This is a genomic window from Stenotrophomonas sp. SAU14A_NAIMI4_8 (genome assembly GCF_003086695.1).
Classification (GTDB): Bacteria; Pseudomonadota; Gammaproteobacteria; order Xanthomonadales; family Xanthomonadaceae; genus Stenotrophomonas.
In genome coordinates this window covers 996,171-1,052,009 of sequence record NZ_CP025999.1, presented here as the reverse complement: position 1 = coordinate 1,052,009, position 55,839 = coordinate 996,171, and the positions used below count along the sequence as shown (strand labels likewise).

56 protein-coding genes and 8 tRNA genes (2 of these 64 running past the window's edge) are annotated in these 55,839 nt (G+C 65.4%); 12 read left to right on the top strand and 52 right to left on the bottom strand.

Features of this window, described 5'->3' with window-relative positions; all coding sequences use genetic code 11:
* The 44 genes from C1930_RS04770 to C1930_RS04550 all read right to left on the bottom strand — a co-directional run.
* Window positions 1–1,026: the start of a hypothetical protein gene (locus C1930_RS04770; RefSeq protein ID WP_108771196.1), read on the bottom strand. It extends 3,645 nt beyond the left edge of the window; only the first 1,026 of its 4,671 coding nucleotides appear in the window; it begins with the start codon at window positions 1,024–1,026; its stop codon lies beyond the left edge, outside the window.
* A gap of 10 nt (window positions 1,027–1,036) precedes the next feature.
* Window positions 1,037–3,154, bottom strand: coding sequence for a hypothetical protein (locus tag C1930_RS04765; RefSeq protein ID WP_108771195.1), 2,118 nt, complete (start codon window positions 3,152–3,154; stop codon window positions 1,037–1,039).
* A gap of 9 nt (window positions 3,155–3,163) precedes the next feature.
* Window positions 3,164–3,652, bottom strand: coding sequence for a hypothetical protein (locus C1930_RS04760; RefSeq protein WP_108771194.1), 489 nt, complete (start codon window positions 3,650–3,652; stop codon window positions 3,164–3,166).
* Window positions 3,643–4,104, bottom strand: a complete 462-nt coding sequence (locus tag C1930_RS04755) for a hypothetical protein (protein WP_108771193.1) — start codon at window positions 4,102–4,104, stop codon at window positions 3,643–3,645. The genes C1930_RS04760 and C1930_RS04755 overlap by 10 nt, the downstream gene beginning before the upstream one ends.
* Window positions 4,101–6,287 (bottom strand): hypothetical protein, encoded by a 2,187-nt coding sequence (locus C1930_RS04750; protein ID WP_108771192.1) that lies wholly within the window; start codon window positions 6,285–6,287, stop codon window positions 4,101–4,103. The genes C1930_RS04755 and C1930_RS04750 overlap by 4 nt, the downstream gene beginning before the upstream one ends.
* Before the next feature lies 1 nt (window position 6,288).
* On the bottom strand, window positions 6,289–6,873 hold the full coding sequence (locus tag C1930_RS04745) for a hypothetical protein (protein ID WP_108771191.1): 585 nt from the start codon (window positions 6,871–6,873) through the stop codon (window positions 6,289–6,291).
* A gap of 62 nt (window positions 6,874–6,935) precedes the next feature.
* Window positions 6,936–7,943, bottom strand: a complete 1,008-nt coding sequence (locus tag C1930_RS04740; RefSeq protein ID WP_108771190.1) for a hypothetical protein — start codon at window positions 7,941–7,943, stop codon at window positions 6,936–6,938.
* A 212-nt stretch (window positions 7,944–8,155) separates the two neighbouring features.
* Window positions 8,156–8,929 carry a hypothetical protein gene (locus C1930_RS04735; protein ID WP_159093544.1) on the bottom strand — a complete coding sequence of 258 codons (774 nt, stop codon included), beginning with the start codon at window positions 8,927–8,929 and terminating at the stop codon, window positions 8,156–8,158.
* 12 nt (window positions 8,930–8,941) lie between these two features.
* Window positions 8,942–10,510, bottom strand: a complete 1,569-nt coding sequence (locus C1930_RS04730; RefSeq protein WP_108771188.1) for a portal protein — start codon at window positions 10,508–10,510, stop codon at window positions 8,942–8,944.
* A 7-nt stretch (window positions 10,511–10,517) separates the two neighbouring features.
* Window positions 10,518–10,895 (bottom strand): hypothetical protein, encoded by a 378-nt coding sequence (locus tag C1930_RS04725; RefSeq protein WP_108771187.1) that lies wholly within the window; start codon window positions 10,893–10,895, stop codon window positions 10,518–10,520.
* 293 nt (window positions 10,896–11,188) lie between these two features.
* Window positions 11,189–11,264 (bottom strand) — tRNA-Met (locus C1930_RS04715).
* Window positions 11,265–11,386: 122 nt separating this feature from the next.
* Window positions 11,387–11,462: transfer RNA gene (locus C1930_RS04710), tRNA-Asn, on the bottom strand.
* 88 nt (window positions 11,463–11,550) lie between these two features.
* A tRNA-Pro gene (locus C1930_RS04705) sits at window positions 11,551–11,623 on the bottom strand.
* Window positions 11,624–11,719: 96 nt separating this feature from the next.
* Window positions 11,720–12,481 (bottom strand): exonuclease, encoded by a 762-nt coding sequence (locus tag C1930_RS04700; RefSeq protein ID WP_108771185.1) that lies wholly within the window; start codon window positions 12,479–12,481, stop codon window positions 11,720–11,722.
* Window positions 12,478–12,720: a hypothetical protein gene (locus C1930_RS04695; protein WP_108771184.1), complete on the bottom strand. Its 243-nt coding sequence runs from the start codon at window positions 12,718–12,720 to the stop codon at window positions 12,478–12,480. Before C1930_RS04695 ends, C1930_RS04700 begins: the two co-directional genes overlap by 4 nt.
* Window positions 12,720–13,031, bottom strand: coding sequence for a hypothetical protein (locus tag C1930_RS04690; RefSeq protein WP_108771183.1), 312 nt, complete (start codon window positions 13,029–13,031; stop codon window positions 12,720–12,722). The genes C1930_RS04695 and C1930_RS04690 overlap by 1 nt, the downstream gene beginning before the upstream one ends.
* Complete coding sequence (locus tag C1930_RS04685; RefSeq protein WP_108771182.1) at window positions 13,028–13,234, bottom strand: hypothetical protein; 207 nt, start codon at window positions 13,232–13,234, stop codon at window positions 13,028–13,030. Before C1930_RS04685 ends, C1930_RS04690 begins: the two co-directional genes overlap by 4 nt.
* Window positions 13,235–13,313: 79 nt before the next feature.
* On the bottom strand, window positions 13,314–13,886 hold the full coding sequence (locus tag C1930_RS04680; protein ID WP_108771181.1) for a hypothetical protein: 573 nt from the start codon (window positions 13,884–13,886) through the stop codon (window positions 13,314–13,316).
* Window positions 13,887–13,900: 14 nt separating this feature from the next.
* Window positions 13,901–14,140, bottom strand: coding sequence for a hypothetical protein (locus C1930_RS04675; protein WP_108771180.1), 240 nt, complete (start codon window positions 14,138–14,140; stop codon window positions 13,901–13,903).
* Entirely contained in the window at window positions 14,140–14,334 is a 195-nt protein-coding gene (locus tag C1930_RS04670) for a hypothetical protein (protein WP_108771179.1), read from the bottom strand. The genes C1930_RS04675 and C1930_RS04670 overlap by 1 nt, the downstream gene beginning before the upstream one ends.
* Complete coding sequence (locus tag C1930_RS04665) at window positions 14,288–14,653, bottom strand: hypothetical protein (RefSeq protein ID WP_108771178.1); 366 nt, start codon at window positions 14,651–14,653, stop codon at window positions 14,288–14,290. Before C1930_RS04665 ends, C1930_RS04670 begins: the two co-directional genes overlap by 47 nt.
* Window positions 14,654–14,768: 115 nt before the next feature.
* Window positions 14,769–15,113 (bottom strand): hypothetical protein, encoded by a 345-nt coding sequence (locus C1930_RS04660; protein WP_108771177.1) that lies wholly within the window; start codon window positions 15,111–15,113, stop codon window positions 14,769–14,771.
* Window positions 15,113–15,541 (bottom strand): hypothetical protein, encoded by a 429-nt coding sequence (locus C1930_RS04655; protein ID WP_108771176.1) that lies wholly within the window; start codon window positions 15,539–15,541, stop codon window positions 15,113–15,115. Before C1930_RS04655 ends, C1930_RS04660 begins: the two co-directional genes overlap by 1 nt.
* A 5-nt stretch (window positions 15,542–15,546) precedes the next feature.
* Complete coding sequence (locus tag C1930_RS20395) at window positions 15,547–15,900, bottom strand: LAGLIDADG family homing endonuclease (protein ID WP_267895993.1); 354 nt, start codon at window positions 15,898–15,900, stop codon at window positions 15,547–15,549.
* Window position 15,901: 1 nt separating this feature from the next.
* Window positions 15,902–17,821 (bottom strand): DNA polymerase, encoded by a 1,920-nt coding sequence (locus tag C1930_RS04645; RefSeq protein WP_108771174.1) that lies wholly within the window; start codon window positions 17,819–17,821, stop codon window positions 15,902–15,904.
* A 20-nt stretch (window positions 17,822–17,841) separates the two neighbouring features.
* The gene (locus C1930_RS04640; protein ID WP_108771173.1) at window positions 17,842–18,477 is read right to left on the bottom strand and encodes a hypothetical protein; all 636 of its coding nucleotides are present in this window, start codon (window positions 18,475–18,477) and stop codon (window positions 17,842–17,844) included.
* A gap of 44 nt (window positions 18,478–18,521) precedes the next feature.
* The gene (locus C1930_RS04635) at window positions 18,522–19,046 is read right to left on the bottom strand and encodes a dATP/dGTP diphosphohydrolase domain-containing protein (protein ID WP_108771172.1); all 525 of its coding nucleotides are present in this window, start codon (window positions 19,044–19,046) and stop codon (window positions 18,522–18,524) included.
* Window positions 19,047–19,058: 12 nt separating this feature from the next.
* Window positions 19,059–20,708: a toprim domain-containing protein gene (locus C1930_RS04630; protein WP_108771171.1), complete on the bottom strand. Its 1,650-nt coding sequence runs from the start codon at window positions 20,706–20,708 to the stop codon at window positions 19,059–19,061.
* 9 nt (window positions 20,709–20,717) lie between these two features.
* Window positions 20,718–21,170: an N-acetylmuramoyl-L-alanine amidase gene (locus C1930_RS04625; RefSeq protein ID WP_108771170.1), complete on the bottom strand. Its 453-nt coding sequence runs from the start codon at window positions 21,168–21,170 to the stop codon at window positions 20,718–20,720.
* Window positions 21,167–21,556, bottom strand: a complete 390-nt coding sequence (locus C1930_RS04620; protein ID WP_108771169.1) for a RusA family crossover junction endodeoxyribonuclease — start codon at window positions 21,554–21,556, stop codon at window positions 21,167–21,169. Before C1930_RS04620 ends, C1930_RS04625 begins: the two co-directional genes overlap by 4 nt.
* A gap of 66 nt (window positions 21,557–21,622) precedes the next feature.
* Window positions 21,623–22,342 carry a DUF2815 family protein gene (locus tag C1930_RS04615; RefSeq protein WP_108771168.1) on the bottom strand — a complete coding sequence of 240 codons (720 nt, stop codon included), beginning with the start codon at window positions 22,340–22,342 and terminating at the stop codon, window positions 21,623–21,625.
* A complete protein-coding gene (locus C1930_RS04610; RefSeq protein WP_108771167.1) occupies window positions 22,342–22,815 on the bottom strand; it encodes a hypothetical protein in 474 nt (157 codons plus the stop codon). Before C1930_RS04610 ends, C1930_RS04615 begins: the two co-directional genes overlap by 1 nt.
* Window positions 22,812–22,928 carry a DUF2167 domain-containing protein gene (locus C1930_RS20500; RefSeq protein WP_164114771.1) on the bottom strand — a complete coding sequence of 39 codons (117 nt, stop codon included), beginning with the start codon at window positions 22,926–22,928 and terminating at the stop codon, window positions 22,812–22,814. Before C1930_RS20500 ends, C1930_RS04610 begins: the two co-directional genes overlap by 4 nt.
* A gap of 14 nt (window positions 22,929–22,942) precedes the next feature.
* Window positions 22,943–23,224 (bottom strand): hypothetical protein, encoded by a 282-nt coding sequence (locus C1930_RS04605; protein ID WP_108771166.1) that lies wholly within the window; start codon window positions 23,222–23,224, stop codon window positions 22,943–22,945.
* 74 nt (window positions 23,225–23,298) lie between these two features.
* Window positions 23,299–23,916: a hypothetical protein gene (locus tag C1930_RS04600; protein WP_108771165.1), complete on the bottom strand. Its 618-nt coding sequence runs from the start codon at window positions 23,914–23,916 to the stop codon at window positions 23,299–23,301.
* Window positions 23,917–24,025: 109 nt separating this feature from the next.
* Window positions 24,026–26,497 carry a DNA-directed RNA polymerase gene (locus C1930_RS04595; protein WP_108771164.1) on the bottom strand — a complete coding sequence of 824 codons (2,472 nt, stop codon included), beginning with the start codon at window positions 26,495–26,497 and terminating at the stop codon, window positions 24,026–24,028.
* Between the two features lie 497 nt (window positions 26,498–26,994).
* Window positions 26,995–27,513, bottom strand: coding sequence for a hypothetical protein (locus C1930_RS04585; RefSeq protein ID WP_159093541.1), 519 nt, complete (start codon window positions 27,511–27,513; stop codon window positions 26,995–26,997).
* A gap of 371 nt (window positions 27,514–27,884) precedes the next feature.
* Complete coding sequence (locus C1930_RS04580; protein WP_108755526.1) at window positions 27,885–29,219, bottom strand: chloride channel protein; 1,335 nt, start codon at window positions 29,217–29,219, stop codon at window positions 27,885–27,887.
* 65 nt (window positions 29,220–29,284) lie between these two features.
* Entirely contained in the window at window positions 29,285–29,614 is a 330-nt protein-coding gene (locus C1930_RS04575) for a hypothetical protein (RefSeq protein ID WP_159093540.1), read from the bottom strand.
* A gap of 201 nt (window positions 29,615–29,815) precedes the next feature.
* Window positions 29,816–29,891 (bottom strand) — tRNA-Lys (locus C1930_RS04570).
* Window positions 29,892–30,041: 150 nt separating this feature from the next.
* Window positions 30,042–30,117, bottom strand: a tRNA-Lys gene (locus tag C1930_RS04565).
* Window positions 30,118–30,196: 79 nt separating this feature from the next.
* Window positions 30,197–30,273, bottom strand: a tRNA-His gene (locus tag C1930_RS04560).
* Window positions 30,274–30,448: 175 nt separating this feature from the next.
* A tRNA-Arg gene (locus C1930_RS04555) sits at window positions 30,449–30,525 on the bottom strand.
* Between the two features lie 39 nt (window positions 30,526–30,564).
* Window positions 30,565–30,641, bottom strand: a tRNA-Pro gene (locus C1930_RS04550).
* A gap of 193 nt (window positions 30,642–30,834) precedes the next feature.
* On the opposite strand from C1930_RS04550, the gene C1930_RS04545 reads away from it, so the two are divergent.
* Together C1930_RS04545 and C1930_RS04540 are read left to right on the top strand one after the other, a co-directional pair.
* A complete protein-coding gene (locus C1930_RS04545) occupies window positions 30,835–31,593 on the top strand; it encodes a Bax inhibitor-1/YccA family protein (protein WP_108755524.1) in 759 nt (252 codons plus the stop codon).
* A 73-nt stretch (window positions 31,594–31,666) separates the two neighbouring features.
* Window positions 31,667–32,299 (top strand): flavin reductase family protein, encoded by a 633-nt coding sequence (locus C1930_RS04540; RefSeq protein WP_108771160.1) that lies wholly within the window; start codon window positions 31,667–31,669, stop codon window positions 32,297–32,299.
* A 3-nt stretch (window positions 32,300–32,302) separates the two neighbouring features.
* Here C1930_RS04540 and C1930_RS04535 read toward each other — a convergent pair whose 3' ends face one another.
* The 5 genes from C1930_RS04535 to grxC all read right to left on the bottom strand — a co-directional run bounded on the left by C1930_RS04535 (window position 32,303) and on the right by grxC (window position 36,199).
* Entirely contained in the window at window positions 32,303–33,205 is a 903-nt protein-coding gene (locus C1930_RS04535) for a LysR family transcriptional regulator (RefSeq protein WP_108755522.1), read from the bottom strand.
* A 53-nt stretch (window positions 33,206–33,258) separates the two neighbouring features.
* Window positions 33,259–34,002, bottom strand: coding sequence for a cysteine hydrolase (locus C1930_RS04530; protein WP_108771159.1), 744 nt, complete (start codon window positions 34,000–34,002; stop codon window positions 33,259–33,261).
* A 200-nt stretch (window positions 34,003–34,202) separates the two neighbouring features.
* The gene (locus C1930_RS04525) at window positions 34,203–35,207 is read right to left on the bottom strand and encodes an isocitrate dehydrogenase (RefSeq protein ID WP_108748704.1); all 1,005 of its coding nucleotides are present in this window, start codon (window positions 35,205–35,207) and stop codon (window positions 34,203–34,205) included.
* A gap of 312 nt (window positions 35,208–35,519) precedes the next feature.
* Window positions 35,520–35,912 (bottom strand): carboxymuconolactone decarboxylase family protein, encoded by a 393-nt coding sequence (locus tag C1930_RS04520; RefSeq protein WP_108752308.1) that lies wholly within the window; start codon window positions 35,910–35,912, stop codon window positions 35,520–35,522.
* The gene (gene grxC / locus C1930_RS04515) at window positions 35,909–36,199 is read right to left on the bottom strand and encodes a glutaredoxin 3 (RefSeq protein WP_108755520.1); all 291 of its coding nucleotides are present in this window, start codon (window positions 36,197–36,199) and stop codon (window positions 35,909–35,911) included. The genes C1930_RS04520 and grxC overlap by 4 nt, the downstream gene beginning before the upstream one ends.
* Before the next feature lie 134 nt (window positions 36,200–36,333).
* On the opposite strand from grxC, the gene C1930_RS04510 reads away from it, so the two are divergent.
* The 9 genes from C1930_RS04510 to lpxH all read left to right on the top strand — a co-directional run bounded on the left by C1930_RS04510 (window position 36,334) and on the right by lpxH (window position 51,154).
* On the top strand, window positions 36,334–37,989 hold the full coding sequence (locus C1930_RS04510) for a M48 family metalloprotease (protein ID WP_199912006.1): 1,656 nt from the start codon (window positions 36,334–36,336) through the stop codon (window positions 37,987–37,989).
* Window positions 37,990–38,105: 116 nt separating this feature from the next.
* Window positions 38,106–38,795, top strand: a complete 690-nt coding sequence (gene phoB, locus C1930_RS04505; protein WP_108748700.1) for a phosphate regulon transcriptional regulator PhoB — start codon at window positions 38,106–38,108, stop codon at window positions 38,793–38,795.
* Between the two features lie 104 nt (window positions 38,796–38,899).
* Window positions 38,900–40,231, top strand: coding sequence for a phosphate regulon sensor histidine kinase PhoR (phoR, locus tag C1930_RS04500; protein ID WP_108752307.1), 1,332 nt, complete (start codon window positions 38,900–38,902; stop codon window positions 40,229–40,231).
* A gap of 4 nt (window positions 40,232–40,235) precedes the next feature.
* Window positions 40,236–42,323, top strand: a complete 2,088-nt coding sequence (ppk1, locus tag C1930_RS04495) for a polyphosphate kinase 1 (RefSeq protein ID WP_108755518.1) — start codon at window positions 40,236–40,238, stop codon at window positions 42,321–42,323.
* A 1,380-nt stretch (window positions 42,324–43,703) separates the two neighbouring features.
* Window positions 43,704–45,230, top strand: coding sequence for an exopolyphosphatase (gene ppx, locus C1930_RS04490; protein ID WP_108771158.1), 1,527 nt, complete (start codon window positions 43,704–43,706; stop codon window positions 45,228–45,230).
* Between the two features lie 343 nt (window positions 45,231–45,573).
* Window positions 45,574–48,501: a TonB-dependent receptor gene (locus tag C1930_RS04485; RefSeq protein WP_108771157.1), complete on the top strand. Its 2,928-nt coding sequence runs from the start codon at window positions 45,574–45,576 to the stop codon at window positions 48,499–48,501.
* Window positions 48,502–48,661: 160 nt separating this feature from the next.
* Window positions 48,662–49,807, top strand: coding sequence for a glycosyltransferase family 1 protein (locus tag C1930_RS04480; protein WP_108755515.1), 1,146 nt, complete (start codon window positions 48,662–48,664; stop codon window positions 49,805–49,807).
* Window positions 49,788–50,327, top strand: coding sequence for a phosphatase PAP2 family protein (locus C1930_RS04475; RefSeq protein WP_108752303.1), 540 nt, complete (start codon window positions 49,788–49,790; stop codon window positions 50,325–50,327). Before C1930_RS04480 ends, C1930_RS04475 begins: the two co-directional genes overlap by 20 nt.
* Window positions 50,328–50,407: 80 nt before the next feature.
* Complete coding sequence (gene lpxH, locus C1930_RS04470; protein WP_108755514.1) at window positions 50,408–51,154, top strand: UDP-2,3-diacylglucosamine diphosphatase; 747 nt, start codon at window positions 50,408–50,410, stop codon at window positions 51,152–51,154.
* Window positions 51,155–51,248: 94 nt separating this feature from the next.
* On the opposite strand, the gene C1930_RS04465 is transcribed toward lpxH, so the two are convergent.
* The gene (locus tag C1930_RS04465) at window positions 51,249–52,502 is read right to left on the bottom strand and encodes a M12 family metallo-peptidase (RefSeq protein ID WP_108771156.1); all 1,254 of its coding nucleotides are present in this window, start codon (window positions 52,500–52,502) and stop codon (window positions 51,249–51,251) included.
* 219 nt (window positions 52,503–52,721) lie between these two features.
* Between C1930_RS04465 and C1930_RS04460 the strand changes: the two genes are divergently transcribed.
* Complete coding sequence (locus tag C1930_RS04460) at window positions 52,722–54,194, top strand: DUF2235 domain-containing protein (protein ID WP_108771155.1); 1,473 nt, start codon at window positions 52,722–52,724, stop codon at window positions 54,192–54,194.
* Window positions 54,195–54,375: 181 nt separating this feature from the next.
* Here C1930_RS04460 and C1930_RS04455 read toward each other — a convergent pair whose 3' ends face one another.
* Entirely contained in the window at window positions 54,376–55,200 is an 825-nt protein-coding gene (locus C1930_RS04455; protein WP_108757650.1) for a ferritin-like domain-containing protein, read from the bottom strand.
* Between the two features lie 10 nt (window positions 55,201–55,210).
* Window positions 55,211–55,839, bottom strand: the 3' portion of a protein-coding gene (gene purF, locus C1930_RS04450; RefSeq protein WP_108748690.1) for an amidophosphoribosyltransferase. Its footprint extends 838 nt past the window's final position; only the last 629 of its 1,467 coding nucleotides appear in the window; its start codon lies beyond the right edge, outside the window; its stop codon occupies window positions 55,211–55,213.

Sequence of the window (55,839 nt, the reverse complement as noted above, 5' to 3'; positions counted from 1 at the left end):
ATCAGCGCCAGTTGCGCTCGACGTCGAAGAAGCGGCGTCTGCTCGCCCGCCTGATTCGAGCGTACGGCGGAAGTCGGCGTAGTTGGCGATGTCGCCGTTGTGGCTCGTCAGGAAGTCGGCAGTGCGCCCATCTACCACGCCAGATGCCATCCGCGCCGCAGCCTCTCCACCGGCCAGGGAAGCGACGATTGCGCCGCGCTGCTCGACGATGGATTCAGCCAGCTGATGCAGCTTGAGCTGATTGCTTGCCTCGGCGGAAAGCTGGGTGAGCTTGCCCACCTCGGCGCGCGTATGAACGCCGCTGATGGCGCCATGCAACGCCATGCCTGCGAACGCGGCAATCGCCACGTCGGTGCCGTCCTTGGTCACATCGCCCTGCTGCAGAGCGGACTGGATGATCGCGTTCTCGACACCACTGCCTGCGAGGCCTGCGATGTAGCGCGTGGCCGTCCCAGCCTTGGCGGCATCGACGGCAGCGAGCGCAGTCTTCGCCGTTACAACAGAGTCCACGATCTTCACCGCGTCACCGAGCTGCGCCACCTTCGTAGCGTAACCGGCGCCGCCAGTGCTCATCCCGATCAGCAGCATTCCCGGGTCTACAACGCCCATGCCCATGCGGCCGGCAATGCCCCAACCGCCGTAGGCGGCCAGCTCTTCTTCGTTCTTCATCTGGCGATGAGCCTCATCCGCCAGGAAGTACAGCTTCTCTCGGCTAGAGGCTTGGTAGGCCAGTTCTTCTTTTGCGCTGTCGGTGAGGCCGGCGGTGAGCTGATTCCACTCCGCCTTCGGCACGGAAAGCTCGACGCTAAACGTCTCGTCCTCCGGCATCTGGCTCACAACCGCCCAGCGCGCTGCGGAATTGCCCATCGAATCGGTGTCGCGCCACAGCGCCAGGAAGCCCCGTTTGTCGGGGTCATCCTGGGCCACGGGAGCCTTAGGGGCCACCAAGGTCGGCGCTACAGTCGCGATGCCATCTTCTTGCTGTGCCGATTGCAGGTCGGCGATCTGTGCGTCTTTGGTTGCCATGAGGTTCTCGTTACTGGAGCATCTTGGTTGCGAAGGGGTTATCGGGCGAATAGATTTCGTTCATGCGCTGGCGGTACGCCTGCCCCTGACGACTCTTCTTCACCACTTCGTCGTAGTTGTCGCCGTGCGCCTTTCGGTACGCATCGGTCAGCTTCGACAGACTGAGGACCGGCCCGAAGGGGACACCGTGGGCATCCACGGTCATCACCGTTGCGTCCTGGCCGTTGGCCGGAGGCATGAAGCGGAGGGTGGCGCCCTTGGGATTGACGCCTGCAGCCTTGGCGAGTTCTTCCGCCTTCGGAGCTGCCCACTCGATGGTCGCCTTGAGGGTCTGAGGATCACCGCTGGTCGTAGGCACGAGGATGTTCTGGCCGTTGATCCGAACCGCTTGGTTCGTCGCCTTGAAGCGATCGGTCGCCTTCTGCACTGCGGCGTCTGGGGAATCCCCCATGCCGACAAACACATTGGCGATCTGCTTGATCTTCGACTGCGCATACAGGCGGGACGGCCCTGCCATTGAGTCCAGGCCTTGGTCGAACCACTTGCCCTGCGTGTCGAAGCTCGCCGAGGCCACCTTCTTGTCGATCTGGGAGCGGGCTTCAACTTGAGACGCGCGGAAGGTCGGATCGTTGTACCGCGCGATGTTCCGCGCGATGTCTTCGTCCTTGACCCCCATATCCTTCTGCCCGAGCGCGGCTTCGTACACGGCAGCTTGGGTGTCGTCAGGAAGGTAGCTCGCGGTCTGGCCTTGGGCCTTCACCGCGCGGTACGCGTCCAGGCGCTTGATGACGGTGTTGCCGTCCGACAAGTCGATGTTGTTCAGCGCGCCCTTCAACGCCGGGAAGGCGGTCCGGGTTGCCTTGGACAGTGCGAGCGCCTGGGCCATCGCCTGCGGGCTCTGCATGATCTGCGGGCCCGACAGTTCGGCACCCTGACCGATGGTCGCGGACATCACCTCGGTCATCCGGCGGCCATTCCATTCGTCAGCCTCGGAGGCCGTCTTGGGCCCGTCCGTGACGCCGATGATGTCGTGGAACGACTGAACACCGAACGAGGACAGGAGGCCCTTTTCGGTATCCCACTTCAGGGCCTTCTCATGCAGCGCCTTCCGTGCGGTCTCAGACCGGTTCACTAGGCCCCAGGCACCCTCAGCGGACATCTGGCCAGACGTGACGAACGGCTTGAGTTCCGCAAAGGCGATGGGCAAGCCCTTGTCGATGCGATCCTCGAACGGCGCCAGCGCCTGGGTGAACTCCCACTCTTTCTGCGGCTTGGCGATCTTGGCCTGATACTGAGCGATTCGATCCTTCGCGAGGTTCAGGCGGGCCTGGGCCCTCACTGAGTTGATCGGGGACGCCACTGTGACGCCGTCGTCGTTGACGTAGGTCTTCGGCAACAGCTCCAGGACCGTCAGGTCGTTCCGCTCCTCAGCGATCTGGGCCAGCCGGTCTACACCGACTTCCCAGGCCTGCGTGCGGCCACCTGGGAACACCCCTGCGGCCTGTGCGATTGCGTCCGGGAGGCTGATAGGACCACCATCCACGGCAGCGCCGATCTGGGCGCTGAGGGCGTCTGCTGCTTCAGCCTGATGCTGACCAACCAAGGACTGGCCTCGGGTGCCTGCGATCTGGCTGTAGTAGTCGCGGATCAGCGGCGCAGCAGCACGGCGCGCGATAGGGTCCGAGGCGACGATGGGGCCAGTATGTGACTGGATGATCCCGTCCACCTTCAGCATCTGCTCGTCGAGTGGGAGGGTCTTATCGACCGTCTCTTCGATTTCCTGCAGGGCGTCCTGAAGCGCAGCCTGGGTCTGCGTCACGGCAGCGGCATGGGTGACGCCGTCTGCGTAAGCGCGATGCTTCTGCTCCAGGGCGTCGTCAACATGGTCGGTCTGTCGGTCGGCGGCGCCTTGCGCCCTCCAGGTGGCGGCGTTTGCTTCTTCCTGCTGCTTCGCCACACCGGCCATCTGTCCACCGAGCAGGAGGACGTTCTTCAGGCTTGCCCAGTTGTCCGGGGCATTGTTGCGCGGGGCGATGATCTGCGCCGTGACCTCAAGGCCGGGCGTGCTGGTCACTTGCGGGTTGGAACCGGCACGCTGACGCGATGCCGTTACGGTTTCGCGGGGCATAGGGATTCCTTAGGTGCCCGGAGGCTTCTGCGCGAACGAGCCGCCTGCAGAGGCGTAGGTGCTAGCACCCGCCTGTGCGGCGTCCATCGCGATGTTCAGGCCGGACTTGAAGTTGAGCTGAGACAGGGAGACGTTCAGCGAGGTGCTGTTCGACTCGATGCTGTTCTTCAGGTTCTTGGACTGGAGGCCCTGGGCTTCGTCAAGCTGCGCGTCGAGCGCGTTGAGCTGCGCCAGGAACGATCCTGAGCCAAGGTTGATGCCGGCACCGCCAGCGTTAGCGCGCGCCGAAGCCCGAGCTGCGCGGACCTGCTTGGCGCGGACGTTCATCTCAGCGCTGGCCTGATCAGCAAGCTGATCTGCGCGCTTGCTCGCCTGCTCACGCAGGAGGTCGGCCTGCTTCTGGGCCTTCTTGTTCTGCTCGATACCGGACGCCACGGCGGCTGCAGCAGATGCTGCGGCCATCGCCCAGGCGACGGCGGGGGCTACAACTACGCACATGGGAGGATTCTCGTGAAGCGAACAAACGGCACGCCGTGCGGTCCGAACGGTTCCGGCTCGTCGAAGACGAAGCCCATGCGTTCGAGCCACTTCAGGCAGACGTAGTTGTCCGGGAGGATGTAGTTCTCCAGGACCGGGTACATGCTGTTGAACTCGTCAACGAACCGCGTACCGAAAGAGAACATGAAGTCCTTCTCGGTCACCAGCTCATCCGTAGCGAGCATCCAGGTGCAGCCGATTTCTGGGATGTCGGTGGCGGCAACACCGAAGATCGCGACCACGCGACCCTCGTTTGCCCAGGTGTAGCACTTGTCGCTCGCCGCCACCGAGGTCTCCACGACCGAGGTCATCGACTCATCGGTCAATGCCACAATCTCGCGACGGTCCTGATCACGCAGGTTGCGGGCCAGTAGGGCGGCGTCGGAGGCGACGGTGGGGCGAACGATGTTCATCGGAACTGTGCTCTCTTCTGCCAGAACAGCTCGACCTCCGCGCTCGTGAAGAACGCACCTAGGTGACTGTCGTTGGCGATGGTGATGGTTGCGGCTTCGGCGGAGCCGTACACCTGGAAGGAGTACACGCCGTCGCTGAAGGATGGGGAGCCGACAAGCAAGTCAGCGTTGCCGATGGTCTTGCCCGTGAACTGCGCGAGCAGATGGGGGACGACAGGCTGCACGTCAGGCGCGGTCCCGTAGGGCGCCACCTCTGTGCGGAAGTAGCCCGCCCGGGTGTAGGCCAGGGAAACCGTTCGGATCTGCAGGCGGCCGGAGAGGTCCGGCGCACCCTGCGCGTTCTTCTGATACCAACGCGAGAAGGTCCAGCGTGCGTCGTACTGCACGCCTACGAACGATTTGCCGTAGGTCACGTTGCCGGGGACGAGAATCGTCCAGTCGTTGAGCCAGACGTACGTCTTGGGGTCAACGAGCCCACCAGCCCCTGAAGGCGCTTGTGGTCCCCTGACGACTTGCCACAGGTTGTGCTCAGACGCGGGAACTTGGAACGGGAGGTCGAACAGGGTGTAGTCGCCGTTCGCGTTGTAGCTCCCCTGCAGGTACATGCGGCGGTCCAGATGTACCTGGAAGCCCATGCCCGGTGCATTGGCCGTGGCCGAGAGGTTGATCTGCTCCAGGAACGTACCGCCAGGGCGCGCAATGACGAGCCACAGGACGCCGTTGATGCACTGGCATGCGAGCACTCGGGTGCCCTGAGGGAACTCCCAGTGGCCCCACGCGGACTGCGCGAGCTTGTCGCCTTCCCAATAAAACTTGTAGTGGTAGACGCGGTTCGGCGCACCGTCGGTGATCAGGAAGACGGCGTCCAGGTCCGAGCTAACGGCCACCCCTCGGATACCTTGGGGAACGTAGCGCGGCACATGGCCGGTCACGTCGTCTGCATCGGTGCTGTTGGTGCCGTCCTGTCGAACGTAATACTGGAGCAGCTTGGCCCAGCCCCCCTCTTCCGAGGTGAAGTAGACGTCGCTGCCGAGCGGCGCGGGAGGGACGCTGATCGACGCTGGGTACTGCGTGACCGGCGTCAGCGAGCAGCCGTTGGGAGTGAACGCACCGTTGTTGCCCTTCTCCATGCGGAACTGGACTTGGTCCGAGAACAGCATGATCGAGCCGAGCATCGGCAACGCGTGGAGCATCTTGGTGACCTTGGTCTCCGACGCCTGGATGTCGATAACGTCGTCGTCGAGCTGCTGCGTGACGGTCATACGCCAGAACATCCCGAAGTCCCCTGACCTGCTCAGAACGATGTTCTCGTCGCAGAGGAAGCCCAGCCGGTTCTCGACGAACAGCACGTCGTTGATCGTGCGCCCAAGGAAGGATGGACCGGGGTTGGACACTGCATCACCCGCACGACGCGGGCCCCAAGCGAACGGCGCGACCTCGAATACACCGTCCGGCTGGCGCACGAGCGCCCACGGCATGGTGTAGGGATCGATGGTGTTGTTGCCGTTGGGATCAGTGACCTCGATCCAAGTTCCCTGCGTGCGACGCACGAAGTAGCCGACGAAGCCGCTGTCGGAGGTAGCCACGACGCGGTAGGTGTGACCTTCGGACGCCGTCTTCGGCAGATCCTGGAACGTCTGGACGTTGCCCATGAAGAGTCCGACTGACGGGTTCGGGGCATAGGAGCCATACGAAGCGCCCGGCGCTGCAGTCTGACGATTGGGGTCGTAGTAGTTGTACTGCGAGGTGGTGCGGTCGCTATCCTTGACGCCCTGCTTGACGACCACTGACTTGTTCACGATGAACGTGTAGTCGGCGACGGTCACTGCAGCGAAGGTGTCGCGTGCGGTGGCACCTGCGGGGATCGTCAGGTAGGACTTGCCATACGGGAAGTTCATCGCACGGGGCTTGCCGTCCATATCGAAGCACAGCACCTGGGAGGCACTCGTGATCACCACGACGTAGCGCTCGCGGATGTCGCGGTTGATGATGTGGATGAACGCGTCCTGCAGGTTGTCGCCCGACAGAAGCGCGGCGAACTCGGTCGGAGCACGCTTGCCGATGCCGTCCACAATGGTTGCCCAGCAGTTGGACATTTCCTGCAGCTGAATTTCGCTTCGCAGTGTGTCCGGCTGCTGCGACACGCCGCCGTACAGCGCGGGAATCGACTTGGAGGTGAGCATGTTAGCTCCGGCTGAAGATGCGGTTGGAAGTGGCGCCGGAGGTGAACCAATTCGGCTTCTTCCCGCGCAGGTTGTTGCGATCCATCTCGACCGATGCCTCCGCCTCCATCTCCTTCGTGAACTGATAGAGGATTGGAGAGCCGACGATGTTCGACTGGAACACGCGGCCGGCGCGGGCTTCGATGTACCGGCGCGCGACCTGGGGAAGCTCGGAGTACGCGAGGAACAGATTCAGGGTCGCCGTCGGTGGCGACTTGAGGACGAACGTCCGGTTGACCGTGTCGTAGAGCTTTCCCGCGCGTTCCACCAAGGTGGCGTCATCAGGCAGGGTCTCCATCGCGTTGCCGGGAAGGACGCACATGCCGTTGACATCGAGAGGCAGCGGATAGGCCGTTTCGGTGTTGAACCACCAGCCCTTCGACTGCACCTCGCGGGAGGTGTTATGCAGGGTGAGCTGCGCGATGCTGACGTCCTTGACGCCGGGCACCGCAAGCGAATTCACAGGTGACTGCCCAATCGACATCAGGAGGTTGTTCACGCTGTCCAGTTCGGTCAGCGGGAAGAGATTCAGAGGAGGCAGTGACATGGGAACTCCAGAAAGAAAAAAGGCCCCCACCCCGGTGAGGGTGAGGGCCGATTCGGCTGTGCTTACTTGCCCTTCAGGGCCACGGCGCACTTGTTGCGCAGCGAGTCACCGCCTGCGCACATTTCCGCGATCAGCAGGGTGGCGCGGCGACGCGCGTCCCAGTAGGTCTCGGTGTTCAGGTCCAGGACGTGCAGCATCGCAGCGGCGTCCTCGGTGAACACGAGGCCTCGGACCTTGGTCAGGTCGCCCTGGTACTTCGCGGCGATGGTGGCCGGCAGGCGGCGGACATCGGTCGGGTGACCAACCAGACCATCGGCGTTGGTGGTCGCGTTGTAGGCGGTCACATCACGGCCGAACATGAAGTTGTTCGACTTGTGGATCTGGATGTCGCTGATGGTGCGCAGGACCGTGGACGCGGTGGAACCCTGGCCGCCGAAGTCGCGGTTGATGTTCTTGTCCGAGTTCGCGATCAGCGACCACTGCAGCGGCAGCAGCACCGAGTGCAGCACGTTGGTATCGACGTCCTTCTGCTCCAGGGCCAGCTTGGCAGCGTTCAGCGAGTCGATCAGGTCGCTGCCCGAGGTCATGAAGTCCTGGGAGGCCGACTCGGTGATGGTGGTGCCACCGCCGTCACCCGGGAACAGCTCTGCACCCTGCGAGGCCTTGAACACCAGCATCTGGCCCATGACGTCGTAGATGCGAGCGATGGCTGCGCCCTGCGCCTTGGCGTACGGACCGCGCAGGTCGTAGTGCAGCAGCATCTCGTCGATGCGATCCACGTAGATGTCGTGGATCAGCAGGCCATCAGCTTCGATGGTCACTTCGTTCTTCAGCACGTCCTTGCCGGTCAGCTCGGTGCCCGGCACCATCAGATCGGCGAAGGCCTTGAAGAAGGCCGGGAACTGAGCGGTCTTGCCGCCCGAGATGGAGCGGTTGCGGATCAGGCCGTTCATCACGACGTTGGAGTTGAAGGCCTCCAGCACCTCGCCACCGTACTGGACGAGGCGCAGGGCGTCGGTGTCACCCGCGCCGCCCTTCTGGGCACCGTAGGAAATTGCAGCGTTGGTCATGTTGTTCTTCCAAGAGGGAAATGGGTTGTGAAGCGGCTGGCTTCAGGCGCTCTTGCGGCGCACACGCAGCTGCGTCTCGCAGTTGTCCACCGTGGCGGGCTGCAAGCTGATCAGTTGGATTTGCGCGCTGGTTGCGCTGTCGCCATCGACGAAGGTTTCGTCGGCGTAAACGTCACGCGGCCCCGAGGAAAACCTCGGGGCCACGGCAGGACTTATCGGCGGTTGATGCTCACGCCCAGCGGCACGCCGTTCTGCAACGCGGCCTGCAGCTTCTTCTCGACGCTGGCGCGGAACGCCGGGTCGGTCTTGTACTCGGGCTTTCGGATGTCGGCCAGCCACTCGGACTTGGTCGTGTAGCCGCCCGGGACGGTGTTGGCGGATTCGCCCATGACCATTCGGCCTTCGGTGCCCATAGCTTCGTTGTACCTGTTCTGGAGGGTGCGCACTGCTTCGAGTGCGGCGTTCTTGTCGGGGCCAAACACGGCGGCGTTGAACGCCTCCGCCTCTTCAACCGTGTACGAACCGGCGACCGCCCAGTCGAGCAGTGCCCGGTACTGATCCGGACCGCCGACTTCGCTGGAGACCTGGAGCGTCCGCAGCTCGAACATTGCGTTCTGGCCGGCGACGTGTGCATCGACTGCCTCGCGCGGCACACCGGCTGCTTCGAGCAGGCCGTAGGTCTCGTCGGAGATAGCGCCAGCCTGAGCCAGCTCCTCGGATGCGCGAGTTGCAGCGGCCTTGTAGGCCTCCTGGTTCGTCACGCTCGCGGGCGCTTCGATGGCGGGCGGCGTTTCGACCTGCGGCGGCGCCTCGGACAACTTCCGCTCCGCTTCGGCGTAGGACGCCAGCAGAGCTTCGGTATTGACCGCGCCGGTCTCAGCGTTCCAGAACTTCTCCGGCACGTTGTCCGGGCGGGTCGGAGCGACTACTGCGGCGGGCGCGCCCCCTTCATTGCCGGGGACGACTTCGGGTACGGGATCAGGCATGTTCTCTCTCAGTTATTGCTGGGCCATCTGGCCGAGCTGGGATGGGTCGATGTCGCCCCGTGCAACGCCCTGGGCCATCGGGCCTGCGGCCTTGTCGATCAGGTTGGAGGCCATGGCCTGCTGCTGCGCAGCCACCTGCTCCTGCTTGACCTGCTCGGGGGACTTGAGGATTTCCGTCAGGTTCGTTACGCCCCAACCGGTGCCGAGACGCTGTGCCAGGACCGGCGCGTTGAGCAGCGGCAATGCGTACTGCGGCGTCAGCATCTGGAAGACGTCCGCAACGAAGCCGCGAAGCTGGTTGAGCTGGTGATTCCGGCCGAGGGCCTGGAAGCCGGTAACGATGACGGGCGTCACGGAGCCCTTGGGAAGCTGCGGGATGAGCCGCCCCTTCTCCAGGATGTGAATCGTTCGGTTCACCCACGGGAGCTGCAGGTCTTGCGACTGGACCGTGTAGATGCCGCCGACGACGTCCTCCAGCTCCTGAGCGGTCTGCCGGATTTCCTCGGCCGTGACGCGTTCGGCGTTGCGGGTCGTACCCGACTGCAGCAGGAAGGCCTGCGAGAGGCGCTGCTCCAGGGACTCGCCCGTCTTCTGGGCCACCTGGAAGTCTGCGTACTTCTCCAGCTGCAGGACGTCGATGTCGGCCTTGCTGCCCGCCACACAGTCGCCGGACTCGGCGTTCGTGATGTCCTCGATTCGAGTCGATGACGACGGGTGCTTCAGGAAGACGATCTTGGCGGCCACTGCGGCGAACCGCACGATTGCCTCGCAGATGCCGTCGTAGGAGATGAGGTCACCCAGCAGCTCCTCGATATGGCCTCGGCCGTAGTGAGAACTCGGCACCGCCTTCCAGCGACCAACGATCCACGGGGCCTTGTCGGCGGGCACTGTGGAGCGCGAGCCGGGGACTTCGATGTCGTTGATTTCCTGCCAGTACACACACTTGCCAGCGCGCCACTGCGCGGCGGTATACATCTCGACGTCTTCATTCGAGGTGGGGTCCAAGTCACACGCCGTGACGACTTCAAGCGGCAGTCCGGCCGGAGAGACCTTCTCCAGGATCGCGAGGTCGAGCATTGCGCCCGACGGTGTACGGCGTGCCCGGAACTGATCCAGGGTATACATCCGCACGTTCTGCATATCGGGATAGAAGAGGACGGCATTACCGGCCACGATCAGATGCAGGAAGTATTCGTAGAGGATCGGGCGCTGAGGCGAAGCCTCGACCTGATCCATGATGTCGCTCTCTCGCTGTGCGAGTGCCGCCTCGACCTCGGACGTGTCTTCGGTCCCAGCGCCTTGGCGTGCGATCTTCGAGAGCGTGTACCGGAACGGCGCGCTGCCGGGCGGGAACAGGGCCATCAGCATCTTGGAAGCGAGGTTGTTGACGCCGCGCGAGCCCAGGGACTGATACGGGTTCGTCAGGGTGCTTGAATCGTTGCTGCCTTCCGGGGGAAGGAGCGACGGAATGGTGAGCGCAGAGGCCGTGCGGGCGCGGGTCAACGGCGCAGAGTGCGCCGACGAGTTCGCGTTCCAGAGGCCCTTCGCCGACACCACCGGTTGCTTGGAGGCATCGGTCATGGTGGGCTCATCTCAGTTGGGTTTGCACGTTCCGCCAGGGCGATGAGCCACCACCGGTTCGCATGCCGAGGTTGCTCGGCGGAGTGGGAGACGGCATCGGCATCTCGACCGGCGTCGCTACGACAGGAAGGCGTACCGTGGGCTTCTGCCCACTACCCAGGTCCATGCGCAGCGCATTGCGGGTGATGCCCTCGGACGACGCTGCGCCGTCCAGCCAGACGTTCGACAGGTACTGGACGACCTTCTCCTCTTCCTTCTCCGTCTTCGGAGCGTTGGGGAAGAGGTTCAGGGGGTCCGAGAGCTTGTCCACGGTCTTCTGGCCGAGCACCTTGTTGAGGCCCGGGTGCGTGATCTTGCCGAGCGTGCCCTTCGTTACGTTGCACATCAGGGCGACCTCTCGCGTCGTGAGGAGTCCGCAAGGGACTTGAGGTGACCGATCAGCCGCGCGGCGCCGAGCTTCATCCAGACCTCTCGGTCTGTGTCGGCGGCAGTGGGCGTAGTCGGGTAGGTCTCTTCGAGGAGCTTCACGAGCCCCTCGGCCTGCAGCGCTGTGGCCTCAGCCCAGCGTTCGTTCTGAGTAGCCATGCGGAGTTCTCGAAAAAAATAGCCCCACCAGCTCCGGGAGAGAATCGGAGTGGTGAGGCTATTAGTGATCCCTGGCGACCAGTGATCAGTGCTTGGGAGCGAGAGCCGGACTTGAACCGGCGACAGGTGGGATATGAGCCCACTGCTCTGCCAACTGAGCTATCTCGCTGTATACAGCCCTCCCCACCGTGCACGGGCTATTCCCTGATGGGCGGCGCGCTGGCTTGGTGAGGAGGGGAACTGAGTGGGGACACCTGGACACTGTCGCGCCGCTTACGGTGCCCCCCGATGTGGCTGGCAAGGCAGGACTTGAACCTGCAACTGGCGGCTTAACGGGCCGCTGCTCTACCAATTGAGCTACTCGCCAAAAATGGCCGGTGGGACAGGAATCGTCACCTGTCGATTGGGCTTACCTCGGACCTGGTCCTCCTGCCAATCACCTCGTCCACCGAGGGGCCGCGTGAGGGGACTCGAACCCCCGTCCTCCGGACTCCACGTCCGGTGCTCTCGCCACTGAGCTACACGCAGCATTGTGGCCCCCGCACCTTGAGCAGGGGGCCGGAGCACCTAAGTAACCTTAGGTTGCTCTGTAAGGACTATCTGTCCCTCTTGGGTGCGCCACAATCAAAACGGCGGCGTCCAGAGGCGGACCCGCTTGTTCGGGAAGTCCCAGTCGTTGGCGCGCAGGATGCGGGCACACCGGGCTTGAACAATCGCGTCCTTCTCCGTCAAGCCCTTCTTGGCGTAGGCGGCCTTCACAAGCTCCCACATCTCCTTGGCTGTCTTGCACTCCTCCAGCCCGGTCACGAAGGGGGACTTCTCGCCGATCCCGGGCGCACCGGGGTAGCCGTCGGTCGAGTCCCCGATCATGGTCTGGCGCATGAAGTAACGGTCGGCCATGACCTCGGTGATCGTCCGGACCTCACGGTCCTTCTTCGGGTTGAACAGCAGGCCGGGGATGGTCTGCATATCCTTGTCGTCGGAGACGATCACCTTCCGACCCGGGATCAGCGTCTTGTGGGTTGACAGGATGCCCATGCAGTCGTCGGCCTCCAGGCCGGGACGCTGGTAGGTCTCGTAGTTGCGGCCCAGGTAGTCCTTGATGGCGCGGAGGGTGCTCGGCTTGCGCAGGTTCTTGCGGTTGCCCTTGTAGTCCGGGTAGACCCCGTACCGGAAGTTCTCGGTGTCGGTCAGGCAGACGATCAGCCGGGTTGCCTTCAGCTTGTTGGCGACCGCTTCGATGTCGGCCTTGGCCTTGCGCATGCCCTCCTCCAGGTTCTCAGAGACGGAGGGCTCTTGGTCAACGCCGTTGAAGTAGAAGACTTTCTCGGTAGCAGACGAAGCTGCGAACGCGAAGATGTCTGCGTCGAGCAGCAGGGTGGTCATTCGGCCACCCGGTCCTTCACCCACTGCGGCCACTTGAACATCATCTGGAAGCCGGTTCCGGCCTGGAGTGCGTCCTCGCTCGTCAGCCGCTTGTCGGGATGAGTGACCTCGCCGAACACTTTCAGCAGATCAACGCACATCAGGTCGAAGTGGGAGTCCGGGATGACCGGCTCATCGAGCTGGTAGTAACGATAGCTGTGTTCGACATACGACTCGAACAGTTCGTTGGGACTGCGCATCAAGATTCCTTGGGATGTCGTTTGAGCCACGCAGCGAGGTCGGTCTCGTACTGCCGGTAACGGCGTACGTAGTCCGGTCCGTCACCAGCCGGGTACTCGTGTTGGTCACAAACGTATGTGGAAGAAGGTACGAACACCGGGTAGCCGTTGCCGTCGGTCGTTACGTAGGAGGTGTCCTCCTCGTGACCGGCAAGGCACTCGCCGTAGTCCAGGAAGAACGGCGGCGTGGGCTTCCAGTCGTGGCGACACGCCGCGACGACAAGCACCACGAGCAGGCCGATGAGGGCGGCGATCAGGACACTGCGCTTCACCACTCGACTCCCTGCTCCCGCAAGATGTCACGGGCCATCTCGACTTCGCCGTCCAGCAGGCCTTGCTCGTAGGCGTCGTCCACGTTGCCACCAGCGAAGTCATCGACGCAGATGGCGTCATCTTCTTCTTGGCGGTCGCGGATCGTTACTCGGCGCGCCAGCGCCTTCAGGCGTTCGATTGCATTAGCGGCCAGCTCGCTCATGGGTCCATCCCCAGGTCTTGGATGACACCCACGAGGAAGCCGATTGCAGTCCCCACGACGAATCCAACAGCCAGCCAGATCACTGGCCGGCTCCATGCAGCTCGCGCCATTTGCGCACGACCGCTGCCTCTGCCTTGGACATACTGCCGTCGGCCCAGATGGCGCGGGACAACTCGTCCCAGCTCATTTCCATCAGACCGGAGACATCCGGGGCCGGGGTATTGGCGCGCTCATGGGCCGACAACAGGTTCCATGCTGCCAGGGCGCCGAAGGCATACCAGCCAGCATTGCTCTGCACGAACGAGGGACGTGGGGCCGGATTTTTGTAGTAGCTGTAGTGCGGGCGGCCATAGGAGCCGCGATTGACCACGGTCGTGCGGTTGACGACGGTCCGGTTGACCACGGTGGTGTTGCGCGGAGCAGTGGTCGGGCGAGCTGCCGGGCGCACAGTGGGCGCCGTACGTGCACCACTGAAGTAGCTGCGGCTCGGACCGGCGTAGCTGCGGCTCGGCGCCGAGTAGCTGCGCGAGGGCGCGCTGTAGGAGCTGCGGTAGCTGCTCGACGAGAACGACGAACGACTCGACGAGTAGGAACCAGCGGTGGTGGCGAAGGAGGCCAGCAGCAGCGCAGAGGCGATCAGGAACTTCTTCATGTTTCTCTTCAGGATTAGTTGATGGGACGGCCAAGGACGGCGGCGCCGATGGCGCGCTCCTGTTGGCGAACGAGGCACTCCACGATCCCGTGGGCGGTGTTCTCGCAGCCGAGTTCGAGCATGTAACGGTCGATTCGATGCTCGGCGTGCACGTACTCACCGTTGACCTTGGTCGTCAGGCGCAGACCCAAGATGTGAGCGCTCGATTCGACAGACCACTCGGAGTTCTTCAGGGCGGGGAGCTTGAGTCGCATCAGGGTTCCTTCAGGACGTTGCGCGCTGAGGCCTTGTCGGCATTGCACTGCTGCAACCCGTCTTCAGCGTTTCCACCGAACAGGTACAGGTCGTAGGTGGTGGACGTGTTGTCCTTCAGTACGGCATCGAGCGAGGGGTACTTCCCCTCAATGACCGTCGGCTGCAGGAACGGACTGGCGTTCGGCCGGCTCACCGAGGTGTGCCCGGCGCAGGCTGTCAGGAATACGCTCATCGAGATAAGCGCGAACTTGCGGATCATCGGTGTGGGCCTTGTCGATTCGCACGACGACGCTCTGCCGCTCCGCGCGAATGGCGGCACTGAGCTTGTCGCGGGTAATGGTTTCGGATGCGAGGGTCTGCTGCTGCTTCTGCAGCGCTTCGACCTGGGCCTGGAGAGGTGCGATCTGCGCGACCTCTCCCTCCATGCGGTTGTAGTTCCACACGAAGTAGCCGCAGACCCCGAGGAACGCCAACAGGACCAAGCCCTTGGCGACGTCGAGGTACTGCTTCATCAGATGTTGTGCCACAGCCAGATGCAGCCGAGGATCGGCAGCGCCACGGAGGCGATGACGGCGGCGGCGTAAACGGCGATCAGGGCTACACCCACGGTGACTTCGATCAGGGTCTTCATTTGGTTCTCTGCATGAGTGCGTCGCGCAGATCCGGCTTCCACCAGCCGATGACGGCGAGCAGAACGTTCCACGCTGCGGGGGTGATGAGGCCAGCGACCAGCGCGCCGACGATTGCGTCGTTGCCGGTGTTGCCCCAGGAGAGGAAGGTGACTGCGAAGGCGACGACGAACACGAGGGCCTGAGTGGCGACCTCGTGCGTCTTGTCATCCCATACGTCGGGCAGCAGCCTGCGCAGCCGCTGGGTAACGCCGAAGCCTGCGAACAGGCCCGCGGCGATTGCCCATACCGGGCGAGGGACTTCGCTCACCTTCGACAGGCTGTCGAGGAGTGAGTCGATCATCAGCGGATGCCGTCCCAGAAGGACTTGAAACCGCTGCGGCCGTCACTGATGAAGAAGAACAGCGAGCCGACGAACACGATCAGCAGGCCGAGCACCGCAGCCGGCCACTGGATGGTGTAGGCGAAGAGCGCCTTCGCGGCGGCCTTCACGTCTGCACCAGCGGCGCGCAGCAGTTGCTTCGTGAACTTCTTCGCGTAGTAGCGTTGCGTGTTCGCCAGAACGGACTTCTCGGACTTGTGCTCGGCCTGCAGGGCGGCCTCGGCAGCGGCGTGCAGTTTGCGCAGGTCGGCCAGCTCTTCAGCATGTGAGGCTCGACGGTCGCTCAGCCGGGCCTTCGCCTGGGCCACATAGCGCTCGTCGCCCTTGAGATGCTCACTTGCCGAGTGCCAGTCGGCCTTGATTTCCTTGGCGGCGGTCTTCAGGTGCATTGGGGTTACCTTTGGTGGGTGGTACGTTTCAGGAGGGTCAGCGCCTGGACCACGCGGTCGCGGTCGGGCCCCTTGGGGAGTGAGCGGAAGTGCTTTCCGAGGTAGGCCTGCGGGCCCTTCTCGACGAGGTACGGCTCGATGGCTGCGAGGGCGTCTTCAGCCCGCTTGCCGTACGTGCGCCACACCCACGACAGGCGGGACTTCTCGTCGCCTGCGTTGTGGATGTCCACGGACCCGCCGAACAGCTGCTGGAAACGCTCCAGGGCTGGCTTGTAGGTGTTCGTGATGCGCACGCAGAGGGAGCCACCGGCAATGCCGATGGACCCCTCCCCGTCGAAGTAGCCAGCGAGGTACGCCAGCTCAGTGGGTGTCGCCCCAGTTACTTCCGATGTCGAATGCCCCGGCGAGGGGGCAACGCATTCCGAAGTGCTCGCCTGCGAGGCGAATAGCGTCGGCTGCGAGGCGTCCGAGTTCTGCTGCAACATCAGGGTGTGCTTCCATTTGGAACTCGTCATGCACGTTCGCGACGAACATCACGGCGCGCATGAGAGGGTTGGGGTGAGTGCGAAGGGCTTCGTCCAGGATCACGAGGGCCTTCTTCATGGCGACGGCGCCGCCTGACTGCAGCAGCGTGTTGAGCGCGGCGTGCTCGCCTCGGACGTGGAGGAGGCGGCCGTCGAGGCCCTTGAGGTTGCCGCGCTTCTTTGCGGCTTCCTTGACGGCTTTGGTCAGTGCGGCCAGTGCCGGCAGACGCTCCATCAGGCGTTGACGACGCTTACGTCCCAGCGTTGCCAGGGCGCGGTCCTTCGACTTCTTTGCACCTTCCGACGAGTCAAACTTCAGCTTCTGTGCGTCGGTCATATCGTCGTAAATGACGGTGCCGAGCTTGAAGTCGCCAGCGCCGTAGATCAGCGCGTAGATGAAGGTCTTCGCCGCGTCGCGCTTGTTGAGGCCGACGGCATGTTGGTTGACCGTATGAACGTCAGTTCCGTCTTCCTTCTTGCCGTTGACCACGGCATCGCCATAGGCGCCGCCATCCCATCGGGCCATGTAGTGCGCGAGCATGCGCAGCTCTAAGCCCTCCGCGTCGCAACCCACCAGCACGTTCCCGGCAGCGACCGTCCAAAGAGCACGCATCGGCTTCCACTTGTCGCACTGAGCCACGTTGGGCTTGCTGTGGGTCATACGACCCGTCACCGCGCCGTTCGTGTTCACGCGGCCATGGATGCGGCCGTTTCGTACCGCCTTCAGCCACCCTTCCTTGCCGTCTGCGAGCTGCCCGAGGCGCTTCGTTACGGTCAGGTACTCGGTCAGCTGCTTGGCCTCCGGCCAGGGCAGCGCGCCCAGGACGACTTCGTCCACCTTGGGCTTGCCCTTGTCGGTGAACTCCGTGGGCTCCCATCCGTAGATGGCCTTCAGTCGGTTGGCGATGTGGTCGCGGGAGCCAGGGTTGAACACCATCGTCTTCACGACGACGTACTCTTCCCCCTTCACCCGGCCGAGCTTCTTGTTGTTGGCCTTCGCGATTGCCCGCTTGGTGATGACTTCCCAGGGCGGGAAGATGTCGCGGAGGCTCTCCTCCAGAACGATCTTCTGCTTCAGCAGCAGCGCATGCAGCTCCAGGGCGGCCGCTTCGTTGAAGGCGAAGCCGTTGCGGGTCTGCTGGCTGATGATCAGCGCAACCGCCGTCTCAAGCGTCAGGCATTCGAACGAGTATTCCTTCGAGTCGATCTTGTCGAACCACTTCTCGGTGACCGTGCAGTCCTGCGAGCAGTAGTCGTCCATCTCCACGAGGAACGGGACGTTTTCCCAGGTGTAGCCGAAGTCCTTCGGGTTGAAGTCGCCCTTGAAGCAACCAAGGCGGTAGCCCCACGCTTCCAGCTTGTGGAGGCCGATAAGGCCCTTCTTCGCGAACTCTGGGGGCAGCTTGCCGGCGCGGATCATGGTGAAGTCCACGTCGCGCATGTTGGTCCAGATCACGCGAGACTCGACCAGCGTGTCGCGGACACGTTGATCCGGCCGTGGCTCCCACCCGTAGAGCTTCTTCAGGACGGGGTTGTCGTAGTCGATGACGTTCTGCCCGCCGATTTCGGCAGACTCCGAGAGCAACTTCAGGCCGTCGGCCAGAGTCCCATCACGCTTCGTGGGGGCACCGCAGTGGTAGTGCGTGTGGTCGGTGAAGCGCAAATCGCGCTGGTTGATGCGGTCGCGAATGTTGAGGCAGTGGATCTTCGTGACGGTCTCAAGGAGACCATCCGTCTCCAAGTCGTAGATGAGCATGTGGCTCCTTGAGTTGCGGGTCAGTAGCCGCCGTTGCCGCAGCGAGGCAGGCGCGCGATGTAGCGCTGCTTCGGGGTCGCGCTGACCACGGTGACCTGACCCAGGTCATCCAGGACGTCGGCATCTGCCTCCTCGGTCAGGTGATCGACCACGTCGAGGTCCAGCCTGTAGCCGTAGTCCAGGACGTAGTGGTCGATGCGGCGCAGCGTGCGTTCCGTACCGTTGTTGACCATGACGATCAGCGCCTTGATGACGGCGTCGGAGACCGCGTGCGGATCGGACACGAACTCCAACCCGCCGTTGCCGTTCATCCACGCAGCCATTCGGCAGCAGCGGAAGTCGAAGCGCTCGATGGTTTCCTGCGGCGAACCGAAGGCGAAGCCGATCAGGTTGAACTCGATGCCGTCCACGACTCGGATGAACACCTCCGAGCGGCCCTTGCAGCCGTCGTAGCGGAATCCCGGGTGCGCGTGCATCACTTCCAAGCAGCGGAGGAAGTCCTCATCACTGCGGAAGAACAGATCGACGTCTGCTTGCTCGGTCTTGTCGAAGAAGGAGCGCAGCGCGCCGCCAGCGAGAATCACGTCGCCACGTACTACCGTGGGCAGCAGCATGAGCAACGCCTTGGCGTAGGCGCCGATACCAGGGGTGAACATGGGTCTCTCCAGAATGAGAAAGGCCCCTTTCGGGGCCTTGGGGGTTACAGCGGCGCGAACATCTCGGGCGGCGGCAGGTCGTTGCCGGACTTGAAGCTGTCGTAGAACGTGCGGAGCATCACGAGGTTGCACATGAAGTGCCCCTCATGGGCTTCGTTCGATTCCGAGTCCAGGGTTTCGTCCAGGTCCAGAATCGCCAGCGCGTGACGCGCGGCGCATGCCAGCGGCACGGACCACGCCATGCCCTTCGCCCAGTTCCACTCGGCGTACTTCCTGCGGCCGTAATCGAAGACACGCGCGCAGGAGAACCAGCGGTGGCTCAGCCAATCGATTGCCTTGTCCAGCTCGGCAACGTCGTGGGTGGTCTGGAAGCGGCCGAGGTGATACAGCGCCTTCTGGACCGGTTCCAGGTTGTCGTCATGGGTCGCCTTGTCGGCGAACGAGTTGGCGACAACCCACAACGGGATCAGATCCATGGGGGCCTTGTTGGCGTTGTAGCGCGCACCGCTGCCACGGGCGTTGCTGGTCACGTCGCCAACGGTGGCGGCCGACGGGATATGAGCTTGCATTTTCTCTCCAGGTCAGAACGGAATGGACTCATCACGGAAGCCGTGAGAGGAGCCGGAGTTGTCGTCGAGCGCGCATTCGGTCATGCGGCCGGTTTCTTGGTCGTACATCAGCCCGATGCACAGGCCGTTGGAGTCGCCAGTGAAGCGATCCTTCAGGACGCGCAGGACACGCGGCGAACCGGGCGACTGCTTGTCGCCTTCAACCGCGAAGATGAAGTGGCTCCAGAAGACGATTGCGCGTGAGCCACGCAGGTGCTTCTCCAGGACGCGACCACCTTCTTCATGGGACTTGCCCTCGGGCGTCGTCAGGTGGCTGATGTAGTACAGCGTGGAGTCCAGCTCCAGCATCAGCGCGGCCAGCTCTGCCATCATCTTGTCGATGGCCTTGCGCTCGTCCTGGGCATCCATCACTGCGGCCAGCGCCGTCAGGTGATCCAGGAAGAAGTCCCGAACACCAAAGGCGTGGTGCATGTAACGCATCTTCTCGATGATGGCTTCGTAGGTGATGCCGCCGAAGTGGTCGAAGAGATACACACGACCGGCGAGCCCTGTCAGGGTCACCTTCAGCTTCGCCGGGTCGTAGGTCGTGCCGGGTACGTGGTAGCGGACGCCGTCAATCACGCCCGCCAGCGTCTTCGCAGAGTGGTGCGGCGGCTCTTCCAGATGGAACAGAGCGATCGGCAGCTTCTCGGTGTCGCAGATGTGTGCTTCGATCTGCTTGAACACCGTCGTCTTGCCCATGCCGGTGCCACCCGCAAGGCCGTAGACCTCACCACGGCGACGACCGTAGGTCATCTTCGTGAGCGTGGGCCAGGGCCACTGAAGCTCGGATACCGAGACGGTCTCAGCCGCCTTGTCTGCGACGCTACCGATGTCCACGATTCCGTCGGGACGGAACTCTTTGGCGCCCCAGATGGCGTCGATTACCCGACTACCTTCCTTCGCCACCAGCGCCTCATTGGCGTCCTTGTAGCCGTCAATGCGACCCACCTTGCACTGACCCGGCTTGAAGAGCGGAGCGCACTCCTCAGCGGCCTTGCGACCCACCTCGTCGTCATCGAACAGCAGCACGACTTCGTCGAACTTCTGTAGCCACTGCAGTGCCGCACCCAAAGACTTCTTCGCCGCTGGCGCCCCGTTGGGCAGGCTCACGACCGGCCATTTGTGGCCCTGGAGCTGGGATACCGACAGGGCATCAATCTCGCCCTCGACGATCACGATCTTGCGGCCACCGTCGCGCCACAGCCATTGGCCGTACAGACCAACGTGCTTGAAGTCGCCGACGGTCTGAAAGCTCTTGTCCTTCCAGCGCAGTTTCTGCGCAACCGGTCGCCCCGCCTCGTCGCGATAAACCGCGATCTGGCACGTCTCCATTTCCTTCGTCTTCGGATGCGGCACTTGGCCTACCAAGTAGCCCCACTTCTTGCAGGTTTCATCTGTCAGGCCACGCGATGCGAGGGCGCGCACTTCGCCGGTCGCCAGCGCACGCGGCTTCTTGCCGGTCGTCGGTTCCTGCGGTGCCGCGCCCTCGCCCGGCGTGTAGTGGTTACAGACGAAGCAGTAGGAGTGCCCATCGGTGTAGAGCGCGTTACCGTCGCTGCTTCCACATTCATCGCAGGCGCCCTTGCTCACGAGTTCGCTGTCGGTTGTCGTCTGTTCCACGTTCGTTCCTTACAGAGGGTTGTTGGCTAGCCACTCCTTCACGTCGAATGACGGACAGGCCTTGCCCTTGTTGAGGTCGCGATGACCTACGATCTGTGCGTTGGGGTAGAGCGCCTTGAGCTTCTTCAGCAGGAAGCGCAGTTCGTGGAACTGCTGTGGCGTGAAGTTGTTCTCGGCGACGTTGACGTCGTGCTCGGTGACACCACCGACGAGGCAGATGCCCAGGCTCTTGCCGTTGAAGCCGGACACGTGCGCGCCTGGGCGGGTGTCCTCGCGCCCCTTCTCCAGCGTTCCGTCACGTCGAATGACGTAGTGGTAGCCGATGTCGAAGAAGCCGCGCTGCAGGTGCCACTTGCGGATTTCCGCCTTACCAACGTCCATCGACGGGCGGGTGGCAGCGCAATGGACCACGAGGTAGGCGATCTTGGAGGCGTCCAGCGCCTTGAAGGTCGGGCCACTCATGCGTGGAATACCGAGACGTCAATCTGATCGTCCGGTCCCCACTGCTTGATGACGGCCAGCTCGCGAACCAGCGTGTCGTCGGACCACAGTTCAGCCTGCGTCATCGCGTCAAGCACGCCCTTGGCGAAGTTGTCCACGTCCGGCTTCGGGTGCGGCAGCTTGGTGGTCTTCGGCTTCTTGAGGGTCACCGTGATGCAGACGCGCACCGGTACTTCGATGAACTCGCTGTAGTCGAAGTCGCGCCGGAAGTCGGCCGACAGGGTCTTCAGGTACTCGGTGTATTCCTTGGGGTTGTACGTGCTACTGATGACCTTGCCGTTCACCAGGAAGGCACGGTGCCGGGCGCGCGGCGTTGGCATTGCCGCCCGGTTGAGGAGGAAGCGCATGGTGTTGCTCCAGAAAGGCGAAAGGCCCCACGAGGGGGCCTTCCGGGCTGCTACAGGGCGGGCGACTTAGAAGTCGTCGGTGCCGCCGTCGCCGGCAGCGCTGTCGTCAACCGAGCCTGCGTCGTCACCGACGTCTTCCTCGGCGCTGTAGCCGTCTTCGGCGCCGAAGCCGTATGCGCTGGCCGAACGGCCCCCACCGGACACGAGGTCGATGACCTGCACCGCCTCCAGTCGCAGGGTGACGCCCACGACGTTGTCGTTGGCGGCGTAGTACGGCACGGCTTCAACCGCCACCTTCAGCACGCTACCGCCGTAGATGGCCGGGGCCTTCGCCGGGAACGGCTTGCCCTTGGCATCGAACAGCTTCGGCGCGCGGGTCCACGGCTTGCCATCCTTCTTGCTGATGCCGCTGGCCTTCATCTTGGCCTTCAGGATCAGGTTGCCGGTTTCTTCGCCGGTATCGTCGTCGCATTCCATCTCGCCGATGTCGCGGACGGTAAGTTCCTTCGCCTTCTTCTTCTGCTTGCCGTCGCCGGCCATCAGCTCTTCGCGCTTGGCCTCGGCGAACTCGTCGCGCATGGCCTTCAGGCGCTCCAGGATGCCGTCGAGGTCGATTTCGTTGCGGCCGATCAGGCCCACTTCGGTCTGGCCTTCCTCGTACCGCAGCTTCACTTCATAGACGCCGTCCGGGTCGAACTTGGTGTCCGGGGTGTTCAGCTTCGGGAAGATGGCCGGGGCCTTCGGCAGCAGCAGCTTGATGACCGGGTATGCGTTGTTCTTTGCCATTAGGCGGTGACTCCTTCGGTTACGACTGCCGTCTTACGGGCGGGGCGGTTGGGGGTACGCGGCGGGGCCTGGATCAGGTCCAACTGCGGTGCTACATCCGGGGCCGAGGACACGGCCGGTGCGTCCGGAGCCGAGGTGGCGGCCGGCGCTGCCGGGGTCTGCGGTTCGTCCTGCTGCTCTTCTTCGGTCTCCGGCTCGGCGTCGATGACGACTTCGGCGCACGTGGTCCATGCGCCACGCAGCGGCACGCGATTGATGACGAACAGGAACGCGTGCTGGCTGTACTCGAACTTGACTTCGCCGCGCACGTCCACGGTCATGCCGTGATCAATGCTTAGCACGGCGCCGGCGTCATCCACGGTGGCAACGGTGGCGACCGTCTGGCAGTTGCCCAGGCCACGCTCGGCGTTACGCGAGATGGCTTCAGGGTCGATCAGGAGAACCTTGCGAGTACCTTCAGCGAGGATCTTCATGCGCGCTCCAGGACCAGCATCAGCTCGTCGAAGTTGAGGTTTGCCAGGGTGTCGTCCGACAGGTAGCCGCTGTCTTCCAGCTCGGCGACCGCCGAGTTCAATTTGCCGATCATGTGGATGCTCCAGATCAGGCGCGCCGCAGTTCGCTCGTGGCGTAGTCGCGGATGGCCTGGATTTGATGGGTGTAAGGGGATTCGAGGTCGTTCATGGCGCGTCGTGAGACGGCGACCACGTCGTACGGGTCGAGCCCTGCTGCCTCGGACATAGCGGTGAGCGCTACGGCCGTGGAGAAGAGCTGCATTGAGGGCGAGGTGCCCTGGATGTGGTTGATCTGCTGGACCGCGAGCGGCCTGCATGCGCTGAGGTCAGGCATGCCGATCTGATCGCGGACGGACTGGGCTGAGGCCATTGGGTCTCCCAAGGACGAGGAAGCCCCGACCGGAGCCGGGGCGGTTTGGTCGTGCTTGGGTGCGACTTAATTGCTCACCACTCGAAGGAGGTGACGTCCAGGTAGACCTGACAGTGGCGGCGCAGGTAGCTCAGTACCGGCCGGTCAGGCGTGATGCTGCGGTGGGTGAGGCGCGCGAAGATCCGCCAGCCATCCTTCGTGGCCTTCGTTCCGCGATGCGGCGTCAGCTGGTCCATGCTCGTCCACACCTGGGGAACGATCTTCTGCACAGCGGCGCCCGACTCGCGGATGCCTTCGGCCAGCTCTCGATGCCCGCGCGGCGTCGGCAGGTCCAACGGTGTGACGAGGAACTCCGTCTCGGGGCCGTCGGACACCCACAGCAGCATCGGCGGTGCGAGGTCGCTCGTCTGTCGGTAGTCCACGACGCCAGCGGCGTTACGCGGCACGTTGTCGCAGTGCCAGTTCGGAATGCACGGGTACTGATCCTTCATCAGCATGTGGATCTTCAGGTCCAGCTCCCACTCTTCCGGGTTGTCCACCGGGGCGCTGCGGTACAGCGCGGCCAGCTCGGGCATCAGCTCGTAGGCCAGCGGCAGCGGGCATCGGAACAAGCCGCAGGACAACCGAGCGAGCATGTGTTGGGGGAACTCCAAGGCGGTCTTCAGGATCGGAACCGGCGTGTTGAACTGCATTTCGTCTCTCCAGAAATGAGGAAGCCCCCGGCCGGATGGCCGAGGGCGACTTGGTCGTGCTTGGGTGCGCCTTAATCACTTCACGGATGCATATCCGATCGTCGATGTATTAGGCAAATAGATAGTCGGACTCCCGGATGCCTTCCAGCTCCAGCGTCCCCATCGGCGGCAGCGGTGCCAGTTCATCGACCAGCTCCGGCGCGACCATGGTCAGGTGACTGACCACTTCATCCCGGAACATCTCCAGGCGATTCGGCGTGTACTGCTGCACCAGCGCCTCACGGATCACTGCATGGAGCATATCGGTGTCGGCCGCATGTGTTCCGAAGGAGTCGTGGATGACCGCGAGCGCGCTGATGCCGTTCAACCGCGCCAGTTTCGCCGTACGCATCAGGTGTGCGCCGTCCAGGCTGTGTACGTAGTTCGGCGCGATGCCGGCCGCCTGCCTGCGGCTGTCGATCACCGAGGTCTCGGCGTTGAGCGTCAGCTCCACGCGCTGGCCGTTGACGAACACCTTCACGCGCGTGCCCTTCTCCTCCTTGTAGGCCTGCATGACCGGCAGACCCATCGGCGTGGTCCAGCGCATCGGCAGGTTGGCCTTGGCGACCACCTTGGAAGAATGCTGCAGCCACTCCATGGCGCCGCGAGCGGCCACCACCACCTTGCCCAACGCGATCCAGATGCAGTCGGCGGCGTAGACGCAGGCCTTGTAGAGGTCCACGTCGTTGTTGAGGTACGTCGATCCGTCCTCCTGCTCTTCCTCGACTGCCTTCAGGATCATCTTCGCCATGCCCAGCTTCGTCGCGGAGTAGCAGAGGGTCATGGTCGGGTGCTTGCTGATGCTGCGCTTGAACTTGCCAGCCCAGGCAGCGGCGAACTCGGCGTACTTCTCCTCCCCTGCCCGGCCGTCGCTGATGATCTGCGCCTCCTTGTAGACGGCCGTGTAGATGTCGCCCGGCTTGTCCTGCGGAACCAAGTTGACGGCCTTCCCGCCCACCGGATCACGCAGCAGCGCGCTGAAGTGCTGAAGGCCCGAGCACGAGCCGTCCATGGCGATGGCGAGGTGCGACACGTAGGCCTCGCCCTGCAGCTTGTAGCCCACCCACTCCATGCAGGCCGCCAGCGCACACACCTTGCTGTCGGCGGTTTCCCAGAAGCGCGCGCCATCCAGCGGGTCCATGCCGCTGTCGAGGATCTGCTCCTCGTTCTCCATCACCCACTGGACGCGGTCCTCGAAGGACACCTTGTCCACACCGAAGCAGTTCGCGATGTGGACTGCGAGCCAGTACGCGCCGGTATCTCCCAGGGCCTTGCCTTCAGAGAACCGCAGGAGACCCTTGGACAGGTCGCTGCCCTGCGGCGACAGGTACGCGGAGAACGGGTACACGCGGCCCCGGAAGTCCAGGTAGTGCGGGAAGTAGATGGCAGCGTCGTCTGCGAACTTGCCGGCCACCGACAGTGCCTTGGCGACTTGGGCGCGCTGGGAGATGCGCTTCGCGTTCTTCTCGTGGATACGTGCGCACTTGCCCTTGAACACCTTCAGCTCTTCCTGCTGGTCCAGCGTCATGTGCTCCTTCGCGAGGTCTGCAGGGATGCCGTAGGGGCGCGGTGGCATCGGCTCATCGTGGGCCGGGGGCATGCAGGGACTGTTCTCCTCCGCGTCCACGATGGCCTGCAGCACTTCGTAGACCGGCTTGTTGATCTGCCACGCGGTCGCCTGCACGGCGTTGATGGATTCCAGGACGTCGGACAGGTCCAGCCCGCCCAGCTCGGTCATATAGTCCTTGTTGGACGTCGCGACCAGCTGCGTAGGGAGGAACTTGGTGAGGTAGCCGCCTTCATAGGCGTTCCGCCAGGGCATCGGCGGGTGGACCATCGGCTGATATTGCGGGCACAGGAGGGCGCACTGATCGTGGGCCTTCTCGATCACCGCCAGCCAGCTCTCCTCGAACTGGACCTCGACGACGGTGTCGTGGGTGCCTCGGGACACGCGCTCCAGCTTCACCATCCCGGTGGCTTCGATGAACAGCTCCAGCAGCTTCATACCCAGGTTCAGCATCTCCTGGTCGTCCCAGGTCACCGCCTGCGCGCCGTAGCGGCTGCAGACGACGCTGTAGACCTTGGAGCGGTGCCGGGCGTTGTTCACGCTCTTGAGCTGATCGGCCACCTTCTTGTAGAGGCCCTTCTTCTCGTCGGCCAGCTTGCTGATGTTCAAGTGGGCCTCCACCGAGCGTCCGATGTTCAGCGCCACGCTCTGCACGGTCCGCTTCTTCGCGGTGGCGCCGTCCAGCGCACCTCGGGCCGCCAAGTAGGCCGCCTCGTACTCGTCGAGCTGGCACACGTAGGGCAATGCCATGTGCTTGCGACCGGCCTTGCCGTTGCCTGCCTCCTCAATGAACGCCACGATCCGCGCTGCGGTGGGCTCGACGGCCTTCTTCAGGAGACGCACGCCCGGCAGCATCTCGGACTCCGGGGTGTCCGCGCGCATGTCGCTGTAGGCCTTCTGGCCGAGGGTCACGGATTCCGCTTCGAGGGTTTCCTGACGGTCGCGCAGGGACTGAAGGTTGCTCTGGATGTTCACTTAAGGTCTCTCCTGTAGAAGGTGGGCTTCGCCCTTGGGTGCGCCTCAATCGAATGGATGCATATCCGCTCGCTGATGCTTTAGGGCGCAACTTCCCCAGCACGGCCGAAGGCCGCCTGAGGGGCAAACTAGGGAATGGGTGGGATTCGCCATCGTACACGGATTCATATCCGCTAGTCGATGTATTTCGCGCACGGGGGCGCTGACTCGTTCAGAACGAGCCTCTGGGGCGTCTCACGTCGTGAGCAGGACCGGCAGTAAGGTGAGCGGCATGAGCACCGCAGACGACCCCAAGCAAGCAGCCGCCCCACAGGCACCCAGCGAGCAGCCGGTGGACCCCACGAAGATGGCCCCAACGTCCTGGCACCTGATGCTCACGGACAAGCGCAGCCCTGAAGAGCAGGCGCAAGCCCGGCAGCGGGAAGCCGACAGGCGAGCCGGGAGGAAGCGCGGGAAGTGGTGGGAGAAGACGCCCTGACGGGCGTCTGGGACTGTCCTCAGTCCTGGAAAGTGTTCATCTGGAATCTCAGCATGCGAAGTGCCTCGGCGCTCTTGGGCATAAAACCGCTGCGCTGCGCCAAGCGAATCCCGTCATCGGCAAGCGTGTACACCTTGCCGCGCATGTGGTCGATATGGAACGACACGAAGCGCTCCTGGTTCAACTCTCGAAGAGCCAGGTTCACATCGGCCTGAGGCCAGTCACCAAGCGCCAATGCGCGCAACATCCCACGCACTTCATTCCCGGACAGGTAACCAGCATCGACGGTCCTCAGGGCCTTCACGACCTCTAGGGCCAACCCTTCAGGCTTCCAGCTTTCTTGCTGCGGCGTGGGGGCTGCAGGTTCCTTTTCCGGGACCGCCGCAGCAGCCGCCGCCGAACGACGCTCTACTAAGATGAGAAACAGCGTCCAACCCATGAAGACGCTAAGTATCGCCCAGCGGGGCAGCACCACCTCGACGCTTAGCCACTTCCCGATAACGGGAAGCTTGTTCAGCGCCCAGCCGCCTGCGGCCAAGATTGCGCCTGCGACTACAGCCTCAACAACTGAGCGCCAAGAAATCTTACTGTCCGCCACCGCTGCCCCCGTTCATTGATCGTGCGCCGACAAACCTCAGGTCCGTGGGGCCATCTTAACGGTGCCGAGGTGTGGCAAATGCGTGTGCCAGCACGACGGCACAATTAGCCAATTTGGGTGTGCCAACTGTGCCACTGTGCCGCGACTGTGCCAGAAGCCCGCGCGTAAACGTCTGATTTAAAAGGGACCGGAAAGGAACCTAAATCCAGGGCGTCTACCAATTCCGCCACTTTCGCGTGGCCGGCACAGGCGTTCATTGTCGCAGGCGGGGCTGCAAAGCGGAAGGCGTGACAAAGCTGAACACGCCTTTTTCAGGGGCCAGGCGCGGCCGCGGTGGGTGCCGGGGCCGGCATCGCCGCGGTCAGGCGTTCGGCCAGCGCACGGTAGATCGGCACGTGGCAGACCCACGACGAGGCCACCCGCGCCAGCAGCACCGCGGCCAGGATCGGCAGCAGCATGTCACTGGTATCGGTCAGTTCCAGCGAAATGACCGCCGAGGTGAGCGGCGCCTGGGTCACCCCGGTCAGGTAGGCGCACATGCCCAGCACCACCACCGCGGCCGGGTCCACGCCGGGCAGCAGCACGGCCAGGTTGTGGCCGATGCCGGCGCCCACGGCAAGCGCCGGCGAGAACAGCCCGCCGGGAATACCGGCCACATACGACACCAGGTTGGCGGCAAACTTCATCGCCCCGAAGCTGTGCCCCACCCCGCCACCGCCCTGCACCAGTTCGCGGGCCTGCTCGTAGCCGGTACCGAACGCGCCCAGCCCGAACACCAGGCCCAGCACGGCCAGGGCCAGCCCACAGGCGCCGGCGAACAGCACCGGGTGCGCACTGCGGCTGCGACCCAGCCAGCGCGGCCGGCCGTCCACGGCGGCCAGCACCAATCGGCTGAAGAACCCACCGGCCAGGCCACCCACCAGCCCACACAGCAGCACCGCCAGCCAGCCCATGCCCAACGGCAGCGTGGCGCTGACCCGGCCGAAATAGGTGTAGTTGCCGAGCAGGCCCAGCGACACCACGCCGGCCACGATGACTGCAGTCAGCAGGGTGCCGGAGAAGCGGTGTTCGAAGCGGCCGGACAGCTCTTCGATGGCGAACACCACGCCGGCCAGGGGCGTATTGAAGGCCGCGGCGATACCGGCGGCGCCACCGGCCAGCAGGAAATGGGTCGCCTGGCGTGGATCGCGGAAACCGAACGTGCGGCCGATCATGTACATCAGGCTGGCGCCGATGTGCACCGTAGGGCCTTCGCGCCCCACCGACGCACCGCCCAGCAGGGCCAGCACGGTCAGGCCCAGCTTGCCCAGTGACACCGGCAGGGACAGGTTCTGCTTGCGGAAGGCACGGTCTGGGGTATCCAGCGCGGCGATGACCTGCGGAATGCCACTGCCCCGGGTCGGCCGCAGAATGCCTTGGGTCAGCCAGGCCAGCAGGGCGAACAGCGCCGGGGTCAGCAGCAGCGGCCACCACGGCGAGGCGTCGTGCACGCGACGGAACACCGCGAACGCCCCGTCGCTGGCCTTGGCGAAGACAATCGCGGCCAGCGCCACGGCCACCGCGCCGCCCCACAGGGCCAGGCGTTCCAGCCACTGCTGGCGCGAACCCAGCCAGCGCGGGCGGGAGTGGGAGGTATCGGGATCCATGCCGGTATTTTCCCACCCCCACTGCGCAGGCACTGTGCAGGGCTTGGCCGTCCCCCTTGCCGGGGTCAGGGCGCGGGATCGACCGGCCGGGCGGGCTGCGCATCGTCGCCCGCCGCAGCCGCCTCGGCTTCGTCCAGGGTGCGGATCTGCATCGCCTGCCCATCGGCCGAGCGCTGCACGGCGACGCCTGCGGGGGCGGACGGCTGCCCTTCGGCAGGATCCAACGGCTGTGCGGGCTGGAACGCACTGCCCTCCGGGCGCTCGACGGTGTGCGCGGGATCGGGCGCCGCCACGGCAGCCTCCGCCTGCACCGGTGGGTCAACTGCGACACATCCCGCAGCGGCGATCGCGACGAGTAGTGCCACGGCGAGAGCAGGACGATTGATCGGGGCCATCAGAGCCTTCCTGGAAGATGCGCACGGCGGCGCGGAATCCTCATTGGGAAGCACTCGCCAAGGGCACGCTGGGATGCAGTGCACATCCTGCGAAACACCGCTGACGCATGTGGCACGGATGCGACCTTTGGGCGCTGCGCCCCTGTCGCGAATAGCGCAGAAAAGAAAAAAGCCACCTGGCGGACCAGGTGGCTTTCGTCTTGGTGGGCTGTCAAGGATTCGAACCTTGGACCTATTGATTAAGAGTCAACTGCTCTACCAACTGAGCTAACAGCCCGAAATCGGGGCGCGAATTATGACCCGATCCGCGAGGGCGTTGCAAGCACTTTCTTCAACAGCGTTGAAACAAGCACTGCAACCTGCGATCCATCGCGAAGGGTTACATCTGAAGAAAAAAGCCACCTGGCGAACCAGGTGGCTTCCGTCTTGGTGGGCTGTCAAGGATTCGAACCTTGGACCTATTGATTAAGAGTCAACTGCTCTACCAACTGAGCTAACAGCCCGTGAAACTCAGACGCACATTGTAACGTGCATTCTGTTTATTGCAATACCGTGTCGGCGTTGCCGATGCGGTTGAATCAGTGGGGTGGCTGAGGGGATTCGAACCCCCGACCACCGGAATCACAATCCGGTACTCTAACCAACTGAGCTACAGCCACCACTGAAACTTTCGCTGCACCGCCGATGCTGCTGGCGTTGAAGCTTGATACGTTGCCCGGGGCCGTTACCGAAGTTCCGATCCGCCGAAGCGAGTCCGACATTCTGGTGCAGCCGCCGCGCTTTTGCAAGCACTTCTTCACATCGCACCGGCGATACCCTGGACTGTCGCGCCGATGGCGCGCCCGACAGGAATCGAACCTGTAACCGCCGGCTTAGAAGGCCGGTGCTCTATCCAGTTGAGCTACGGGCGCCCGAACCGGAACGGCGTCCAATCCGACATGGCATGGGATTGGTCGGGGTAGAGGGATTCGAACCCCCGACATCCTGCTCCCAAAGCAGGCGCGCTACCAGACTGCGCTATACCCCGGTGATGCTTCCCCGCCAGGCACAGGCCCGGCGAGCTGGCCATTGTGGCCAAGCGTGGCGCAGCCTGTCAACGCGGCCGGCAGCCACCCGGGCGCCCCGGCGCGGCCACCACAGCAGCGTAAGCAGCCATCGGCTATGATCGCAGCGAGCGGCCGGATGGCCGTATCGATCCCCTTTTCGCACGGAGACTTCGCATGCGCAGCGGCAACCCGGCTCTTTCCGAGTCGACCTTCCTGGACCTGGCCAGCGGCTCGGTGGTCACCCACCCCGACCAGGCCATGACCCTCAACGGCACCGTCAACAAGACCGGCATCCTGCTGCTGTTGACCGTGCTGACCGCTGCCTTTGCCTGGAACCAGACCGTGGACGACTACGGCCAAGTGATGGCCGGGGCGAAGCTGTACGCCATGGGCGGCGCGATCGGCGGCCTGTTGCTGGCACTGATCACCGTGTTCAAGAAGGAATGGTCGCCGGTGACCGCGCCGCTGTACGCATTGGTGGAAGGCCTGTTCCTGGGTGCCATTTCCGCGGTGTTCGAGCTGCGCTTCCCGGGCATCGTGTTCCAGGCCGTGCTGCTCACCTTCGGCACCCTGTTCGCCCTGCTGATGGCCTACCGCAGCGGCCTGATCAAGGCGACCGAGAACTTCAAGCTGGGCGTGGTCGCGGCCACCGGCGGCATCGCCCTGCTCTACCTGGCCTCGTTCGTGCTGGGCTTCTTCAACATCAACGTGCCGGTGATCCATGACGCCAGCTGGCTGGGCATTGCCTTCAGCCTGTTCGTGGTGGTGGTGGCCGCACTGAATCTGGTGCTGGATTTCGACTTCATCGAAAGCGGCGTGGCCCAGCGCGCGCCGAAGTACATGGAGTGGTATGGCGCATTCGGCCTGATGGTGACCCTGGTCTGGCTGTACGTCGAATTCCTGCGCCTGCTGTCGAAGATCCAGCAGCGCTGATCACAGACACGGCTGTAAACGACAAACCGCGATCCGCAAGGGTCGCGGTTTTTTTCATCTGGAACCCCACCCCATGCAGAACACCTCCCTCCCCCGCTTCCACAGCTACCGCCCGGCCGAAGGCCACGGCCTGCCGCACGATCCGTTCAACGCCATCATCGGCCCGCGCCCGATAGGCTGGATTTCCAGCTGCAACGCCGAGGGCGCGCTGAACCTGGCGCCCTACAGCTTCTTCAACGCGTTCAACTACATCCCGCCGATCATTGGCTTCTCCAGCCAGGGCCGCAAGGATTCGCTGCACAACATCGAGGCCACGGGCGAGTTCGTCTGGAACCTGGCCACGTTCGCGCTGGCCGAAGCGATGAACGAGAGCTGCCGCGCGGTGCCGCCGGAGGTGGACGAGTTCGCCCTGGCCGGGCTGACCCCACTGGCGTCCACCCAGGTGCGCCCGCCGCGCGTGGCGCAGAGCCCGGTCAGCATGGAGTGCCGTTGCACGCAGATCGTGCGCCTGCGCGATGCCGCCGGGCAGGACACCAACGGCTGGCTGGTGCTGGGCGAAGTGGTGGCCGTGCATATCGACCAGCGACTGCTGGTGGATGGCATCTATGACACCGCCGCCGGCGATCCCATCCTGCGCGGCGGCGGCCCGGCCGACTACTTCCGGGTCACTGCCGAACAACGCTTCCGCATGTTCCGCCCGGCCTGAGCATCAGCCACTGCGCCACGCCGCATAGTGCGTGGCCAGATGGTCGATCAGCGCCCGCACCTTGGGCGCCAGCGCACGTGCGTGCGGATACAGCGCGAAGTAGCAGCGCTGGCCACCATGCCAGGCCGGCAGCACGCGCACCAGGCGACCGGCACGCAGGTCCTCCTGCACGGTCAATGCGGTGAACAGGCTGATGCCCATGCCCGCCAGCACCGCCGCATACAGGGCCGGCGTGGCGTCCACGCGCAGGCGCTGGCCGGCGTCGATCGTGGCGGTGGCGGCACGCGGGCCGTGCAGGTGCCACGGCGCACTGGCAGCGGTGGGGCTGAAGCCCAGCAGCGCATGCTGCTGCAGATCCGCCACCTGCCGCGGCAAGCCATGCCGCGCCAGATACGCTGGCGCCGCCACCAGGATGCGCGGGCAACGGGCCAGCTCGCGCGCTACCAGCTGACTGTCCGGCAGCGATGGCGCAATGCGCAGGGCAAGATCGAAACCGCCGCCCACGATGTCGACCAGTTGATCGTCGGCCGACAGATCCAGCGAGACCTGCGGGTAGCGGGCGAGGAAAGCCGGCAGCCAATGCGGCAGTTCCTGGCTGGCCACCACCTGCGGCACGCTGATGCGCAGCCGCCCACTGGGCTGTGCCTGGCCGGCGCGGGCGCGATCATCGGCCGCGTCCAGGCGATCCAGCAGGCCGACCGCTTCGCCGTAGTACTCGCGGCCGGCCTCGGTGAGCGACAGGCGGCGGCTGTTACGGTCGAGCAGGCGCACCTGCAGGTGCTCTTCCAGTTGCCGCAGTTGCCGCGACATTGCCGAATGGGTGGTGCCCTGGCGCTCGGCGGCGGCGCTGAAACTGCCTGCTTCGACGATGGCGCGCAGCGCGCGCAGGGCGGCGAAGTGATCCATCGAAGACAGCCCCCGGGAAGCGGAGCCCGCGATCTACGGGCCCCGCCAGCTTATCAAGCGCCGTCGCCAGCCTTGCGCACCGGCAGTGCCAGGACCGCATCGGTGCTCAGCACCTGGCCGAAGGCATCTTCGATCTGCGCCAACGATGCCTCGTGCAGCGCGCGGTGACCGATACGCTGGCCGCCGGCCAGGTCCAGATCCCGGCTGGCAGTGGCATCGCCGGCCACGATCACCCGGTAGCCGCGCGGGGCGGCGGCGGCGTCGCGGGCAGCACCGACCACGCAGGCGTGGGTCTGCAGGCCGGTCACGATCAGGGTGTCGATGCCCGCGTCCTTCAACGTCTTGTCCAGCACGGCGGCCGAGGCACCGGCGAACACGCTCACGTTGTCCTTCTGCACCACAGTGTCGCCGGGGCGCGGCTGCAGGTCACGGTGGAAGGCGGCGTTGACGCTGCCCTGCGCGAACAGCGGTGCAGCGGCCGGCAACACGTGCTGCACATGGATGACGCGGATGCCATTGGCATCGGCGAAATCGACCACGCGCTTGGCCTGTCGCAGCGCCGCCTTGCCATCGGGAATGACCATGCGCCCGCCGCTGAAGCCCGGCGCGGCACTGGCATCGAAGTATTCGTTCTGGAAGTCTATGACCAGCACCGCGGTCGTCGCTGCATTCAGTGCAGTGACCGAAGGCGCACCGGCCATGTGGCGGATGGTGGGATGGGAAGGCGCGGCCGCGGCGACGGGGGCGGTGACGGCGATGCCGATCAGGCTGGCCAGGCCAAACGCGGAAAGGTTCATGGGGCAGCTCCTGTGCAAGGGAAAGTCGGCACAGGATGCGCAGCCGATGGCGCACGGACCAGCCGTGTTGCGGCACATGATCTGTGCGGGAAACGCACAGATTGGCGTTCCCTCATCCACGCGTGCGTGGATCCACCCGCAAGCGCAACGGGGCGCCCGAAGGCGCCCCGCTGGGTATCCAACCGCGATCGACCGTCCGCTTACAGGCGGGTGGCGATGGCCTTGGCGAAGCCCATGGTGGTGCCGGTGCCGCCCAGGTCGCCGGTCAGCGAATCCTTGGCTTCCATGGTGGCGACGATGGCCTTGCGCAGGCGCTCGGCGTTTTCCGGCTGGCCGATATGGTCCAGCATCTGTGCGGCTGCCAGCAGCAGCGCGCACGGGTTGGCCTTGCCCTGGCCGGCGATGTCCGGCGCGGTGCCGTGCACGGCTTCGAAGATCGCCGCGTCCTTGCCGATGTTGGCACCCGGGGCCAGGCCCAGGCCGCCGACCAGACCGGCGCAGAGGTCGGAGATGATGTCGCCGAACAGGTTGGTGGTGACGATCACATCGAACTGTTCCGGACGCATCACCAGCTGCATGCAGCAGTTGTCGACGATCATTTCCTGGAACTCGATGTCCGGGTACTGCGCGGCCACTTCACGGGCGACGTTCAGGAACAGGCCCGAGGTCGACTTGATGATGTTGGCCTTGTGCACGGCGGTGACCTTCTTGCGGCCGACGCTGCGGGCCAGCTCGAAGGCGTAGCGCACGATGCGCTCGGAGCCCTTGCGGGTGATGCGGGTGCCCGAGAAGGCGGTCTCACCGTCAGCCGAGACTTCCTGACCTTCAGCCAGGTACGCGCCTTCGGTGTTCTCGCGCACGGTGATCAGGTCGACGTTGTCGAAGCGCGACTTGGTGTTCGGGAAGGTGTGGGCCGGACGCACGTTGGCGTACAGGTCGAAATGGCGGCGCAGGCTGACGTTGATCGAGGTGAAGCCACCACCGACCGGGGTGGTCAGCGGGCTCTTCAGCGCCACCTTGTTGCGCGCGATCGATTCCAGGGTCACCGCCGGCATCAGGTCGCCGTGCTTTTCCAGGGCCACCAGGCCGGCGTCGGCGTCTTCGTACTCCAGGCCAGCGTTCAGCTGGTCCAGCACGTACAGGGTGGCGTCCATGATTTCCGGGCCGATGCCGTCGCCGCGGATGACCGTAATTTTCTGCGTCATTGATCGATGTTCCGAACAGGGGGAAGTACGCCGTCCGGACGTGCCCGGAAACGCCGGCGCAAAGGAAGTTTCACCCGCAATTATGCCTTAGCCGGGGCCGAGGTCCCAAATAGACCATGGTCCGGTAGCGCCGGGCCATGCCCGGCGGTCGGGACACCCGCTATTCGCCGGGCATGGCCCGGCGCTACCAGGAGCCGATCAAGGCTCCTGGGCTGAGAGATAGCGGTAAAGGCCCCTGCGCGCGTCCGGTAGCGCCGGGCCATGCCCGGCGGCCGTTTGTTCAGGCAATGCCGGCCAGCGGCCGGCGCGGCTTCAGTGCTCGTGTGCTTCGGGTGCGGCGGCGCCGCCTTCCAGCTGGTCGAGGAAATCGACGGCGCGGCGCAAGTGCGGAATGACGATCGAACCGCCCACCACCAGGCCCACCGAGAAGGTCTCGAAGAACTCTTCGCGGGTGACCCCGGCGTCCTTGCACTGGGCCACGTGATAGCTGATGCAGTCATCGCAGCGCAGCACCATCGAGGCCACCAGGCCCAGCAGTTCCTTGGTCTTCACATCCAGCGCGCCGGCCTGGTAGGTCTGCGTATCCAGCGCGAAGAAGCGGCGCACGACCTGGTTGGGCTCACCCAGGATGCGCTCGTTCATGCGCTTGCGGAACGCGGTGAACTCGGCGATGCGGTCCTTGCTGCCCTCGTCGGCGGCGCTCATGCCTGGCCCTGCCCGGCCAGCAGCGGCTCAAGCTTGCCTTCACGGTGCAGGGCCATCATGTCGTCATAGCCTCCAACATGGACGTCACCCACGAAGATCTGCGGCACGCTGGTACGGCGGGTCAGCGCCATCATCTTCTCGCGCTCGGCCGGGTCCAGGTCGATGCGGACCTCGGTCCACTGCTGGCCCTTGCTCTTGAGGAAGTTCTTGGCGGCCACGCAGTACGGGCAGACGGCGGTGGAATAGATGGTGATGGCGGGGCTGGCGCCGGTGGGCTGGGCTGTCACGGGAAACTCCACGATGGATCGACGGTCTGTATATGGTACCGGTGCGCTGGAATTTCCACGCCACCACCGCAACACTGTGGATTAACGAAGGGTTGCCCCCCTGCCCTGCCACGCTGTGCCCGCCCTGCCCGAGGATGTCCCGCTTGCGAGCCCTGCTGCTGACCACCGCCGTTACCCTGGCCCTGGCCATGCCGCTGGCCCGCGCCCAGGAAAAGCTGCCCGACATCGGCTCGTCGGCCGGCGAGCTGCTGACCCCGGCCCGCCAGGCCGAGTACGGCGCCATGATGCTGCGCGAGCTGCGCAACTACGGTTACCTGCTGGACGACCCGCTGGTGAACGACTGGCTGCAGACCATGGGCACCCGGCTGGGCTCCAACAGCGACCAGCCCCGCCAGTCCTACACCTTCTTCATGATGAAGGACCGGCAGATCAATGCCTTCGCCACCCTGGGCGGCTATATCGGGGTCAATGCAGGCCTGGTGCTGACCGCCGAGCGCGAAGATGAAGTGGCTGCGGTGCTGTCCCATGAAATCGCCCACGTGACCCAGCAGCACGTGCTGCGCGGGGTTGAACGGGCCCAGCGCGACCAGATTCCGATCCTGCTGGGCATGCTGGCGGCGGTGGTGGCCGCCCAGGCCAGCGGCGGCAATTCGTCCGGCGACGCCACCATGGCCGCGATCAGTTCCGGCATGGGGCTGATGCAGCAGCGGCAGATCAACTACACCCGCTCCAACGAATCCGAAGCCGACCGCCTGGGCATCCGCACCCTGTCGCGCAGCGGCTACGACGTGGACGCGATGGCCGGCTTCTTCGAACGCATGTCCGCGGCGATGCGCGGCAACGACGGCGGCTACAGCATTCCCGATTTCCTGCGCACCCACCCGGTCAACACCACGCGCATCAGCGAAGCCAAGGCGCGCGCCGAGCAGATGAAGAAGGACACGGTGGTGCTGACCACCACCACCCCGGGCGGTGAGCGCAAGGAGCGGGTGAATCCTGCCGACCCCAGCCTGTCCGAGCCGCTGTTGCGCGGCAACAACCCGCTGCTGCCCGGCAGCGTGCTGCGCCTGCCGATCGGCCAGCTCAACCGCGGCCCCAGCGGCGATTTCGACTGGGCCCGCGAGCGCCTGCGCGTGCTCAGTGGCGACAACAGTGGCGAGGTGGACCGTGAGTACGCCGATCTGGCCAAGCGGCAGAAGAACGGGCTGACCGATGCGCAGCGCTACGGCCAGGCCCTGGCCGGCATGCGCGGCAGCCGCAGCGGTGCGCTGCAGTCGCGCCAGGCGCTGGCCGCCCTGGCCCAGACCCACCCCGACAACCTGTGGCTGGCACTGGCCCTGGCCGAAGCCGAATCGCGCTCGGGCCAGCCCGCCCAGGCCAACGCGCGCTTCGAACAGCTGCTGCGCCAGCACCCCAACAGCCGGCCGGTGGCGCTGACCTATGCCGAGATCCTGAACGAACAGGGCGGGCGCGAGGCCGGCCAGCGCGCCCAGGCCATGCTGCGCCCGCTGCTGTCGCAAAGTGGTAACGATCCGGTCTTCCAGCAGCGTTACGCCCGTGCCAGCGAACTGGCCGGGGACAGCGTGCGCGCCAGCGAAGCCTATGCCGAAGCCGCCTTCCTGGGGGGCCGCCCGGAACAGGCGCTGATGCAGCTGCAGGCGCTGAAGCGCAATCCGGAGCTGGACTACGTGGGCCGCGCGCGCGTGGATGCGCGCATCGAGGCGATCACCCCCACCGTGCTGGAGCTGCGCCGCCAGGGCGTGCAGGACCCGGAGCTGGACCGCCGCTGAGGCGCGGATGACCGGAGTGTGGCAGCGGAAGATTTATCCGGCCGGGTCGTCACAAACATGTCATCAAACCGTAGTCTACTGGCACCACTCCAGTAACCGAGCCCTACGGTGTCCTCGTGCAGAAACGCATCCTGATCGTCGACGACGAGCCCGCGATCCGAGAAATGGTCGCCTTCGCCCTGCGCAAGGGCGATTACGAGCCGGTCCACGCGGGCGATGCCCGTGAAGCCCAGACCGCCATCGCCGACCGCGTGCCGGACCTGATCCTGCTGGACTGGATGCTGCCGGGCACCAGCGGCCTGGACCTGGCCCGTCGCTGGCGCAAGGAAACGCTGACCCGCGAAGTGCCGATCATCATGCTGACCGCACGCGGCGAAGAGAACGATCGCGTGGGTGGCCTGGAAGCCGGCGTGGACGACTACGTGGTCAAGCCGTTCTCCGCGCGCGAACTGCTGGCGCGCATCCGCGCGGTCATGCGCCGCGCCCGCGATGACGACGAGGACGGCAGCGTGTCGGTCGGTCCGATCCGCATCGACGGCGCCGCCCACCGCGTGTTCGCCAACGACCAGCCGGTGCCGATCGGCCCGACCGAATACCGACTGCTGCACTTCTTCATGACCCACCCCGAACGCGTGTATACCCGCGCGCAGCTGCTGGACCATGTGTGGGGCGGCAGCGTGTACGTGGAAGAGCGCACCATCGACGTGCACATCCGCCGCCTGCGCAAGACGCTGGAACCGTTCAATGCCGAGAACATGGTGCAGACCGTGCGCGGCGCCGGTTACCGCTTCTCCACCGCGACCTGAGCCTCGTCGTGCCGGCACCGCGCACCTGCCGGTGCCGGTGTCGGCAACTCTGCTATAACCCTCGGTTCACCGCGTGAACCGCCGCCTCCAACGACGAGACCGCAATGCCCCGCCACATCCGCTCCGCCTGGTTGAAGACGCTGGCCTCCGTGGCAGCGGTATTGGTGCTGGCCGGCGTGGTCGGGTGGTTCAGTGGGCATCTGTGGCTGTGCATCGCGCTGGCCGCCCTGGCCACGCTGGCCTGGCACTACTGGCGCCTGCGCAGCGTGCTGCGCCGGCTGACCGCGCGCCAGCGCTGGGAAACCGCCGAGGAAGGTTCCGGCGTGTGGAACGAGCTGGACCGCCTGCTGTACCGCAACCAGGTGGAAATGCGCGTGCGCAAGCGCCGCCTGCTGGACATGCTGCGCAGCTACCGTGCCGCCGCTGCCGCCCTGCCCGATGCGGTGGTGGTGCTGGACCGCAACAGCCAGCGCGTGCAGTGGTTCAACGAAGCGGCCACTGCCCTGCTCGGCCTGCACCACCCCGGCGATCTGGGCGAAGCGCTGGTGGACCGCCTGCAACCGATGCCGCTGGCCCACTGGCTGGCCGGCGGGCGCAATGCCGAACCGATCCTGGACGTGCCCTCGCCGGTCGACCCGGCCATCCGCCTGAACCTGCGGCTGATCCCCTATTCGCAGGACTATTGGCTGCTGATCGCGCGTGATGTCAGCAAGCTGCTGCGACTGGAACAGGTGCGTCGCGATTTCGTGGCCAACGTGTCGCACGAACTGCGCACGCCGCTGACCGTGGTGCATGGCTACCTGGACATGATGGACCCGGAGGATTTCCCGGGCACCGGCCCGATGCTGGAAGAAATGCGCAAACAGAGCCAGCGCATGGCCCAGCTGGTGGAAGACCTGCTGACTCTGTCGCGGCTGGAATCGCAGGAACACAGCGAGGAAGAGACCGTGGCCATGCAGCCGATGCTGGCCACCCTGCGCCGCGAAGCGGAGGCACACAGCCAGGGCCGCCACCAGATCAACGTGGACGACCTGGCCGGGGTGGACCTGCAGGGCTCGACCAAGGAGCTGCACAGCGCCTTCTCCAACCTGGTGACCAACGCCGTGCGCTACACCCCGGCCGGCGGCCGCATCGACGTGCAGTTCCGCCGCGAAGGCGACGGCGTGGTGCTGGCCGTGCGCGATACCGGTTACGGCATTCCGGCCAGCCACCTGCCGCGCCTGACCGAACGGTTCTACCGGGTGTCCAGCAGCCGCTCGCGCGAGAGCGGCGGCACCGGCCTGGGCCTGTCCATCGTCAAGCACATCCTCGGCCTGCACCACGCCCGGCTGGAAATCGACAGCGAAGTCGGCAAGGGCTCGGTGTTTGCCTGCCATTTCGATGCCGACCACGTACGAACGCGCGACACCGCCCCCCTGACTTCCATCGAAGAATGACGCCATGAGCAGCCTCGGATCCCTCCCCCTCCCCGTGAGCCCGGACAGCGATCCGTTGCGTGACCCGGCGCTGTACATCAACCGCGAGCTGTCGCAGCTGGATTTCAACTTCCGCGTGCTGGCCCAGGCCATGGACGCGCAGGTGCCGCTGCTGGAGCGCCTGCGCTTCATGTGCATTTCCTGCACCAACCTGGATGAATTCTTCGAGATCCGTGCCGCGGCCGTGCGCCACGCGCAGGAATTCGGCCTGCCGCCGGCCCCCGATGGCATGAGCCCGCAGACCATCCTCAATGCCATCCACGACCGGGCCGCGGAACTGGTGGACCAGCAGTACCGCTGCTGGAACGAGACCCTGCGCCCGGCGCTGATGGAGGCCGGCATCGGCGTGCTCGGCCGACATTCGTGGACCCACCGCCAGAAGCGATGGCTGCGCGCGTACTTCCGCAACGAGATCATGCCGGTGCTGTCGCCGCTGGGCCTGGACCCGGTGCATCCGTTCCCGAAGATCCTCAACAAGTCGCTGAACATCGTGGTGGTGCTGAAGGGCACCGATGCGTTCGGCCGCGCCGGCCACCTGGCGATCGTGCGCGCGCCGCGCTCGCTGCCGCGCATCATCCAGCTGCCGGAAAAGCTGGGGGGCCCGCAGAACTTCGTGTTCCTGTCCTCGGTCCTGTCCACGTTCGTGGATGAACTGTTCCCGGGCATGGAAGTCCAGGGTGCCTACCAGTTCCGCGTCACCCGCAATTCGGAACTGGTGGTGGACGAGGAAGAAGTGGAGAACCTGGCGCTGGCCCTGCGCGACGAGCTGGTGGACCGCGGCTATCGGCCGGCGGTGCGGCTGGAGATCGCCCATGACATGCCGCGCGAGATCGTGCGCACCCTGTTGCAGAACTTCGGCCTGACCGAGAACGCGGTGTACCGCATCGACGGCCCGGTGAACCTCAACCGCATCATCCAGCTGTACGACCTGATCGCGCAGCCGGACCTGAAGTACCCGCCGATGACCCCGCGCACGCTGCGCGACAGCGACGGCATCTTCGACACCGTGGCCCGCCAGGACCTGCTGCTGCACCACCCGTTCGACGCGTTCAGCGCGGTACTGGACCTGATCAAGCAGGCCGCGACCGACCCGAACGTGCTGGCGATCAAGCAGACCCTGTACCGCACCGGCAAGGACTCGCAGATCGTGGAGGCGCTGATCCAGGCCGCCCGCAACGGCAAGGACGTGACCGTGGTGGTGGAACTGCGCGCGCGCTTCGACGAAGAGGCCAACCTGGGCCTGGCCGACCGCCTGCAGGAAGCCGGCGTGCAGGTGGTGTACGGCGTGGTGGGCTACAAGACCCACGCCAAGATGCTGCTGATTGTGCGCCGCGAGGGCCGCAAGCTGCGCCGCTACGTACACCTGGGCACCGGCAACTACCACAGCGGCACCGCCCGCGCGTACACCGACATCAGCCTGATCACCGCCGACGCGGATATCGGCAACGATGTGCACCTGCTGTTCCAGCAGCTGTCGGGGCTGGCGTCGAAGATGAAGCTCAAGCGCCTGCTGCAGTCGCCCTTCACCCTGCACACCGGCATCCTGGCCAGGATCGAGCGCGAAACCCGCGTCGCCGCCGCCGGTCGCCCGGCGCGCATCATCGCCAAGATGAACGCACTGAACGAACCGCAGGTGGTGCGCGCGCTGTACGCCGCCTCGCAGGCCGGGGTGCAGATCGACCTGATCATCCGCGGCGCCTGCACCCTGCGCCCGGGCGTGCCGGGGGTATCGGACAACATACGCGTGCGCTCCATCGTCGGACGTTTCCTGGAACACAGCCGGGTGTACTGGTTCGGCAATGACGGCGCGCCGGAAATGTACTGCGCCAGCGCCGACTGGCTGGAACGCAACCTGCTGCGCCGGGTCGAAACCGGCTTCCCGATACTGGACCCGGAACTGGCCAAGCGGGTCTACCGCGAAGTGCTGCAGAACTACCTGGACGACAACCTCAACGCGTGGGAGCTGGACGCCGAAGGCGTGTACCACAAGCGTGCCCCGGCCCACGACGAAGCGCCGCATTCGGCGCAGATGGCGTTGATGCAGGGGCTGTGATGCGGTAGGTGCCGACCTTGGTCGGCACGTTGGGATTCATCCACGCATGGCGTGGATCTACCGTGTCGACCCAGGTCGACACCTACCCACAGCAGCACAGGACGGCATTCCCCCAGAACACCGGGGTCAGAGCCCGTTGCGCAGCAACGGGATCCGACCCCGTGCCGTCCGGACAGCCGGTAGGTGCCGACCTTGGTCGGCACGTTGGGGCCCATCCACGCATGGCGTGGATCTACCGTGTCGACCCAGGTCGACACCTACCCACAGCAGCACAGAACGGCATCCCCCTAGAACACCAGGGTCAGAGCCCGTTGCGCAGCAACGGGATCCGACCCCGTGCCGTCCGGACAGCCGGTAGGTGCCGACCTTGGTCGGCACGTTGGGGCCCATCCACGCATGGCGTGGATCTACCGTGTCGACCAAGGTCGACACCTACCAACAGCAGCACAGGTCGGCGTCGCCATAACACCGGGGTCAGAGCCCGTTGCGCAGCAACGGGATCCGACCCCATCCCGTCCGGACAGCCGGTAGGTGCCGACCTTGGTCGGCACGTTGGGGCTCATCCACGCATGGCGTGGATCTACCGTGTCGACCAAGGTCGACACCTACCCACAGCAGCACAGGACGGCGTCGCCATAACACCGGGGTCAGAGCCCGTTGCGCAGCAACGGGATCCGACCCCGTGCCGTCCGGACAGCCGGTAGGTGCCGACCTTGGTCGGCACGTTGGGGCCCATCCACGCATGGCGTGGATCTACCGTGTCGACCCAGGTCGACACCTACCCACAGCAGCACAGGACGGCATCCCCCCATAACACCGGGGTCAGAGCCCGTTGCGCAGCAACGGGATCCGACCCCGTGCCGTCCGGACAGCCGGTAGGTGCCGACCTTGGTCGGCACGTTGGGGCTCATCCACGCATGGCGTGGATCTACCGTGTCGACCCAGGTCGACACCTACCCACAGCAGCACAGGACGGCATCCCCCCATAACACCGGGGTCAGAGCCCGTTGCGCAGCAACGGGATCCGACCCCATCCCATCAGCTGGCAGAGAACTGTCGAAGGCGGGGTGGGTCCGGTTGCGGGGTGTCCGCGGCATGGGCCCGAGGCACGCCTCGGGCGGGTTGGGCAGGACGCCCAACCCCGGTCTTGCCGTGTGCGCAGGAAAGCGCACACGAGCAAGCCGCGGCCAAGCCTACAAGGACGTACTTGCGGCGTCCCCCGCAACCGGACCCACCCCGCGATCCCACGCAATGCCAGCTTTTGACGTTGCCGTTGACGTTGATCCGGCAGGTGCAGGGCGCAGCCCTGCCACACGCCCCCTACAAAATGTGAAGGCCGCGCGGTGACGAGCACACCGCCCCTTCGGCTAACATTCGCCCATGCCGCATACCACCACGACTCCGCCCGCATTGCAGGATGGCGACCTGCTGGCCGCCATCGACCTTGGCTCCAACAGCTTCCACATGGTCATCGCGCGCTACACGCTCGGCCAGCTGCGGGTGATCGACCGCCTGCGCGAAACCGTGCGCATGGCCGATGGCCTGGATGGCAAGGGCGGCCTGTCCGCCGCCGCACGCCAGCGCGCGCTGGAATGCCTGGCCCGCTTCGGCCAGCGCATCCGTAACGTGCCCCCGCACCGGGTGCGCGCCCTGGCCACCAACACCGTGCGCCAGCTGCGCTCGCCGCAGGCCTTCCTGATGCCGGCCGAAACCGCGCTGGGGCATGCCATTGAAGTGGTGAGCGGGCGCGAAGAAGCGCGCCTGATCTACCTGGGCGTGGCCCACGCACAGCCGCCCAAGCCCGACCAGCGCCGCCTGGTGATCGACATCGGCGGCGGCTCCACCGAATTCATCATCGGCCAGGGCATGCAGACCTTGGAACGCGAGAGCCTGCAGGCCGGCTGCATCGCCAGCACCCGCCGCTTCTTCCCCGGCGGCAAGCTCAGCCGCAAGCGCTGGAAGGATGCGCTGGCCGAGATCGGCCGCGAGTTCCAGCCCTTCGCCAGCAAGTACCGCGTGCTGGGCTGGCACGAGGCGCTGGGCTCGTCGGGCACGCACAAGGCGATCAGCGAGATCTGCGCCAGCATGAAGCTGAGCAAGGGCGCGATCACCGCCGAAGCCCTGCCGCAGCTGCGCGACGAGCTGCTGAAGGCCAAGAAGATCGACGACATCGAATTGCCCGGCCTGTCCAGCGACCGCCGGCCGATCATCGCCGGCGGCATCCTGGTGCTGGAAGCGGCCTTCCAAGCGCTAGGCCTGCAGAAGCTGCTGGTCAGCAAGGCGGCCATGCGCGAGGGCATCCTGTACGACATCCTGGGCCGCGCCGGCGAGAACGATCCGCGCGACGAATCGGTGGCCGCGCTCACCCAGCGCTACGGCATCGATACCGCCCAGGCCGACCGCGTGCAGGAGACCGCGCTGGGCCTGCTGGAGCAGGTGCAGGAACGCTGGAAGCTGGATGCCGACGATGCGCGCATGCTGGGCTGGGCCGCGCGCCTGCACGAGCTGGGCCTGATGATCGCCCACAGCGGCTACCACGTGCATGGCAGCTACGTGCTGGAGAACTCCGACATTGCTGGCTTCTCGCGGCAGGAACAGCAGATGCTGGCCGCCCTGGTGCGCAGCCACCGGCGCAGCGTCGGCAAGTCCGCCTTCGATGCCCTGCCCGAGCGCCTGCTGCTGACCGCACGGCGCCTGACCGCGCTGCTGCGCCTGGCCGTGCTGCTGAACCGCGCCCACGAAGACGTGCCGCCGCCGGCGCTGGAACTGACCGCCGACGACAGCCGGCTGTCGCTGATCGTGCCGCAGGCGTTCATTGATGCACGCCCGCTGCTGCGCGCCGACTTGATCGGCGAGACCGAAGGCCTGGCTGGCCTGGGCCTGCAGTTCCGCCCGTTCGTGGTCTGAGCGCCGCCCCGACGGACAGCCCTGCCCCTGCCGCAGCACCCCGACAACGGCCCCTCAGCGGGCCGTTGTTCGTTGCGTTTTGCGCAGTTCACTAGCTGAATGCGGATTCAGGTTTCTGATTCGCGCCTGACCCGTGACTTTGGTCATGACGCTAAGCCCTTGCTTTTGTTCAAATTGCGTGAACTGAACGCGAAAAATTGCGACACAATTTGCAACACCCTCTTTACAGGTGGTTAACGAACGAGAATAAATCGAAGTCACCGGCTCAGTCCCAACAGGCGAATCCGGCTTTCGCAGGCCCTTTTGGCCTGCATCTGCAGACTCAACGAGAGAGAGAGACTCGATGACTTCACGCTCCACCGTGCTGGGCCAGGCGATCCGCCATGCCCTGATCGTCGGCACCGCGACCATCGCGCTGCCTGCCCTGGCCCAGGACGGCGCCCCCACCACCCTCGACCGCATCGAGATCACCGGTTCGCGCATCCGCCAGGTCGACGTGGAAAACGCCAACCCGGTGCTGGCGATCTCGCGCAAGGACATCGAACGCCAGGGCTTCAGCTCGGTGGCCGACATCCTGCAGAACGTCACCGCCATGGGCAGCCCGGCGATCAGCCGCGCCAACGTGCTCAGCGCCGGTGAAAACGCGGGCGGCACCTACATCGACATGCGCAACCTGGGCGCGCAGCGCACCCTGGTGCTGGTGAACGGCAAGCGCCTGGGCATCAGCACCTCCGGTTACCAGGACGTGTCGAGCCTGCCGGTGTCGGCGGTGGAGCGTATTGAAGTGCTGAAGGACGGCGCGTCGGCCATCTATGGTTCGGACGCCATGGCCGGCGTGGTCAACATCATCACCCGCCACAACGCCACCGGCGTGACCGCCAACGTCTACCACGGCCAGTACAGCCAGGGCGACGGCGCCCGCGACCGCTTCGACGTGGTGGCCGGCTGGGCCAACGACCGCGGCTCGATCACCCTGTCGGCCGAGCATTCGGAAGAAAAGGCGGTGTGGGCCAAGGACCGCGATTTCAGCGCCTTCGGCAATACCTCGCGCCACCCGACCGAAGCGTGGACCACGGTCAGCCAGTGGGGCCAGATCACCGGCCTGCGTGGCCCGGGCTGCACCGCGGCCAACAACGGCACCTGCAGCTACTCGCTGAACCGCGGCGCCGACCCGCTGAACCCGGCCAATTACCACCTGACCAATGCCAATGCACCGGATGGCGATGTCAGCAACACCAACGAACAGATGCACCTGAACTATCCGCTGAAGCGTGATTCGGTGTTCGTCGATGGTCGCCTGAACATCACCGACAACGTGCACTTCAGCACCCAGCTGGGCTACAACAAGCGCGAATCGAGCCGCCAGATCGCCGGCTACCCGCTGCAGTCGTCCACCGCCGGCATCGGTTCGATGTCGATCGACAGCTACTTCAACCCGTTCGGCCGCAAGAACGGCTACGCCACCCCGACCGCCGTGGCCTGGAACCACCGCACCTGGGAAGTGCCGCGCGTCAGCGACAGTGAGCTGAAGACCTACCGCGCCGTGGCCGCCTTCGATGGCACCTTCAACATCGGCGAGCGCTACTTCGATTGGGAAGTGGGCTACCAGTACAACAAGAACGAACTGCGCCAGCACGCCACCGGCAACCTGCACAAGGAACGGGTGAAGAACGCGGTCGGCCCGTCCTACTACAACCCCGCCACCGGCAAGGTGGAGTGCGGCAGCGCCGCCGCACCGATCGCCAACTGCATGGTCTGGAACCCGCTGGTCGCTGCCGGCGTGGTGAACCCGTACGGCCTGACCGGCAACCAGGCCCTGATCGACTACCTGATGCCGGCTGAAGATTCCTCCGGCAAGACCGTGGGCAAGAACTTCTTCGCCACCATCGCCGGCAGCATCCTGACCCTGCCGGGCGGCGACCTGGGCTTCGCCTTCGGTGTTGAACACCGCAAGGAAACCGGTGAGTTCATTCCCGATGCGCTGGCCCAGACCGGTGCCACCACCAATCTGGCCGCTGGCCCGACCGGTGGCGGCTACAAGGTGAAGGAAGCCTACCTGGAGTTGAACGCGCCGATCCTGGCCGGTCTGCCGGGCGCGCAGGAGCTGACCCTGAACGCTGCCACGCGCTTCTCGGATTACGACACCTTCGGCAACACGCTCAACAGCAAGTTCGGCTTCAAGTGGCGCCCGATCGAGCAGCTGATGGTGCGCGGCACCTGGGCTGAAGGCTTCCGCGCCCCGACCATCAACGACCTGTACGGCGGTGGTTCGGAAACCTTCACCACCGGTTACGCCGATCCCTGCGACACCGTCTACGGCCCGTCGCGTACCAGCGCCGCCGTGCGCGCCCGCTGCGCCCGCGACATCGCCAACGCTGACACCTACCGTCAGCTGAAGCAGGGCAACGTGCCGATCACCAGCAGCACCGACCAGACCCCGGTGCCGTTCACCAACGGCTCCAACCCGCTGCTGCAGCCGGAAACCTCCAAGAGCAAGACCCTGGGTCTGGTCTGGAGCCCCAGCTTCATCCAGAACTTCAACGTGTCGCTGGACTGGTGGAAGATCCGCATCGACAACACCATCGTTGCCGACAGCCCGAACCAGATCCTGATCGACTGCTACGAGCAGGGCATCGATTCGCGTTGCGCGCAGTTCACCCGTGATCCGGTGCTGGGCATCGTCAACAAGCTGACCTACGGCAACCGTAACGCCGGTTTCCTGGAAACCGAAGGTTACGACATGGAACTGACCCACCGTCTGGACACCGACGCGCTGGGCAGCTTCAGCACCCAGTGGTCGACCACCTACGTCAGCTCGAACATCTTCCGTTCCACCAACGACACCACCGTGGTGCCGACCCCGGTCAACGGCATTTCCACCAATGCCACCAGCGGCTTCCGCGTGCGCTCCAACCTGACCGTCGGCTGGGACAAGGGTGACTTCGGTGTCAGCTGGACCGCCCGCTACTACTCCGGCGTGAAGGAGCAGTGCCTGAGCGTGGTCGCGCATCCGGATGAGTGCTCCGATCCGGGCGTGCGTGCACCGTGGTACTCCGGCGCGCGCAACTACAACGAGCGCGGTTCGGTCACCTTCCACGACGTGCAGTTCCGCTACAACCTGCCGTGGGATGCCACTGTTTCGGTCGGTGCCAACAACGTGTTCGAGAAGTACGGCCCGAACATGTACACCAAGCCGAACTCGGTGTTCTCCTACTACGGTGGCTACGACATCGGTCGCTTCGTCTACCTGAAGTACCAGCAGCGCTTCTGATCCACCGCGCTGCCGTCATGACCTGACACGACCACGGCCCTTCGGGGCCGTGGTTTTTTTCTGCGAGCGGCAGGCCCGGGCACCGTCATCGGGCGGTCGCATTACGGTCACAACGGCTACATCGCCAGGCCTGAGCATGCCGGAAAACCGGAGGCCCGCCATGCGCCATGCCATCGTCACCGAGACCTATCCGCCGGAGGTCAACGGCGTTGCACTGACCGTGCAGAGCCTGGAGCAGGGATTGCGCGCCGCCGGCCATGAGGTCGACCTGATCCGCCCACGCCAGGCCAGCGAAGCGCTGGAGTCGGCGCCGGGCACCCTGCTGGTGCCGGGCGCGGCCCTGCCCCGTTACCCCGGCCTGCGCTTCGGCCTGCCCGCCCCGATCCGCCTGGGCCGGCACTGGCAGCAGCAGCGCCCTGATGCCATCTATATCGCCACCGAAGGCCCGCTGGGCTGGTCGGCGCTGCGCACCGCGCGGCGGCTGGGCATTCCGGTGGCCACCGGCTTCCACACCCGCTTCGACGAATACCTGCCCGACTACGGCGTGGCATGGCTGCAGTCGGCGGCCATGCGCTGGATGCGCCGCTTCCACAACCAGGCCGACGCCACGCTGGTGCCGACCCGCGAGCTGCAGCAGTTCCTGGGCGAACAGGGCTTCGAGCGCGTGCGCCTGCTGGCGCGCGCGGTGGACAGCCAGCAGTTCGACCCGGCCCGGCGCGATCCCGCGCTGCGCGAGGAATGGGGCGTGGATGGCAACGGACTGGTGGCCCTGTACGTGGGCCGCATCGCCGCCGAAAAGAACCTGGGGTTGGCGGTGAAGGCCTTCCGCCGCCTGCAGCAGGTAAGGCCGAAGGCGCGCTTCGTGTTCGTGGGCGATGGCCCGGCGCGCGAGAAACTGGCCCACGACAATCCCGATTTCATCTTCTGCGGCATCCAGCGCGGCGACGCGCTGGCCCGCCATTTCGCCAGCGGCGATCTGTTCCTGTTCCCCAGCCGCAGCGAGACGTTCGGCAACGTGACTCTGGAAAGCATGGCCAGCGGCCTGGCCACGGTGGCCTTCGATTACGGTGCCGCGCGCGAATACCTGCGCAACGGTGAAAACGGCGCGGCCGTGGACGACGATGCGCAGTTCGTGGAGGCCGCCGTGCAGCTGGCCAGCGATGATGCGCTGCGCCGCGAGCTGGGCAGCAATGCGGCCCGCGCGATGAAGCGCCTGCACCCGCAGCAGGTGGTGGCCGAGTTCGAATCGCTGCTGGCCGAACTGGCACAGGCGCGGAGGAACGGCCATGCGCACCACGCCGCTTGAATCGCTGGCCGGGCGCGAAGCACGGCTGTGCCGCCGCGCCAACCACTATTGCCGGCGGCGGCGGGTGCGCCGCCTGTTCGCGGTGATCAGCCGCCTGGGCGACGGCGTGTTCTGGTACCTGCTGATGGGCGCGCTGGTGCTGGTGGACGGCTTCGACGGCCTGCGTGCGTCGGTACACATGGCCGCCACCGGGCTGGCCGCGCTGCTGCTGTACAAGGGGCTGAAGCGCTGGACCCGGCGCCCGCGCCCGTATGCAGCCGACCTGCGCATCCGCGCCTGGGTGGCCCCGCTGGACGAGTTCAGCTTCCCGTCGGGGCACACCCTGCATGCGGTGTCGTTCACCATCGTGGCGCTGGCCTACTACCCGTGGCTGGCACCGCTGCTGGTGCCGTTCACTCTGGGCGTGGGGCTGTCGCGGGTGGTACTGGGGCTGCACTACCCCAGCGATGTACTGGCCGCGACGGGCATCGCCACGTTGCTGGCATGGGCCAGCCTGGCCTGGCTGCCGCTGCCGGTGTAATTCCGGGGTCGGATCCCTTTCCTGCGGAAAGGGCTCTGACCCCGGCCCGACGCGGCGGGCCGATGCCCTAGAATGCCCTCATGACCACGTTGTTCATTTCCGATCTGCACCTGGACCCCAGCCGTCCAGCCATCACCGACCTGTTCCTGCGCTTCCTGCGCGAGGATGTGCCTGGCGCCGATGCGCTGTACATCCTGGGCGATCTGTTCGAAGCCTGGATCGGCGATGACACGCCCTCGCCGGTGGCTGACGCCGTGGCCGACGCACTGAAGACGCTGTCCGACAGCGGCGTGCCGATCTACTTCATGCGCGGCAACCGCGATTTCCTGCTGGGCGAAGACTATGCGCGCCGCGCCGGCCTGCGCATCCTGCCCGACCCCTGCGTGATCGACCTGTACGGCCGCGCGGTGATGCTGCAGCACGGCGACCTGCTGTGCACCGATGACATTCCCTACCAGCAGTTCCGCGCGCAGACCCGCGATCCGGTGTTCCAGGCACAGTTCCTGGCGCAGCCGCTGGCAGCGCGCATTGCGTTCGCGCAGAAGGCACGCGATGCCAGCCAGGCCCGCCAGTCGGAAATGAAGCAGGGCGACCGGGCACAGTTTGAGACGGTGACCGACGTGGCCCCGGCGGAGGTCGAAGCCACCTTCGCACGGCATGGCGTGGATACGATGATCCACGGGCACACCCATCGCCCGGCCATCCACAGCCTGCAGGCCGGTGGCCGCAGCTGCACCCGCATCGTGCTGGGCGACTGGTACGAACAGGGCTCGGTGCTGCGCGTGGATGCCGACGGCTGGCAGCTGCAATCGCTGCAGCGCGAATGACGGATTGCCGGGCGCCAACCAAGGTTGGCATCTACCAGAGCGCTTAGGCCAGTAGACGCCGACCTTGGTCGGCGGGTGCCATCCGGTAACCGCGTCAGCGGAAGCCGGCGATGGTGGCCTTGGTGTTCACCAGCACGCGCTGGTTGTCGGCGCTGCTGGCAATGCCCATCGGCACACCGTTGTAACTGATGTTCGGGTTGGACCAGAAGTTCAGCCGCGGGCAGCCGGCCGAGCAGGCGTAGGCCATGATGGTGCGCCAGCGCGAACCACTGGCCGGTTCATAGCGATAACCATGGCCATAGGCATACGGCGAGGTGCTGGGGTCGGTGGCGATGTCATGCCGTGCACTCTGCAGGTGGCCGATTTCGTGGGCAAATGAGTAATAGCCGGTCGCGCAGTCCCAATACACCGCCGCAAACGCGGTGGACGCGGTGGAGCCGATGCCCGAGGCCAGCCCGCAATAGCTGCTGTTGTTGATCAGCAGCACGCCGACATCGGCCGCGGTGGTGTTGCGGCTGGTGTGGATGCTGTCCATGTAGCCGTCGCTGGTGCTGCGGAAGCGCGCCAGGTCGGTGCTGAAATTGCCGGACTCGGTGTAGCTGGTGGTTTCGTACCCGGCCAACTGCAGGGTGATGCCCACGTTGCTGTTGGTGTATCCCTGGTTGGATTCGGCCACCGCCAACTGCACCAGCGACTGCATGTTGCCGCCATAGGCGGCCACCGCCGCATTGGTGGCTACCACCAGGACGCGGATCGTGGCCGGACTGCCCGATGACGCCTGCGCGATGCCGACGCGATCATTGGCCGGCATGCTGATCTTCGGCAGCTGGTTGTAATCGGCCGGATGATCGGCAGGCATGCGCGATTCATCCACCTCCACCAGCACATGCCGATCGCCCAATGGGCGCAGCCGGTACAGCGTGCCGTCCTTGCGGATGGAACCGGTGAGCGTGTTGCCCGAACGCACCAGGATGACCGAGTTCGCCGGGTCATCCTGCAGGCTGCCGCCCGCCTTCTGCAGGCGGTCGGAGGGGCTGCGGATCTGCCCGTACCAGACGCTGCCACCATCGGCCAACGCCTCGACCCGGCTGCGCGAGGCCTGCACCTTCTGCCCCAGCAGTTCGAATTCCAGCTGCGACTGCGCGGTGGCCGCCGCATCCACCCGCACTTCCTGCACCGTTGCGGTGGACGGTGCCGACAGCAGCCGCCCCAGCTGCGGTTCACTGCTGGCCGCGGCCCGGCTGAGCACGGTGACCGGTTCGAACAACGGCGCCGCCTGTGCGGCGGCCACCACGCACAGCCCCAACAACACACCACCTGCCGCTTGACCGATGTATCTGGACATCATCTTGTCGCTCCTTGGAGTGAAGTAGACAGCGTTGATGCAGCACGACCCGGGTGCCGGGTGTGGCCATATGGCCTGCGCAGCGCCCGTGAATACAAGCATTCGCGCCGGCCGGCATGCGGATCTGTGACGGCCGGCGGCAGTGTTCAGGCAGGTCAAGAGCCGCTGTACACTGCGCCCATACACGGCCTTCGCGCCGCCGTGACATGACCACCACAGGGGATGCACATGGCTCCAGGTCAGACCCGCAACGGGGACAGTGCGCAGGGTGCCGTGCTGCACCTGGGCCTGTTCTTCGATGGCACCCGCAACAACGCGCACAACCTGGCGCGCGGGCGACCACAGCCACCGCAACCGCGCCCCGCCCTGCTGCGCGCCGACGACGATTCGACCTACCAGAGCCGGCTGACCAGCAGCTACGACAACGGCACCACCAACATCGCGCGCCTGCACCAGCTTTACCCGGACAGTCGTCGCGCGCCGCTGGCCGAACCGTCGCTGGCGATCTACGTGGAAGGGGTGGGAACGCGCGACGATGCCGAGGATGATCTGATCGGCCTGGCCTTCGGCATTGGCGCCAGCGGTGTGCGCGCCAAGGTGCAGCGCGCACTGCACGAGCTGCTGCCGGCCGCGCTTTCGGCGCTGGCGCCGCACTGGCAGCAGCCGCTGCACGGGGTGCAGGTCGATCTGTTCGGCTTTTCGCGCGGGGCTGCGGCCGCGCGCGACCTGGCCAACCAGCTGCACGGCTGGGATGCCAACCAATGGCGCCTGCGCCTGCAGGGCGCCGGCTTGCCCTGCGCCGCCGACTTCGCCCTGCCGCGCCCTGCACTGCGTTTCGTCGGGTTGTTCGACACCGTGGTGGCGGTCAGCGGCCGGCGCGCCGACGAGCAGCCGCGCATCGCCCTGCCGGCGGGCATTGCCGAGCGCGTGGTGCAGCTGAGTGCGCGCGACGAGCATCGCCAGCACTACGCCTTGACCACGGTTGCACCGACCCATGAAGAGATTGCCCTGCCGGGCGTGCACGCCAACATCGGCGGCGGCTACGACCAGCTGGAAGAAGGCCCGAAACTGCTGGGTCGCCCGCGCCGGCAGCCGCTGCGGCGGGCGCCGGTGGACGATTACCAGACCCCCACACTGGCGATGCTGCAGGCCACCACGGTCTACGCCGAAGCGCAGGCCGATGCCGAGCGCTGGCGCCAGCAGCTGGGGGCGACGGAGAAGGAAGTGTGGGTGGATGTGTGGCACCAGTGGCAGCAGCAGCGCCGCGCCGGCAGCCGCAGCGTGATGATGGCACCGGTGCTGCACGTGACCGCTGCGGTGGTGCTGCGTAGGCGCATCGACTGGCGCTACCAGCTGATCGCCCTGCAGGTGATGCAGCAGCGCGCCGCTGAAGCCGGCGTGCAATGGAGCGCAGATGCGGCGCAGGTGCCGGGCTGGGAGCTGCCAGCGCCGCTGCAGCCGATCGCGCGCCGGCTGCTGGCGGGGCAGGCGCTGACGCCGACCCAGGAAGCCCTGCTGCGACGCCGTTATCTGATGCAGTCGGCGCACTGGAACTTCGATGCACTGGGCGATACCGCGCTGACCTTTGCCGCCGATGCGGGGGTGAGCGAGCTGCCGTACCGGCCGGGGCCGGGGTTGTTCTACATCAACCGGCCAACGGTGGATGGCCGGCGCGTGGTGCTGCCCAACGCGTGAGGCCCATCCACGCATGGCGTGGATCTACCGATGCATGCGCGGACGCGGATGTACGACGGCGCGGTTCCAGTAGATCCACGCCATGCGTGGATGCGGAGATGCACGACCGCGCGGCATTCATCCACCCGGCACGGTTCCAGTAGATCCACGCCATGCGTGGATGGACGCCCTGCCCTGCGGCTCAGCCGGCCTGTTCCACCAGGTTGGCCAGCTCGTCTTCGTCAAAACCGGCCAGCAGCCGCGCTTCCAGATTGAACGGCCCATGCAGGTAACCGCCGGCGAACTCCTGCAGCAATGCCTTGAAGCGCGCACGCGGCTCGACACCGGCGCGATCACAGTACCAGCGGTACCAGCGCGAACCGGCGGCCACATGGGCCACTTCCTCGCGCAGGATCACTTCCAGGACATCAGCGGTAGCAGCATCGCCGACGTTGCGCAGCTTCTCGATCATGCCCGGCGTCACGTCCAGGCCACGCGCTTCCAGCACGCGCGGCACCAGCGCCATGCGTGCCAGGCCGTCGTGGGCGGTCTTCTCGCACATTTCCCACAAGCCGTTATGGGCGGGGAAATCGGCGTAATCGTGGCCATGCGCCATCAGTCGTTCGCGCAGCAGCATGAAGTGGCGCGATTCGTCGTCAGCGCAGCTCACCCAGTCGGCGTGGAAGGCCGGCGGCAGGCCGCGGAAGCGGTAGACCGCATCCCAGGCCAGGTCGATGGCGTTCAGTTCGATATGGGCGATGGCGTGGATGAAGGCAGCCCGCCCTTCCACGCCGCCCAACCCACGCCGCGGCACTTCGCGCGGATGCACCAGCCGCAGCTGCGGCGGCCGCCCGGGCATGCGGATCGGCTCGGGCGGCGGCGCATCGGCCGGCACCTTCAGGCGTCCGCTGCGGAAGGCCGCTGCGTAGGCCTGGGTCAGTGCCACCTTGCGCAGCGGATCGGCTTCGGCCAGACACTGCTGCGCGGCGCGCAGCAGGTCACCGCCGGCATCGGGCAGGTCAACCACCGGCTGCGGCTCAGGCGCGGCGCTTGTGCTTGGCATCGTCCGAACGCAACTGCTGGATGCGCTCGAAATAGCCCGGCTCGATACCGGTGGGGTAATGCCCGTTGAAGCACGACGAATCGAAGTTCTGCAGTGCGGCGTTACCTTCTCGCACCGCCGCTTCCATGTCTTCGATGTCCTGGTAGACCAGCCAGTCGCAGCCCAGGTGCGCTTCGATCTCTTCCACGCTGCGGTTGTGCGCCACCAGCTCTTCGGCGGCCGGCATGTCGATGCCATAGATGTTGGGGAAGCGGACCGGCGGTGCGGCGCTGGCCAGATAGACCTTGCGGGCACCGGCGTCGCGCGCCATCTGCACGATCTGCTGGCTGGTGGTGCCGCGCACGATGGAATCATCCACCAGCAGCACCACGCGGTTGCGGAATTCCAGGTGGATCGGGTTCAGCTTGCGGCGCACCGATTTCACCCGCTCGCCCTGCCCTGGCATGATGAAGGTGCGGCCGACGTAACGGTTCTTGATGAAGCCTTCGCGGTACTTCACGCCCAGCACGTTGGAAATTTCCAGTGCGGCGTCACGCGAGGTATCGGGAATCGGAATGATGGTGTCGATGTCGTGGTCCGGGCGCAGGCGCAGGATCTTCTCGC

Bases quoted from the DNA above. Each gene is read 5' to 3' on its own strand.
- C1930_RS04535 (WP_108755522.1), bottom strand. From the start codon at position 33,205: ATGGATCACTTCGCCGCCCTGCGCGCGCTGCGCGCCATCGTCGAAGCA.
- C1930_RS04725 (WP_108771187.1), bottom strand. From the start codon at position 10,895: ATGTGCAACGTAACGAAGGGCACGCTCGGCAAGATCACGCACCCGGGC.
- C1930_RS04530 (WP_108771159.1), bottom strand. From the start codon at position 34,002: ATGAACCTTTCCGCGTTTGGCCTGGCCAGCCTGATCGGCATCGCCGTC.
- C1930_RS04685 (WP_108771182.1), bottom strand. From the start codon at position 13,234: ATGAGCGAGCTGGCCGCTAATGCAATCGAACGCCTGAAGGCGCTGGCG.
- C1930_RS04465 (WP_108771156.1), bottom strand. From the start codon at position 52,502: ATGATGTCCAGATACATCGGTCAAGCGGCAGGTGGTGTGTTGTTGGGG.
- C1930_RS04745 (WP_108771191.1), bottom strand. From the start codon at position 6,873: ATGTCACTGCCTCCTCTGAATCTCTTCCCGCTGACCGAACTGGACAGC.
- C1930_RS04540 (WP_108771160.1), top strand. From the start codon at position 31,667: ATGCAGAACACCTCCCTCCCCCGCTTCCACAGCTACCGCCCGGCCGAA.
- ppk1 (WP_108755518.1), top strand. From the start codon at position 40,236: ATGAGCAGCCTCGGATCCCTCCCCCTCCCCGTGAGCCCGGACAGCGAT.
- C1930_RS04480 (WP_108755515.1), top strand. From the start codon at position 48,662: ATGCGCCATGCCATCGTCACCGAGACCTATCCGCCGGAGGTCAACGGC.
- C1930_RS04735 (WP_159093544.1), bottom strand. From the start codon at position 8,929: ATGCCTGATCCCGTACCCGAAGTCGTCCCCGGCAATGAAGGGGGCGCG.
- C1930_RS20500 (WP_164114771.1), bottom strand. From the start codon at position 22,928: ATGATCGGCAAATTGAACTCGGCGGTCGCCGAGCTGGAAGACAGCGGC.
- phoR (WP_108752307.1), top strand. From the start codon at position 38,900: ATGCCCCGCCACATCCGCTCCGCCTGGTTGAAGACGCTGGCCTCCGTG.
- C1930_RS04600 (WP_108771165.1), bottom strand. From the start codon at position 23,916: ATGCAGTTCAACACGCCGGTTCCGATCCTGAAGACCGCCTTGGAGTTC.
- C1930_RS04760 (WP_108771194.1), bottom strand. From the start codon at position 3,652: ATGTGCGTAGTTGTAGCCCCCGCCGTCGCCTGGGCGATGGCCGCAGCA.
- C1930_RS04580 (WP_108755526.1), bottom strand. From the start codon at position 29,219: ATGGATCCCGATACCTCCCACTCCCGCCCGCGCTGGCTGGGTTCGCGC.
- C1930_RS04485 (WP_108771157.1), top strand. From the start codon at position 45,574: ATGACTTCACGCTCCACCGTGCTGGGCCAGGCGATCCGCCATGCCCTG.
- C1930_RS04695 (WP_108771184.1), bottom strand. From the start codon at position 12,720: ATGCGCAGTCCCAACGAACTGTTCGAGTCGTATGTCGAACACAGCTAT.
- C1930_RS04525 (WP_108748704.1), bottom strand. From the start codon at position 35,207: ATGACGCAGAAAATTACGGTCATCCGCGGCGACGGCATCGGCCCGGAA.
- C1930_RS04640 (WP_108771173.1), bottom strand. From the start codon at position 18,477: ATGTTCACCCCTGGTATCGGCGCCTACGCCAAGGCGTTGCTCATGCTG.
- C1930_RS04750 (WP_108771192.1), bottom strand. From the start codon at position 6,287: ATGCTCACCTCCAAGTCGATTCCCGCGCTGTACGGCGGCGTGTCGCAG.
- C1930_RS04605 (WP_108771166.1), bottom strand. From the start codon at position 23,224: ATGGCCTCAGCCCAGTCCGTCCGCGATCAGATCGGCATGCCTGACCTC.
- lpxH (WP_108755514.1), top strand. From the start codon at position 50,408: ATGACCACGTTGTTCATTTCCGATCTGCACCTGGACCCCAGCCGTCCA.
- C1930_RS04740 (WP_108771190.1), bottom strand. From the start codon at position 7,943: ATGACCAACGCTGCAATTTCCTACGGTGCCCAGAAGGGCGGCGCGGGT.
- C1930_RS04510 (WP_199912006.1), top strand. From the start codon at position 36,334: ATGTCCCGCTTGCGAGCCCTGCTGCTGACCACCGCCGTTACCCTGGCC.
- C1930_RS04655 (WP_108771176.1), bottom strand. From the start codon at position 15,541: ATGCACCTGAAGACCGCCGCCAAGGAAATCAAGGCCGACTGGCACTCG.
- C1930_RS04620 (WP_108771169.1), bottom strand. From the start codon at position 21,556: ATGCGCTTCCTCCTCAACCGGGCGGCAATGCCAACGCCGCGCGCCCGG.
- C1930_RS04610 (WP_108771167.1), bottom strand. From the start codon at position 22,815: ATGAAGATCCTCGCTGAAGGTACTCGCAAGGTTCTCCTGATCGACCCT.
- C1930_RS04755 (WP_108771193.1), bottom strand. From the start codon at position 4,104: ATGAACATCGTTCGCCCCACCGTCGCCTCCGACGCCGCCCTACTGGCC.
- C1930_RS04460 (WP_108771155.1), top strand. From the start codon at position 52,722: ATGCACATGGCTCCAGGTCAGACCCGCAACGGGGACAGTGCGCAGGGT.
- C1930_RS04700 (WP_108771185.1), bottom strand. From the start codon at position 12,481: ATGACCACCCTGCTGCTCGACGCAGACATCTTCGCGTTCGCAGCTTCG.
- C1930_RS04575 (WP_159093540.1), bottom strand. From the start codon at position 29,614: ATGGCCCCGATCAATCGTCCTGCTCTCGCCGTGGCACTACTCGTCGCG.
- C1930_RS04625 (WP_108771170.1), bottom strand. From the start codon at position 21,170: ATGAGTGGCCCGACCTTCAAGGCGCTGGACGCCTCCAAGATCGCCTAC.
- C1930_RS04675 (WP_108771180.1), bottom strand. From the start codon at position 14,140: ATGCGACTCAAGCTCCCCGCCCTGAAGAACTCCGAGTGGTCTGTCGAA.
- C1930_RS04475 (WP_108752303.1), top strand. From the start codon at position 49,788: ATGCGCACCACGCCGCTTGAATCGCTGGCCGGGCGCGAAGCACGGCTG.
- C1930_RS04645 (WP_108771174.1), bottom strand. From the start codon at position 17,821: ATGCTCATCTACGACTTGGAGACGGATGGTCTCCTTGAGACCGTCACG.
- C1930_RS04680 (WP_108771181.1), bottom strand. From the start codon at position 13,886: ATGAAGAAGTTCCTGATCGCCTCTGCGCTGCTGCTGGCCTCCTTCGCC.
- ppx (WP_108771158.1), top strand. From the start codon at position 43,704: ATGCCGCATACCACCACGACTCCGCCCGCATTGCAGGATGGCGACCTG.
- C1930_RS04665 (WP_108771178.1), bottom strand. From the start codon at position 14,653: ATGAAGCAGTACCTCGACGTCGCCAAGGGCTTGGTCCTGTTGGCGTTC.
- C1930_RS04615 (WP_108771168.1), bottom strand. From the start codon at position 22,342: ATGGCAAAGAACAACGCATACCCGGTCATCAAGCTGCTGCTGCCGAAG.
- C1930_RS04635 (WP_108771172.1), bottom strand. From the start codon at position 19,046: ATGCAAGCTCATATCCCGTCGGCCGCCACCGTTGGCGACGTGACCAGC.
- C1930_RS04520 (WP_108752308.1), bottom strand. From the start codon at position 35,912: ATGAGCGCCGCCGACGAGGGCAGCAAGGACCGCATCGCCGAGTTCACC.
- C1930_RS04730 (WP_108771188.1), bottom strand. From the start codon at position 10,510: ATGACCGATGCCTCCAAGCAACCGGTGGTGTCGGCGAAGGGCCTCTGG.
- C1930_RS04660 (WP_108771177.1), bottom strand. From the start codon at position 15,113: ATGATCGACTCACTCCTCGACAGCCTGTCGAAGGTGAGCGAAGTCCCT.
- C1930_RS04765 (WP_108771195.1), bottom strand. From the start codon at position 3,154: ATGCCCCGCGAAACCGTAACGGCATCGCGTCAGCGTGCCGGTTCCAAC.
- C1930_RS04545 (WP_108755524.1), top strand. From the start codon at position 30,835: ATGCGCAGCGGCAACCCGGCTCTTTCCGAGTCGACCTTCCTGGACCTG.